At 75.6% G+C, this 47,596-nt stretch carries 43 protein-coding genes; 14 read left to right on the top strand and 29 right to left on the bottom strand.

Annotated features, from left to right (window positions below; genetic code table 11):
* On the bottom strand, positions 1-348 hold a 348-nt coding region (locus ETD96_RS03730), incomplete at its 3' end, for a cyclase family protein (RefSeq protein ID WP_138634032.1).
* A 170-nt stretch (positions 349-518) separates the two neighbouring features.
* Between ETD96_RS03730 and ETD96_RS03725 the strand changes: the two genes are divergently transcribed.
* A complete protein-coding gene (locus ETD96_RS03725; RefSeq protein ID WP_138634029.1) occupies positions 519-1,376 on the top strand; it encodes a siderophore-interacting protein in 858 nt (285 codons plus the stop codon).
* Positions 1,377-1,400: 24 nt separating this feature from the next.
* Here the strand turns inward: ETD96_RS03725 and ETD96_RS03720 are convergent, their stop codons facing one another.
* Both ETD96_RS03720 and ETD96_RS03715 read right to left on the bottom strand, forming a co-directional pair.
* Positions 1,401-2,780 carry an ABC1 kinase family protein gene (locus ETD96_RS03720; protein WP_171068841.1) on the bottom strand — a complete coding sequence of 460 codons (1,380 nt, stop codon included), beginning with the start codon at positions 2,778-2,780 and terminating at the stop codon, positions 1,401-1,403.
* Positions 2,781-2,871: 91 nt separating this feature from the next.
* The gene (locus ETD96_RS03715) at positions 2,872-3,525 is read right to left on the bottom strand and encodes a QsdR family transcriptional regulator (RefSeq protein WP_171068840.1); all 654 of its coding nucleotides are present in this window, start codon (positions 3,523-3,525) and stop codon (positions 2,872-2,874) included.
* A 94-nt stretch (positions 3,526-3,619) separates the two neighbouring features.
* Between ETD96_RS03715 and ETD96_RS03710 the strand changes: the two genes are divergently transcribed.
* Both ETD96_RS03710 and cphA read left to right on the top strand, forming a co-directional pair.
* Positions 3,620-4,456, top strand: coding sequence for a cyanophycinase (locus tag ETD96_RS03710; RefSeq protein WP_138634026.1), 837 nt, complete (start codon positions 3,620-3,622; stop codon positions 4,454-4,456).
* A 3-nt stretch (positions 4,457-4,459) separates the two neighbouring features.
* The gene (gene cphA / locus ETD96_RS03705) at positions 4,460-7,129 is read left to right on the top strand and encodes a cyanophycin synthetase (protein ID WP_138634023.1); all 2,670 of its coding nucleotides are present in this window, start codon (positions 4,460-4,462) and stop codon (positions 7,127-7,129) included.
* Here cphA and ETD96_RS03700 read toward each other — a convergent pair.
* From ETD96_RS03700 to ETD96_RS03645, 12 genes are all read right to left on the bottom strand, one after another.
* The gene (locus ETD96_RS03700; protein ID WP_240807173.1) at positions 7,126-7,935 is read right to left on the bottom strand and encodes a phosphatase PAP2 family protein; all 810 of its coding nucleotides are present in this window, start codon (positions 7,933-7,935) and stop codon (positions 7,126-7,128) included. The two genes, cphA and ETD96_RS03700, sit on opposite strands and share 4 nt — an antisense overlap.
* A gap of 32 nt (positions 7,936-7,967) precedes the next feature.
* Entirely contained in the window at positions 7,968-10,175 is a 2,208-nt protein-coding gene (locus ETD96_RS03695; RefSeq protein WP_138634020.1) for an MMPL family transporter, read from the bottom strand.
* Between the two features lie 166 nt (positions 10,176-10,341).
* Entirely contained in the window at positions 10,342-11,499 is a 1,158-nt protein-coding gene (locus ETD96_RS03690) for a 4-hydroxybenzoate 3-monooxygenase (protein ID WP_138634017.1), read from the bottom strand.
* 53 nt (positions 11,500-11,552) lie between these two features.
* A complete protein-coding gene (locus tag ETD96_RS03685; RefSeq protein ID WP_240807172.1) occupies positions 11,553-12,365 on the bottom strand; it encodes an IclR family transcriptional regulator in 813 nt (270 codons plus the stop codon).
* 53 nt (positions 12,366-12,418) lie between these two features.
* A complete protein-coding gene (pcaC, locus tag ETD96_RS47880) occupies positions 12,419-12,811 on the bottom strand; it encodes a 4-carboxymuconolactone decarboxylase (protein WP_171068839.1) in 393 nt (130 codons plus the stop codon).
* On the bottom strand, positions 12,808-13,578 hold the full coding sequence (pcaD, locus tag ETD96_RS45710) for a 3-oxoadipate enol-lactonase (protein WP_338072532.1): 771 nt from the start codon (positions 13,576-13,578) through the stop codon (positions 12,808-12,810). Before pcaD ends, pcaC begins: the two co-directional genes overlap by 4 nt.
* The gene (pcaB, locus tag ETD96_RS03670) at positions 13,575-14,792 is read right to left on the bottom strand and encodes a 3-carboxy-cis,cis-muconate cycloisomerase (RefSeq protein WP_138634011.1); all 1,218 of its coding nucleotides are present in this window, start codon (positions 14,790-14,792) and stop codon (positions 13,575-13,577) included. Before pcaB ends, pcaD begins: the two co-directional genes overlap by 4 nt.
* Positions 14,782-15,333, bottom strand: coding sequence for a protocatechuate 3,4-dioxygenase subunit alpha (gene pcaG, locus ETD96_RS03665; protein ID WP_138634008.1), 552 nt, complete (start codon positions 15,331-15,333; stop codon positions 14,782-14,784). Before pcaG ends, pcaB begins: the two co-directional genes overlap by 11 nt.
* Positions 15,333-16,037, bottom strand: a complete 705-nt coding sequence (gene pcaH, locus ETD96_RS03660) for a protocatechuate 3,4-dioxygenase subunit beta (RefSeq protein WP_138634004.1) — start codon at positions 16,035-16,037, stop codon at positions 15,333-15,335. Before pcaH ends, pcaG begins: the two co-directional genes overlap by 1 nt.
* A 103-nt stretch (positions 16,038-16,140) precedes the next feature.
* Complete coding sequence (locus ETD96_RS03655) at positions 16,141-17,148, bottom strand: sigma-70 family RNA polymerase sigma factor (protein ID WP_240807171.1); 1,008 nt, start codon at positions 17,146-17,148, stop codon at positions 16,141-16,143.
* A 129-nt stretch (positions 17,149-17,277) separates the two neighbouring features.
* A complete protein-coding gene (locus tag ETD96_RS03650) occupies positions 17,278-18,321 on the bottom strand; it encodes a zinc-dependent alcohol dehydrogenase family protein (RefSeq protein WP_138634001.1) in 1,044 nt (347 codons plus the stop codon).
* Positions 18,322-18,332: 11 nt separating this feature from the next.
* Positions 18,333-18,830, bottom strand: a complete 498-nt coding sequence (locus ETD96_RS03645; RefSeq protein WP_138633998.1) for an XdhC family protein — start codon at positions 18,828-18,830, stop codon at positions 18,333-18,335.
* A 139-nt stretch (positions 18,831-18,969) separates the two neighbouring features.
* On the opposite strand from ETD96_RS03645, the gene ETD96_RS03640 reads away from it, so the two are divergent.
* The 3 genes from ETD96_RS03640 to ETD96_RS03630 are packed head-to-tail and all read left to right on the top strand — an operon-like array spanning position 18,970 to position 21,085.
* A complete protein-coding gene (locus ETD96_RS03640; protein WP_138633996.1) occupies positions 18,970-19,524 on the top strand; it encodes a universal stress protein in 555 nt (184 codons plus the stop codon).
* A gap of 56 nt (positions 19,525-19,580) precedes the next feature.
* A complete protein-coding gene (locus ETD96_RS03635; protein ID WP_138633993.1) occupies positions 19,581-20,225 on the top strand; it encodes an adenylate kinase family protein in 645 nt (214 codons plus the stop codon).
* Positions 20,222-21,085 (top strand): 1-aminocyclopropane-1-carboxylate deaminase/D-cysteine desulfhydrase, encoded by an 864-nt coding sequence (locus tag ETD96_RS03630; RefSeq protein ID WP_138633990.1) that lies wholly within the window; start codon positions 20,222-20,224, stop codon positions 21,083-21,085. Before ETD96_RS03635 ends, ETD96_RS03630 begins: the two co-directional genes overlap by 4 nt.
* Positions 21,086-21,144: 59 nt before the next feature.
* Here ETD96_RS03630 and ETD96_RS03625 read toward each other — a convergent pair whose 3' ends face one another.
* The 3 genes from ETD96_RS03625 to ETD96_RS03615 all read right to left on the bottom strand — a co-directional run bounded on the left by ETD96_RS03625 (position 21,145) and on the right by ETD96_RS03615 (position 23,946).
* Positions 21,145-22,218, bottom strand: a complete 1,074-nt coding sequence (locus ETD96_RS03625) for an acyl-CoA dehydrogenase family protein (RefSeq protein WP_138633987.1) — start codon at positions 22,216-22,218, stop codon at positions 21,145-21,147.
* Positions 22,215-23,408, bottom strand: coding sequence for an acyl-CoA dehydrogenase family protein (locus ETD96_RS03620; RefSeq protein WP_138633984.1), 1,194 nt, complete (start codon positions 23,406-23,408; stop codon positions 22,215-22,217). Before ETD96_RS03620 ends, ETD96_RS03625 begins: the two co-directional genes overlap by 4 nt.
* A 136-nt stretch (positions 23,409-23,544) precedes the next feature.
* Positions 23,545-23,946, bottom strand: coding sequence for a nuclear transport factor 2 family protein (locus ETD96_RS03615; protein ID WP_138633981.1), 402 nt, complete (start codon positions 23,944-23,946; stop codon positions 23,545-23,547).
* Positions 23,947-24,027: 81 nt separating this feature from the next.
* Between ETD96_RS03615 and ETD96_RS03610 the strand changes: the two genes are divergently transcribed.
* Positions 24,028-24,618: a TetR/AcrR family transcriptional regulator gene (locus ETD96_RS03610; RefSeq protein ID WP_138633978.1), complete on the top strand. Its 591-nt coding sequence runs from the start codon at positions 24,028-24,030 to the stop codon at positions 24,616-24,618.
* Positions 24,619-24,630: 12 nt separating this feature from the next.
* Here the strand turns inward: ETD96_RS03610 and ETD96_RS03605 are convergent, their stop codons facing one another.
* Positions 24,631-26,652, bottom strand: coding sequence for a HelD family protein (locus ETD96_RS03605; RefSeq protein WP_138633975.1), 2,022 nt, complete (start codon positions 26,650-26,652; stop codon positions 24,631-24,633).
* A 167-nt stretch (positions 26,653-26,819) separates the two neighbouring features.
* On the opposite strand from ETD96_RS03605, the gene ETD96_RS03600 reads away from it, so the two are divergent.
* Positions 26,820-27,641, top strand: a complete 822-nt coding sequence (locus ETD96_RS03600) for an SDR family NAD(P)-dependent oxidoreductase (RefSeq protein ID WP_138633972.1) — start codon at positions 26,820-26,822, stop codon at positions 27,639-27,641.
* A gap of 88 nt (positions 27,642-27,729) precedes the next feature.
* A complete protein-coding gene (locus ETD96_RS03595) occupies positions 27,730-28,575 on the top strand; it encodes an ATP-binding cassette domain-containing protein (protein WP_240807170.1) in 846 nt (281 codons plus the stop codon).
* Here the strand turns inward: ETD96_RS03595 and ETD96_RS03590 are convergent.
* From ETD96_RS03590 to ETD96_RS03570, 5 genes are read right to left on the bottom strand one after another with little or no spacing between them, the layout of a single operon-like run.
* A complete protein-coding gene (locus ETD96_RS03590) occupies positions 28,508-31,723 on the bottom strand; it encodes an acetyl-CoA carboxylase family protein (RefSeq protein ID WP_138633969.1) in 3,216 nt (1,071 codons plus the stop codon). The two genes, ETD96_RS03595 and ETD96_RS03590, sit on opposite strands and share 68 nt — an antisense overlap.
* A gap of 35 nt (positions 31,724-31,758) precedes the next feature.
* Entirely contained in the window at positions 31,759-33,174 is a 1,416-nt protein-coding gene (locus ETD96_RS03585; RefSeq protein WP_338072530.1) for a GH1 family beta-glucosidase, read from the bottom strand.
* A gap of 57 nt (positions 33,175-33,231) precedes the next feature.
* Positions 33,232-34,104, bottom strand: a complete 873-nt coding sequence (locus tag ETD96_RS03580) for a carbohydrate ABC transporter permease (protein WP_138633963.1) — start codon at positions 34,102-34,104, stop codon at positions 33,232-33,234.
* Positions 34,097-35,098 (bottom strand): carbohydrate ABC transporter permease, encoded by a 1,002-nt coding sequence (locus ETD96_RS03575; protein WP_138633960.1) that lies wholly within the window; start codon positions 35,096-35,098, stop codon positions 34,097-34,099. Before ETD96_RS03575 ends, ETD96_RS03580 begins: the two co-directional genes overlap by 8 nt.
* Positions 35,099-35,102: 4 nt before the next feature.
* On the bottom strand, positions 35,103-36,365 hold the full coding sequence (locus ETD96_RS03570; protein ID WP_205719095.1) for an ABC transporter substrate-binding protein: 1,263 nt from the start codon (positions 36,363-36,365) through the stop codon (positions 35,103-35,105).
* A 246-nt stretch (positions 36,366-36,611) separates the two neighbouring features.
* On the opposite strand from ETD96_RS03570, the gene ETD96_RS03565 reads away from it, so the two are divergent.
* The 3 genes from ETD96_RS03565 (at position 36,612) to ETD96_RS03555 (ending at position 40,119) form a co-directional block, all read left to right on the top strand.
* Positions 36,612-37,808, top strand: coding sequence for an ROK family transcriptional regulator (locus ETD96_RS03565; protein ID WP_138633954.1), 1,197 nt, complete (start codon positions 36,612-36,614; stop codon positions 37,806-37,808).
* 67 nt (positions 37,809-37,875) lie between these two features.
* Positions 37,876-38,466, top strand: a complete 591-nt coding sequence (locus tag ETD96_RS03560; protein ID WP_138633951.1) for a TetR/AcrR family transcriptional regulator — start codon at positions 37,876-37,878, stop codon at positions 38,464-38,466.
* 144 nt (positions 38,467-38,610) lie between these two features.
* Positions 38,611-40,119: an RtcB family protein gene (locus ETD96_RS03555; protein ID WP_171068837.1), complete on the top strand. Its 1,509-nt coding sequence runs from the start codon at positions 38,611-38,613 to the stop codon at positions 40,117-40,119.
* 11 nt (positions 40,120-40,130) lie between these two features.
* Here the strand turns inward: ETD96_RS03555 and ETD96_RS03550 are convergent, their stop codons facing one another.
* Complete coding sequence (locus tag ETD96_RS03550; RefSeq protein WP_240807169.1) at positions 40,131-41,564, bottom strand: aldehyde dehydrogenase family protein; 1,434 nt, start codon at positions 41,562-41,564, stop codon at positions 40,131-40,133.
* A gap of 134 nt (positions 41,565-41,698) precedes the next feature.
* Here ETD96_RS03550 and ETD96_RS03545 point away from each other — a divergent pair, with 134 nt between their 5' ends.
* A complete protein-coding gene (locus ETD96_RS03545) occupies positions 41,699-42,880 on the top strand; it encodes an acyl-CoA dehydrogenase family protein (protein WP_138633945.1) in 1,182 nt (393 codons plus the stop codon).
* Between the two features lie 23 nt (positions 42,881-42,903).
* On the opposite strand, the gene ETD96_RS03540 is transcribed toward ETD96_RS03545, so the two are convergent.
* Positions 42,904-44,373, bottom strand: coding sequence for a class I adenylate-forming enzyme family protein (locus ETD96_RS03540; RefSeq protein WP_171068836.1), 1,470 nt, complete (start codon positions 44,371-44,373; stop codon positions 42,904-42,906).
* A 99-nt stretch (positions 44,374-44,472) separates the two neighbouring features.
* On the opposite strand from ETD96_RS03540, the gene ETD96_RS03535 reads away from it, so the two are divergent.
* Positions 44,473-44,907 (top strand): SRPBCC family protein, encoded by a 435-nt coding sequence (locus tag ETD96_RS03535; RefSeq protein WP_138633938.1) that lies wholly within the window; start codon positions 44,473-44,475, stop codon positions 44,905-44,907.
* Positions 44,908-44,938: 31 nt separating this feature from the next.
* Here ETD96_RS03535 and ETD96_RS03530 read toward each other — a convergent pair whose 3' ends face one another.
* The 3 genes from ETD96_RS03530 to ETD96_RS03520 form a co-directional block, all read right to left on the bottom strand.
* Positions 44,939-45,724: an enoyl-CoA hydratase/isomerase family protein gene (locus tag ETD96_RS03530; RefSeq protein ID WP_138633935.1), complete on the bottom strand. Its 786-nt coding sequence runs from the start codon at positions 45,722-45,724 to the stop codon at positions 44,939-44,941.
* Positions 45,700-46,704 (bottom strand): alpha/beta hydrolase, encoded by a 1,005-nt coding sequence (locus tag ETD96_RS03525; RefSeq protein WP_138633932.1) that lies wholly within the window; start codon positions 46,702-46,704, stop codon positions 45,700-45,702. Before ETD96_RS03525 ends, ETD96_RS03530 begins: the two co-directional genes overlap by 25 nt.
* A gap of 73 nt (positions 46,705-46,777) precedes the next feature.
* Entirely contained in the window at positions 46,778-47,527 is a 750-nt protein-coding gene (locus ETD96_RS03520; RefSeq protein ID WP_138633929.1) for a gamma-glutamyl-gamma-aminobutyrate hydrolase family protein, read from the bottom strand.
* Positions 47,528-47,596 lie beyond the last annotated feature (69 nt).

Here is a 47,596-nt window from a genome sequence, read left to right as displayed (position 1 = left end):
GCAGTCGGGGTCGGCGGCCGCGCGCTCGGACACGTCCAGCACGACGGCCGGGGCGACCAGCCGGGTGGGCGGGACCTGCGCGACGTCCTCGCCGTCGCGCCCGGTGGCCCAGTGGACCGGCGCGTCGAAGTGCGTGCCGACGTGCTCGCCGGTCTCGATGTCGTTCCAGTACCAGGCGGGGCCGCGGTCGTCGTAGCGGCTGATCTCCTTGAGCCGGAACGGCACGGTGTTGGCGAACGGCTCGGGCAGCTGGAGGATCGGCGTCCGCTCCGACAGCGGGGCGGTCAGGTCGACGATCTCCACCGAGCCGTCGGCGACGGCGGCGAGCAACTGGGCGAGCAGGGGCATCCGGTCCTCCGGCGGCACGGGTGGCTGAGGGGGTGCGCGGGGTCCCCTGAACGTACCGCAGATGGACCCGCCCAGAGGGCCTGCTCAACGCCGTTGCTCGAGCGTCCGGAACAAAGTGGACGGCGGCACGGGTTAGGGTTACCTAAGTACCGCGGATCATCGGAGGACGCATGGCGACGGAACCGGCACGCGAACCGGCACGCAGGGGACGCACGCTCCACCGGGGGACGGTGGTGCGCACCGAGCGCCTCACCCCGCACATGATCCGGGTGGTCCTCGGCGGCGCCGGGCTCGCGGAGTTCGCCGCCGGCGAGTTCACCGACCACTACGTGAAGCTGCTGTTCCCGCGTCCGGGCGTCGCCTACCCCGAGCCGTTCGACATGGAGCGGGTGCGCGCCGAGCTGCCGCGCGAGCAGTGGCCCGCGACCCGCACCTACACCGTCCGCGCATGGGACGAGCGGGCGCGCGAGCTGACGATCGACTTCGTCCACCACGGCGACAAGGGCCTCGCCGGCCCGTGGGCGGCGGCCGCCCGGCCGGGCGACGAGATCATGTTCAACGGCCCCGGCGGCGCCTACGCGCCCCGCCCGGCCGCCGGCTGGCACCTGCTCGCCGGCGACGAGAGCGCGCTGCCCGCGATCGCCGCGGCCCTCGAACGCCTCCCGGCCGGCGCCCCCGCCCGCGCCTTCGTCGAGGTCGCGGGCCCGGAGGAGGAGCAGCCCCTGCGCGGCTCGGCGACCACCGAGATCGTCTGGCTGCACCGCGGCGCCGGCGAGGTCGGCGCGCTGCTGGTCGAGGCCGTCCAGAAGCTCGACTTCCCGGACGGCGAGGTGCACGCCTTCGTGCACGGCGAGGCCGGCTTCGTCAAGGCCCTGCGCCGCCACCTGCGGGTCGAGCGGCGCCTGCCCCTCGACGCGCTCTCCATCTCCGGCTACTGGCGCCGCGGCCGCGACGAGGACGGCTGGCAGTCGAGCAAGCGCGACTGGAACCGCCAGGTCGAGCAGGAGGAGGCCGCGGCCCTCGGCTGACCCGCCGGCCGGCCCGGCCGCGGGTCAGGCGGTGGCCGGGGCCTGGTCGTCGAGGTCGTCGAGGCCGTCGAGGTCCTCGGGGCCGTCGTCGTCGGCGAAGCCCGGCAGCCAGCGCTCGGCCTCGGCGCGGAAGGCGCCCTCGGCCTCCAGCTGGCACAGCACGCCGCCGCAGCCCGACAGGGCGCGGCTGACGGCCAGGTACTGCGGCGGCAGCCGGAACGCGCGGGCGAGCGCGCCCGGGCGCATGTCGGAGGCGAGCCCGAGGCCCCGGGCGGTCTGCTCGCGCAGCCACTCGCGGGAGTAGCGGAAGCGCTCCACGGCGAACGGCGCGGCGTGCGGGGCGACGAGGTCGGCGATCTCCTCCGGGTCGACCTCCGCGTCCGGGACGAGGAAGCCCTCGTCGCACAGGGCGTCGACGATCTCGTCGGGGTCGCCGAGGGTGCCGATGCGCAGCAGCCGGCCGATCGACCACTGCAGCTCGGCGGGGACGCGGGCGGCGCCGCCGAAGTCCAGCACGCCGAGGCGGCCGTCGTCCAGCAGCCGGAAGTTGCCCGGGTGCGGGTCGATGTGGATCATCTCGCAGCGGGCCGGGCCGGACAGCAGGAAGCGGAACAGCAGCAGGCCGGCGCGGTCGCGGCGGTCCTGGTCGCCCTCGGCGATGACCTTGGCGAGCGGGGTGCCGTCCAGCCACTCGGTGACCAGCACGTTCCCGGCCTGCGCGACGACGGCGGGGACGGCGAAGTCGGGGTCGCCGGCGTAGGCGTCGTGGAAGGCGGTCTGGGCGCGGGCCTCGTCGGCGTAGTCGAGCTCCTTCTCCAGGCGGCGCTTCAGGTCGGCGACGACCGGCTTGACCTCGACGCCGGGGAACAGCGGGGTGAAGAGCCGGCTGAGGCGGGCGATCTGGTTGAAGTCGCTCATCAGGGCCTGCGCGGCGCCGGGGTACTGCACCTTGACCGCGACCGTGCGGCCGTCGTGCCAGACGGCCTTGTGGACCTGCCCGATGGACGCGGCGGCGGCCGGGCGGTCGTCGAACTCGGCGAACAGGTCGCGCCAGTCCTCGCCGAGGCCCTCGGCGAGGACCTGGTGCGTGGTGGCGGCGGGCATCGGCGGCGCCGCCTCCTGGAGGCGGGTGAGGCTGGCGCGGAACGGGCCGGCGATCTCCTCGGGCAGCCCCGCCTCGAAGATCGACAGCAGCTGGCCGACCTTCATCGCGCCGCCCTTCAGCTCGCCGAGCACGGCGAACAGCTGCTCGGCGGTGCGGCGCTGGACCTCCAGCGCGACGGCCTCGGCGGGGCGGCCGAAGGTCCGCTTGCCGAACCCGAGGGCGGTGCGCCCGGCGAAGCCCAGCGGGAGGGTCGCCAGCTTGGCGGTGCGCGTCACCGCGCGGCGGGGGATGTCACTCACGGCCCGGCCGTCCCTTTTTCGACGATGCGTCCAATGCCTTAGCCTCTCATGGCGAACGAAAGCCACAAAGTGGTCAATCGCCGTCCATTGTTCAGCGTTCGGCGGGGCCCGGAGATTCCCGGCCGCCGTCCCCGGACACGCGGCCACCGTCCCCGGGCGCGCACGGGCGCAGCAGCAGCTCGACGACCTCCAGGGCCCGCTCGATCTCCGGCTGGTTCCCGCCCAGGTAGTGGGCGTACATGAACGAGTCGGCGACCCGGACGATCGCCTGCGCGAGCGTGCGGGTGGGCAGCGGGACGCGCAGCGCGCCGCGGTCGATCTCCGCCTGCAGCTCGCGCGCCAGCAGCTCGGCCGCGCGGTCCTCGATGGTGCCGGGCATGGTGGCCAGCCGGACGAACAGCCGCGGCTCGCGCTCGGTGAACGCCTTCAGCGGCGCCGCGTCCACGACCGCGCGCATGAAGCGCTCCAGGAGGGCGAGGATCCGCGGCGCGCCCGCGCCGCCGACGCCGCGCGCCGCGACGCGGTAGGTGCGCTCGGTCATCTCCGCGAGGACCGCGCCGAGGAGCTGCTCGCGGCCGCCGACCCACCGGTACAGGGTCGCGCGCCCGACGCCCAGCTCCGCCGCCAGCGCCGACATGTCGATCGGCTCGCCCCGCAGGTAGTGCGCGGACGCGGCGGCGAGCGCGGCGGACGGCCCGGCCGCGGGCCGGGCGGGCGCGCCGGGGGGAACGGGGCTGCCGCTCATCCGCACAGCATGGCACAGCGGCGCCGGCGGGCCCGGCCCGGACTCCTCGCGATCGCGCGACTACCACACGTGATCAAAGGGTAGTCAGCTCAGTGTGAAGGTCAAACATGGGGGTGCCGGACGCAAGGGCCGGCTGCTGATCATCGGTGGGGCGGAGAACCGGACCTGCGGGGCCGGGCCGCTGGAGACGTTCGTCGAGCTGTCCGGGGCCGAGGACGCGCGGATCGTGGTCGTGACGACGGCGACGGAGGTGCCCGAGGAGGTCGCGGAGGAGTACACGGCGGTGTTCGGGCGGCTCGGCGTGTCGTCGGTCCGGGAGCTGCGGCTGCTCGGCCGCGCCGCGGCCGACGACGCGGCGACGCTGCGGGCGCTCGACAACGCGACGGGCGTGCTGTTCAGCGGCGGCGACCAGTCGCGGATCCGGACCCTGGTGGGGTCCCGGACCAACGAGCTGCTGAAGCGGCGGCTCGACCAGGAGGGCCTGGTCATCGCCGGGACGAGCGCGGGCGCGACCGCGATGGGGCATTGGATGATCTTGGGCGGGCACGGCCACGAGGTCGCCGCGTCCAGTGTGAAGGTCGGGCCGGGCCTCGCGCTGCTCGACAACGTGCTGATCGACATGCATTTCAACGAGCGCGGGCGGCTGCCGAGACTGATGAGCGGCATAGCGCTCGACACCCGGCTGCTCGGCGTCGGGATCGACGAGGACACGGCGATCGTCGTGGGCGACGGCCAGTTCGAGGTGGTCGGGACCGGAGTGGTGACGGTCGTGGACGCCGGGCAGTCCACCATCGCCTACGCCGCCTCCGACGACGAGCCGATGGCGATGTTCGACGTGTCGCTGCACCTGCTGCCCGCCGGCTGCACGTTCCAGATGAACGACAAGCTGCCCGCGATCGGCAACATGCGCGGCCCGGACGAGGAGGACTGAGCCGTGCGGCTCGATCATGTGCGCCGCCTGAGCGGCCCGAACACCTACCTGTCCCGCCCGGTCGCGATCGCGCGGCTGGACCTGCAGAGCCTGACCGGCCATGAGACGACCGACCATCCCGGCTTCGCCGAGCGGCTCGTCGCGGCGCTGCCGGGCCTCGCCGGGCACCACTGCTCGGCGGGCCGCCCCGGCGGGCTGCTGGCCGCGATGGCGCGCGGCACCTATTTCGGCCATGTGACCGAGCACGTCACCCTGGAGCTGTCCGGGCTCATCGGCCGCGAGGTGTTCTTCGGCCGCACCGTCCTCGCGGGCGGGCCGGGCGAGTACGAGGTGATCCTGGAGTGCCCGCGGGACGAGCCCGCCTCCAGCACCGTGGTGGAACGGCTGATCATGCTGGCCGTGCGGGCGGTGACGGGTGCGCTGGAGGGGCAGGTGCCGGACCTGTCCGGCGACCTCGCCGAGGTCGCCGCCGCGCACGAGGCCGAGCGCCTCGGGGTGAGCACGGCGGCGCTGGCCCGGGCGGCGCGCGAGCGGGGCGTGCCGGTCCGCCGCGTCGGCGGCCTCAACCTGCTGCGGCTCGGGTACGGGCGGTACCGGCGGACGGTGTGGGCGGCGATGACGGACGCGACCTCCGCGATCGGGATGGAGGTCGCCGGCGACAAGCGGCTCGCGCACCGCGTCCTCGCCGACGCGGGCGTCCCCGTCCCCGAGGGGCGGGTCGCGGCGTCGCCGGCGGAGGCCCTGGCGGCGCTGCGCGACATCGGCGGGCCGGTGGTCGTCAAGCCGCTCGCCGGGCACCAGGGCGAGAACGTCCACATCGAGCTGACCGAGCCGCCGGAGGTGGTGGCCGCGTTCGCGTCCGCCGCCGGGGAGGCCGGCGAGGTGCTCGTCGAGTCCTACATCCCGGGCAAGGACTACCGGGTCCTGGTGGTCGGCGGCCGGGTCGCGGCGGCGGCCGAGCTGACCGCCGCCCATCTGACCGGCGACGGGGAGAGCGCGATCGCGGCGCTGGTGGAGCGGGTCAACGCCGACCCGGCCCGCGGCGAGGGCCACGACCGGCCGCTGACGCGGCTGGCGCTCGGCCCGACGGAGCTGGCGCTGCTGGCGCGGCAGGGGCACGGCCCGGACTCGGTGCCCGGCGCCGGGGAGCGGGTGTGGCTGCGCCGCAACGCGAACCTGTCCACCGGCGGCACCAGCCGCGACGTGACCGCCGAGGTCCACGCGGACGTCGCCGCGATGTGCGTGCGGGCCGCCGCGGCCGTCGGCATGGACGTGTGCGGCATCGACCTGCGGCTGCCCGACATCGCCTCCCCGGTGCCCGCCGAGCGCGGCGCCGCCGGGATCCTGGAGGTCAACGCCGCGCCGGGGCTGCGCATGCACCTGGCGCCGCACGAGGGGGCGGGACGGGACGTCGCCGGCGACGTCATCGACCTGATGTACCCGGCGGGCACGCCGTCGCGGATCCCGATCGTGTCGGTGACCGGCACCAACGGCAAGACGACGACCGTCCGGATGATCGCGCACATACTGGAGCTGGACGGCCGGCGGACCGGCATGACCAGCACCGAGGGCGTGCACGTGGGCGGGCGGCAGGTCCACCTGTCGGACGCGTCCGGGCCCCGCTCGGCGGAGATGGTGCTCGGCGACCGGTCGGTGGAGGCGGCCGTGCTGGAGACCGCGCGCGGCGGCATCGTCCGGCGCGGCCTCGGCTACGACCGCGCCGACGTCGCGGTCGTCACCAACGTGACCCGCGACCACCTCGGCGTGGACGACACCGAGTCGGTGGCCGACCTGCTCGACATCAAGGCGCTGGTCGCCGAGGAGGTCCGGCGCGGCGGGCACGTGGTGCTGAACGCCGAGGACGAGCCGTCGGCGAGCCTGGCGGAGCGGCCCTCGGTGCGGCGCCGCGACCCGGTGCTGCGGTTCTTCGCGCTGTCGCCGGACGCGCCCGTCCTCGTCGCGCACCTGCGCGGCGGCGGCCTCGGCTACTACCTGGCGGACGGCTGGCTGACCGAGGCGCGCGGCGACCGCCGGACCCGGATCCTGCCGGCCGCGGAGGTGGCGGGCGCGTTCGGCGGGCACGCCGCGCACGTGCTGGCGAACGCGCTGGCCGCGGCGGCCGCCGCCCGCGCCCTCGGCGTCGCGGTGGACGTGGTGGCGCGCGCCCTGCGCTCGTTCGACCCGCACACCCGCAACCCCGGCCGGGGCTGCGTGTACCGGGTCGGGGAGAACCCGGTGCTGGTCGACTACGCGCACAACCCGGCGGCGGTCGCCGCGATGGGCGCGTTCGTGGAGCGGCGCTGGGGCGCCGGGGGCGTCGCCGCGGTCACGCTGCCGGGCGACCGGTCCGACGAGCTCGTCGGCGAGACGGCGCGGGCCCTCGCCGCGTCGTTCGGCCGCGTCGTCGTCTACGAGGACGAGGACCTGCGGGGCCGCCGCTCCGGCGAGATGACCCGGCTGATCGTGCAGGGGCTGCGGGAGGCGCGCCCGGACGTCCTGCACCATCCGGCGGGCGACCTGAAGGGGGCGCTGGCGTCCGCGCTGGACCTCGCCGAGCCGGGCGAGCCCGTGCTGCTGCTGTACGAGAAGCTGCAGCCGGTGACCGAGCTGCTGGAGACGCTGGACGCGGAGCCGGAGGGGGATCCGGGGCGGGCGGCGGAGCCGGCGGGCTAGCCGGGCGCCGCGGCCCGCCCGGCGGCGGGAGGGCGCAGGACCAGGACGCTGACCGCCAGCAGGGCGAGCACCACGATGCCGTCCAGCCAGTAGTGGTTGGCGGTGCCGACCACGACCGCGACCGTCACGGCGGGGTGCAGGAGCCACAGCCAGCGCCAGCGCGTCCGGGACGTGACGATGAGGCCGAGCGCGATGACGGCGGCCCACCCGATGTGCAGGGACGGCATGGCCGCGTACTGGTTGGCGACGGTGTCGGTCTGCGGCGGCCCGTACACGGCCGGGCCGAACCGCGCCGCGGTGTCGATGAGCCCGGTGGCGGGCAGCATCCGCGGCGGGGCCAGCGGGACGAGCAGGTGCAGGACGAGCGCGACGCCGGTCAGCGCGACCATGACCCGGCGGACCCACCGGTAGTGGGCGGGCCGCCGCAGGTAGATCCAGAGCAGGAAGGCGATCGCCGCCGGGAAGTGCACGTAGGCGTAGTAGCAGTTGGCCGCGTGCACGAGGAGCTGGCTGTTCAGCAGGCCGTCCTGGACGCCGGTCTCGCTGGGCAGGCGCAGCAGGCGCTCCAGGTGCCACACGTCGCGGGCGTTGGCGAACGCCTCCCCGACCCGCCCGCTCGCCAGCAGCCGGCCGAGCTTGTAGACCGTGAACAGCACCACGATCAGGACCAGCTCGCGGACGGCGTGGGGCCGCCCGCCGGGGCGCTCACGGCCTGGCCGTCCCGCGGCGGGCGCGTTCCGGCGTCCCGGCCGGCGCAGCCGCGCGAGGGCGCCGGCCGGCCGGGCGGGTCGGTCGAGGAGGCTCACATCGCTGTCCTTCTGTGGGGGGACGGGCCGGCTCAGCTCCGCGAGGCCGCGGGTTCCCGCTCGCGGGGGCGCTCGCCGGGCTCGTCGAGCAGATGCCGAAGCCTCTCACCTTCGACGTCCACGTTGGGCAGGGCACGCGCGAGCCGGCGGGGCAGCCACCAGGCGGCGCGGCCGGACAGCGCCATCACCGCGGGGACGAGCGTCATGCGGACCACGAAGGCGTCGAAGGCGACGCCGGCCGCGAGCGCGAACCCCATCATCTTGATCATCGATTCGGAGGAGGCGACGAACCCGGCGAACACCGCGATCATGATGACGGCGGCGGCGCCGACGACGCGGGCGCCGTGCCGGAACCCGGTGACGACGGCCTCGGTGGGCGCGGCGCCGTGCACGTGCTCCTCGCGCATCCGGGTGACGAGGAAGACCTGGTAGTCCATGGCGAGGCCGAACACCACCCCGATCAGGAAGATCGGCATCATGCTCATGATGGGGCCGGTCTCGGCGACGCCGAGCAGGCCGGCGAGCCAGCCCCACTGGAACACGGCGACGACCGCGCCGAAGGTGGCGGCGACGGTGAGGAGGAACCCCAGCGTCGCCTTCAGCGGCACGAGCAGCGACCGGAACACCAGGAGCAGCAGGATGAACGCGAGGCCGACGACGACGGCGAGGTAGGGCGCGAGCGCCTGGCCGAGCTTGGCGGACACGTCGATCGCCATCGCGGTCTGCCCGGTCACCATGGCCCGGACGCCGGCGGCCTCGCCGCCGTCGCGGATGTCGGCGACGAGCTCCTCGGTCCGCGCGGTGCTGGGCCCGCTCTTGGGCACCACGCTGAGCACGGCGGTGTCCCCGGCCGCGTTCGCGACCGGCGGGGTCACCGCGGCGACGTCCGCCATGCGGCCGACCTCCCCGGCGAACCGCTGCGCGGCGGCCTGCGCCCGGCCCGCGTCCTCCTGCACGACGACCATCAGCGGGCCGTTGGAGCCGGGGCCGAAGCCGTCGGCGATCAGGTCGTAGGCCTTGCGCTGGGTGGTGTCGGGCGCGGAGACCTCGTCGCCGGGCAGCCCGAGCCGCAGGTCCAGGGCGGGCGCGGCGATGACGCCGAGGCCGGCGACGGCGGCGAGCAGCACCGGCAGCGGGCGGCGGACGACGAACCGCGCCCACCGCTCACCCGCGGGCGCGCGGCCCCGCCCGGAGCGGTGGGCGTGGCGGCCGCCGCGCAGGCCGGGGAGCCGGCCGCCGAGCACCCGGCGGCCGGCGAGCCCGAGCAGCGCGGGCAGCAGGCTGAGCGCGATGAGGACGGCGACGACCACGGCGAACGCGGCGGCGAGGCCCATCTCGGTGAGCAGCGGGATGCCGACGACGGCGAGCCCGGCGAGGGCGATGACGACGGTCAGGCCGGCGAACACGACCGCGGATCCGGCGGTGCCGACGGCCCGGCCGGCGGCCTCCTCCCCGGACCGCCCCTCCTCCACCTCGTGCCGGTAGCGGGAGACGATGAACAGGGCGTAGTCGATGGCGACCGCGAGGCCGAGCATCAGCGCGAGCGTCGAGGTCATGGAGCTCATCTCGAACAGCCCGGTGGCCGCGGTGATCGCCGCCATCGCGATGCCGACGCCGAGGAGCGCGTTCAGCAGCGGCAGCCCGGCGGCGACCAGCGAGCCGAACGTGATGACCAGCACGACCGCGGCGACCGCGACGCCGATCACCTCGGCGGCGCTCTGCGCGGGCATGCCCTCGGTGGCGGTGCCGCCCATCTCGACCTGGAGCCCGGCGGCGCGGCCGGGGCCGGCGGCCGCGGCGAGCGCGTCCCGCGCCCCGTCGGTCACCTCGATCGGCGACACCTTGTAGGTGACCTGCGCGTAGGCGATCCGGCCGTCCTTCGACACGGCCCCGGCCTGGTACGGGTCGACCACGGAGGCGACCTGCGGGGCGGTCTTCAGCCGGCCGACGACCTGCTCGACGGCGGCCTTGCCGGACGGCTCGGTGACCGTCGACCCGGCGGGCGCGGCGAAGACGACCCGGGCGGTGGCCCCGTCCGCGGACGCCTGCGGCATCTTCCTCTCGAGCAGGTCGATCGCCTGCTGCGACTCGGTGCCGGGGATCGAGAAGTCGTTGGACGTCGGTCCCTTCAGCGCGGCGGCGCCCACGCCGGCGAGGACGAGGAGCGCCGCCCACAGCAGCACCACGAGGCCGCGCCGGCGGAACGAGAACCGGCCCAGCCGGTACAGCAGCGTGGCCAAGTCATCCCCCAGACGGTCGCGAAACGCGGACGGCTCGTCCGCGACCCGTCCACGCTAAACCGAACTTGCCCAGGCGGCAAAATTTCAGGCACTGCCAATTCGCGTGATGTGCATCTCACTGCGCGCCAGGGCGCCGGACGGTTCCGTCGAAGGGGGCGGCCCGCCCCTAGAAGATGGGGAGGCCGGTGTAGTTCTCCGCCAGGGACGTCTTGGCCGCCTCCGACGACGCCACATAGTCCAGGTGGGAGCGCTGGAGCCGCCGCTCGAAGTCGGTCGCCGCCGGGTCGACGTGCAGCAGCGTCGTCATCCAGTAGGAGAAGTGCTCGGCCCGCCAGACCCGCCGCAGGCACGTGTCGGAGTAGCCGTCCAGCAGCGTCTCCGACCCCGAGGCGTACCGCTCGGTCAGGGCCCGCGCCAGCACGATCACGTCCGAGACGGCGAGGTTGAGGCCCTTCGCGCCGGTCGGCGGGACGATGTGCCCGGCGTCGCCGGCGAGGAACAGCCGGTCGTGGCGCAGCGGCTCGGCCACGAAGCTGCGCATCGGCGTGACCGACTTGTCGGTGATCGGGCCCTCGTGCAGCTTCCAGCCGTCGTCGGTGGCGAACCGCGTCGCCAGCTCGTCCCAGATCCGGGCGTCGGACCAGGCGGCGAGGTCCTCGTCCGGGCTCACCTGCAGGTACAGCCGGCTGACCTGCGGCGAGCGCAGGCTGTGCAGCGCGAAGCCGCGGTCGTGGTTGGCGTAGATCAGCTCCTCGGTGGACGGCGGGACGTCGGCGAGGATGCCGAGCCAGGCGAACGGGTACTCGCGCGAGAACGTCCGCAGGCCCGGCACCGCGGGGCGGCTGACGCCGTGGAACCCGTCGCAGCCCGCGATGTAGTCGCAGTCCAGGGTGTGCGTCTCGCCGCCGCTGCGGAACGTCACGCTCGGCGCGGACGCGTCCAGGCCCACGACCTCGGTCTCGAACCGCACGTCGCCGCCGTCCGCCAGCCGCCGGGCCACCAGGTCCTTGACGATCTCGGTCTGCGCGTAGACGGTGACCGTCCGGCCGGTGAGGTCGGTCAGCGGGACGCGGTGCCCGGCGCCGCCGAACCGCAGCTCCAGCCCGTGGTGGACGAGCCCCTCCCGGTCGAGCCGGTCGCCGACGCCGGTCTCGCGCAGCACGTCCGTCGTGCCCTGCTCCAGCATCCCGGCGCGCTGCCGGTGCTCCACGTAGTCGCGGTCCCGGCTCTCCAGCACCACGGACTCGATCCCCCGCAGATGGAGCAGGTGCGACAGCAGCAGTCCGGCGGGGCCGCCGCCGATGATCGCGACCTGGGTACGCATCGAGCCTCCTCGTCGTCGGTTACCCGGCGATGCTGGCGTGCATCGCCGCTGGTTCAGGCTCCGGTCTTCCGCTCAACGGAAAACAGGTCGGGATCGCCGCCCCAGTGCGCGGCCACATCCCGGGACAGGGCCCGCGCCGCCGTCGTCAGCGGCGGCAGCAGCCGCCGCAGGTCGGCGCTGCGCGTGGCCGACACCAGCGACAGCGCCGCCACCACCGCGCCCGCCGCGTCCCGCACCGGCGCGCCGACCGACGAGGCGCCGAGCGTCATCTCGTCCCGGGTGAGCGCGTAGCCGGAGCGGCGGACCTGCTCCAGGGCGCGCCGCAGGTCGTCGGCGGCGGTGATGGACCGCGCCGCGTGCCGGGCCAGCTCCCCGGCGAGGACCTTCTCCCGGACCTCCGGCGGCGCGTAGGCCAGCAGCACCTTGCCCACGCCCGTGGTGTGCAGCGGCAGCATCGCGCCGACCTGCGTGACCACCGGCACCGAGCGGGTCCCGCGCAGCCGCTCGACGATCAGCACGCGGTCGTCGCGGAGCACGCCGAGCTGCACGTTGTCGTGGGTGGCCTCGTACAGGTCCTCCATGTGCGGCAGCGCCAGCTCGCGCAGCCCCGTGACGGCCGGGGCCTGGCTGCCGATGCGCCACAACCGGGTGCCGATGCGGTACGTCCCGTCCGGGACCCGCTCCAGGAACCCGCCGCCGACCAGCTCCCCCACGAGCCGGTGCCCGGTCGCGAGCGGCAGCCCGGAGCGGCGGCAGATCTCGCTCAGGTTGAGCCGGACGCCGCCCTGGGCGAAGGCGTTCAGGATCGCCATCACCTTGCCGGCCACGCTCACCGGCCGCGCGCGCTCCGCGCCGTCCCCCGCCACCTGCCACCTCCCGCGCGGCCCGCTCCCCGGGCCGGCCGCCCGGAACCCGCCCGTCACTCCCCTTCGTCGAGGACCCGCTGGGCGACGGCGAAGGCCGAGTTCGCCGCCGGTACCCCACAATAGATCGCCGTCTGCAGGAGCACCTCTTTGATCTCCTCGGGCGTCAGCCCGTTGCGGACGGCGGCGCGGACGTGCATGGCCAGCTCGTCCAGATGGCCGCCGGCGACCATGGCGGTGAGCGTGATGCAGCTGCGGGTCTTGCGGTCCAGGCCGGGGCGGCTCCAGATCTCCCCCCAGGCATAGCGGGTGATCATGTCCTGGAAGTCGGCGGTGAAGGCGTTCTTGCGGGCCTCGGCGCGGTCGACGTGCGCGTCCCCGAGCACCTCGCGGCGCGTCCGCATGCCCTGCGCGTGCCGGTCCTCGTCGGTCATCCGCTCCGCGCTCATCCTTCGTTTCCCTTCCATGTGCGCTCCAGGTGCGCGGTGATCTCCTCGGTGACCGCGGCCGGGCGTTCGACGTTCGCCAGGTGGCCGGCGCCCTCCACGACGGCGAGCCGGGCGCCGGGGATGCCCGCGGCCAGCCGGTCGGCGTGGCCGGCGGGCGGGGTGGGGCCGTCCTGCGCGCCCGCGATCACCAGGGTCGGCGCGGAGACCGCGCCGAGCCGCGCCGTGGCGTCGAACCCGGCGAGGGCGTCGCAGCAGGCGGCGTAGCCCTCGGGGTCGGTCGCGCGGAGCATCGCCACGTAGGGCTCCGCGCCGGTGAAGCCGGGGGTGAACCAGCGGCCGGCCGCCGAGTCGGCCACGGGGCCGACCCCGTCGCGGCGGACGAGCGCGGCCCGCTCCCGCCACGGTCCCGGCTCGCCGAAGCGCGGGGACGTGCAGCACAGGACCAGGCTCGCGACGCGGCCGGGGGCGCGCAGCGCGAGCGCGGTGCCGACCGCGCCGCCCAGCGACACCCCGGCGTACGCGGCCCGGTCGGCGCCGAGCGCGTCCAGGAGGGACAGGACCCCGCCGGCCAGGTCGTCGACGGTGAACGGGCCGTCCGGGACGGGGGCGCCGCCGTGGCCGGGCAGGTCGTAGCGCAGCACCCGCCAGGCGCGGGTGAGCGCCGGCAGCTGCGGGAGCCACAGGTCCATGGTGGTGCCGAGGGACGGGCCGAGGACGACGAGCGGCGCGTCCTCCGGGCCGTCCAGGCGGTACTGGGGGACGTTCACGGGCGGCTCCTCCGGTAGGCGTCGAGGGCCCGGCCGACGAGCGCGGCGGCGTTCCCGGTGCCGGGGTCGCGGCCGAGCACGCCGATCAGGTCGTCCAGGCCGGCGCGCATCCGCTCGGGGGACACCTCCAGGCCGTCCAGCAGTTCGGCGGCGGTCTCGGCGGCGCCGCCGGTCAGGCGCAGGCACTCGCGCAGCGGCTGCCACTCGGCGTGCCACTCCCCCGCCGGCCGCTCGTGCGGCGCGGCCTGCGCGGCGAGGACGACCTGCGCCTGCGCCGGCACCTGCAGCGCGGCCGAGCGGACCAGGGCCGACAGCGCGGGGTTGCGCTTGTGCGGCATCGAGGACGAGCCGCCCCGCCCGGCGCCCGCCGCCTCGGCGGCCTCGCCGACCTCGCTCTGCGACAGCAGCCACACGTCGGTGGCGATCTTGCCGAGGGCGCCCGCGGCGACCGCCAGCGCCGACGCGAGCCCGGCGACCGGCACCCGGCGGGTGTGCCACGGCAGCGCCGGGCACGCGAGCCCGGTCTCCGCGGCGTAGGCGGCGACCAGGTCGAAGGCCCGGTCGCCGAAGGCGTCGAGCGTCCCGGCGGGGCCGCCGAGCTGCACGGGCAGCGGCACGGCGGCCAGCCCCTCGCGGGCCTCCAGGCAGCCCAGCAGCCAGTTCGCGGCCTTGGCGCCGAACGTGGTCGGCAGCGCCTGCCGGCCGAGGGTGCGGGCCGCCATCGGGGTGTCGCGGTACCGCGCCGCGAGCCCGGCCAGGGCGTCCAGCGCCCGGTCGAGGTCGGCGAGGAGGACGCGCCGGGCCCGGGCCGCGACGAGCATCGCGCCGGTGTCGGCGATGTCCTGGCTGGTGGCGCCCTTGTGCACGTGCTCGCCGGCGGGCCCGGCGAGGGCGCGCAGGTCGGCGACCAGCGGCACCACGGGGTTGCCGGAGCCGCGCGCCCGGCGGGCGATCGCGACGAGGTCGAAGCGGCCCGGGTCGGCGGCCGCGGCGATCGCCTCGGCGGCCGCCGCGGGGACGATGCCGAGGCGGGCCTGCGCGCGGGCCAGCGCCGCCTCGGCGTCCAGCATCGCGGTCAGGTAGGCGAGGTCGCTCGTCGCGGCCTCCGCCGCCGTCCCGGCCCGGACGGGGGACAGCAGCCCCGCGTCCGGCGCCGCGCCCGCGCCCCGCTCGTGCCCGTGATCACCGGAGGGCCCGTGCTCGTCAGAAGGCAAGGAAGACCGTCTCCCCTTCCCCTTGCAGCCGGACGTCGAAGCGGTACTCCCGCTCGCCCTCGCGCGCGGCGACCAGCGTGCCGCGCCGCTCCGCCGGGACCTGCGCGAGGAGCGGGTCGGTGGCGTGGGCGGCCTCGTCCTCGGGGAAGTACAGCCGGGTGAAGACGGGCTTCAGCAGGCCGCGGGCGAACACGAGCACGGCGATGTAGGGGGCGCCGCCGCCGGCCGCGCCGGGCTTGAGGGTGCTGAACCAGTAGCCGCCGGCGGCGTCGGTGCCGCAGCGGCCGAAGCCGGAGAACCCGTGCCCGGCCCGGACCAGCCCGCCGGGGCCGCGCGGGACCGCGCCGTCGGCGTCCGGCTGCCAGATCTCCAGCAGCGCGTCCGGCACCGGCTCGCCGGCGCCGTCGAGCACCCGGCCGCGCACCGTGATCGCCTCCGGCCGCCACGGCGGCACGACCTCCGGGCCGCCCGCGTACGGCAGCGCGTAGCCGAAGAACGGCCCGACGGTCTGGGACGGAGTGGTGAGGGGCGGTGTGCTCATCAGACCTCCATCGGGGTGTCGCCGAGGACGATGTCCCACTGGTAGCCGAGCGCCCATTCGGGCGTCGTGGTGTCCAGGTCGAACCGGGAGACCAGCTTCTCCCGGTCCCGCTCGTCCGGGATCGACTGGAAGATCGGGTCGTAGGCGAACAGCGGGTCGCCGGGGAAGTACATCTGGGTGACGAGCCGCTGGGTGAACGCCGTCCCGAACACCGAGAAGTGGATGTGCGCGGGCCGCCAGGCGTTGTGGTGGTTGCCCCACGGGTAGGCGCCCGGCTTGATCGTGACGAACCGGTAGCGGCCGTCGCCGTCGGTGAGGCAGCGCCCGGCGCCGGTGAAGTTCGGGTCGAGCGGCGCCGGGTGGATGTCGCCGAGGTGGTTGTAGCGGCCGGCGGCGTTCGCCTGCCAGATCTCCACCAGCGCGTTGCGCACCGGTCGCCCGGCGCCGTCCAACACCCGGCCGGTCACGACGATCCGCTGGCCCTGCGGCTCGCCGGCGTGCTGGACGGTGAGGTCCTCGTCCAGCCGGCCGAGCTCCTGGTGGCCGAAGACCGGCGAGGTCAGCTCGACGCTGTCCGGGCCGAGCTTCGGCATGACCAGTTCCTGTGCCGGGGCGCGGAGCACGGTGCTCTTGTAGCCCGGGTACAGGTAGGGCGGGTGGGTCGTGCGCCCCTCCCCGCCTCCGCCGGTCCCTGCGCGGTCCATAGACCTCCCCTTCCCACGTCGCGGACACCGTGCACCCACCCTGGCAGCCCGCGCCGGGTGCGCCGGAACGGGGTTTCCGCCCAATGGAAACGGGGGCGGCCGCTCAGAGGCGCTCGGCCAGCCCGAACAGCGGGAACAGGCTCGTGTCGAAGAACACCGAGGCGTGCGCGACGCCGTGCTCGGTGACGCTCAGCACCTGCAGCTGGTAGGCGCGGTGGACGCCGTCGTCGGCGCGCTTGTAGAGGCCGAACGCGGGCTGCCCGTTCGCGGCGGCCGGCACCATCCGGAGGTCGCCGGGGCCGGGCGCGCACTGGGCGGCGATGAGCCGCACCACGTTCTCGGCGCCGACGAACCACTCGGGGAACGGCGGCATCTCCCAGACGACGTCCTTCTTGAACAGCTCGATGAGCCCGGCGATGTCGGCGTCCTCGAACGCCTTGGCGTACCGCTCCAGCAGGTCGCGCTGGGCGGGGTCGGTCGGCTCGACCAGCTCGTCGCGCATCGGCGCGTCCTGCTCCAGCTGGGATCGCGCCCGCTGCAGCGCGCTGTTGACCGCCGCCGTGGAGGTGCCGAGCAGCTCGGCGACCTCGGCCGCCCGCCACTTCAGCACGTCCCGCAGGATCAGCACGACCCGCTGCTTGGCGGGCAGGTGCTGCAGCGCCGCGACGAACGCCAGCCGGGTGCTCTCGCGGGCCGCGACGATCGTGGCGGGGTCGGCGGCGTCCGCGCCGAGGACCGTGTCGGGCGCGGGCTCCAGCCACGGCACCTCGGGCGAGGCGACCACGGGCCGCTCCGGCTCCTCGCTCGGCGCGCCGAGGCCCGACGGCATGGGCCGCTTGCCGCGCTGGTCGATCGCGGTGAGGCACACGTTGGTGGCGATCCGGTACAGCCACGTCCGCAGCGACGACCGGCCCTCGAAGTCGCCGTAGGACCGCCAGGCCCGCAGGTAGGTCTCCTGGACGAGGTCCTCGGCGTCGTGGATGGACCCCAGCATCCGGTAGCAGTGCGCGAGCAGCTCCCGCCGGTACGGGTCGGCGAGCTGCTGGAAGTCGCGGTCTGACTGGATCGTGGTGTTCGCCATGGTGATGGTCACCTTCGCGTTCGGCGGCATCGCTCGGACGGCGCGGCCGGACGGCCCCGTCTCCGGCGACCGTAGGCGACCCCACCGACAGAACGCGTGCAACGCCTTCATCCTACGCACGGTCCCGCGGCCGGACCGGGCGCCGCGCGGGTCCGCCGGCTACGCCTCCCGGTGCGGTTCGAGCACCGTGATGCCGGGGCCGGCGGGCGCGGTGAGGGCCGCGGGCCCGTCGCCGAGCGGCAGGACGCGGGCGACGAGGAGGTCGGGGCGCAGCGCGCCGGCGCGCACCAGCTCCAGCATCGGGCCGTAGGCGTGCGCGGGCATCCCGTGGCTGCCGGCGATCTCCAGCTCCCAGGCGATGACCCGGTCCATCGGGAGGTCGGCGCGGCCCGCGCCGGGCGGCAGCAGCCCGACCTGGACGTGCCGGCCGCGGCGGCGCAGTGAGGCGACGGAGGCGCGGGCGGTGGCGGGGCTGCCGAGGGCGTCCAGGGACAGGTGCGCGCCGCCGCCGCTGGCGTCGCGGACGGCTGCGGCGACGTCGTCGTGCCCGGAGGCGTCGACGACGGCGGCGGCGCCGCAGCGGCGCGCCAGCTCCAGCGCGCGCGGCGAGACGTCGACGGCGACCACGCGGGCGCCCGCCGCCGCGGCGATCATGACGGCGGACAGGCCGAGGCCGCCGCAGCCGTGCACCGCGACCCACCGGCCGGGGCCGGCGCCGCCCTGCGCGGTGACGGCCCGGAACGCGGTCGCGAACCGGCAGCCGAGCGCGGCGGCGGTGGTGAAGGGCATCCCCTCGGGCAGCCGCACGAGGTTGACGTCGGCGTTGTGGACGGCGACGTACTGGGCGAACGACCCCCAGTGGGTGAAGCCCGGCTGGGTCTGCTCCTCGCAGACCTGCTGGTCCCCCGCCGCGCAGGCGGGGCAGCGGCCGCACGCGCACACGAACGGGGCGGTCACCCGGTCGCCGGGCCGGTGGAGGGCGACCCCGGCGCCGACCTCCGCGACCGTGCCGGCCAGCTCGTGGCCGGGGACGTGCGGGAAGGACCGGATGTCGGGGTCGTGGCCCTGCCAGCCGTGCCAGTCGCTGCGGCAGGCGCCGGTGGCCTCGACCCGGATGACCGCGCCGCCGGCGGGCACCGGCGGGTCGGGCAGGTCCCGGACGTCCGGCGGCGCCCGGAACGCGTCGTAGGCGACGGCTCGCACCCCGCGGGCCGCTAGAACTCGAAGCCGCCGGGGCGGCCGTTGCGGTCGGCGATCAGCCCGGCGAGCGCGGCGATGGCGATCTCCGCGGGGGTCTTCGAGCCGATGTTGAGGCCGATGGGCCGGTGCACCCGGGCGATCTCGCTCGCGGGGACGCCGAGCTCGGTGAGCGCCGGGATGTGCGGGGCGGGGTGCCGGGGGTTGCCCATGACGCCGACCCACCGGACGGGCTGCGTCAGCACGTCGCGCAGCACGGGCCCGAGCTCGGGGCGGTGGTGGTCGGTGACGACCACGTCGGCGGTGCCGTCCAGCGGCGGCAGGTCGGCGGCGCCCTCGCGGTCCTTGTCGGGGTCGACGAGGAAGGTGCGGTAGCCGAGGTCGGCGCCGTAGCGCAGCAGGTGGTCGGCGACGGGGCCGGCGAACACCGCGACCAGCGTCCGCTCCTGCGCGGCGGGCGGGACGTCGCCGTGCGCGACGGCGCAGGACGGGTCGTTCTCGTGCGGTGCTCCCATACCCGAAGTGTGCCGCGCGCGGCGGCGGCCGGTCCAGCGGCCACGCCTTCCAGCGGAAAACACCGTTTCCGCAACGTGGCACTCCCCGCACCGGAGGGGGTATGCCTAAACTGCTGGCACCCGGCGCACAGGAGGGGTCGTGATCGCGAGACCGGAGGGCGGTCCCCGCATCGTGGTGGGGGTGGACGACTCCGCGGGCGCCCGCTGCGCGCTCTCCTGGGCGATCGGCGCGGCGCGGCTGCGCCGGCTGCCGCTGCTCATCGCGCACGCGGCGCCGCTGCCGCCGCACGTGTCGGCGGCCGGGCAGCTCGGCTGCGGCATCACCGAGGCGCTGCGCGCCTCCGGCGCCGAGCTGATCGCCCGGCTGCTCACCGAGGTGTCCGGCGGACCGCCGGCCGGGGTGGAGCTGACCGCGCTCGCGCTGGTCGGCGAGCCGGGCGCCGCGCTGGTGCGGCTGGCGGGCGACGACGACATCCTGGTCGTCGGGCACGGGACGCGCGGCCCGTTCTCGCGGCTGCTGCGGCCGTCGGTGCGGCTGCACTGCGCCCGGCGGGCCCGCGCGACGCTGGTGTGCGTCCGGCAGCCCTCGTTCGAGACGCTGCTGGAAGGCCTGGTCGTGCCGGACGAGTCGCCCGAGCACGTCCCCGGCTCGCGTTTCCGCAGGCTGGGACGGCGGCTGCGGCTGCCGCTCTGAGCGGGCGCCGCGCTGTTCGCCCGTTCCCGCCCCGGCCCGGCGCATAGGCTTGCCGCATGCGCAAGTACGTCATCATCGGCGCCATCGGCAGCGGCAAGGGGACGCAGTCGGGACTGCTCGCGCGGGATCTGGACATCGTGCACATCAGCGTCGGGGACATCTTCCGCTGGCACGTCAAGAACCACACCAAGCTGGGCGCGCAGGTGCGGCGGACGATGGCGGCGGGCGAGCTGGTCGGCGACGACCTCGCCGAGAGCGTCGTCCGGCAGCGGCTGGAGCAGCACGACTGGAACTACGGGTTCGTCGTCGACGGGTTCCCGCGCAGCCGGCGGCAGACCGAGTTCTTCCTGGAGAGCTACGACATCGACGGCGTGATCCACCTCGACCTGCCGGACGCGGAGGTCCGCCGCCGGGTGCTCGGCCGCCGGCTGTGCGCGCGGTGCGGGATGGACTACAACCTGATCGCCGACCGCCCGACGCAGGAGGGCCGCTGCGACGTGTGCGGCGGCGAGCTGGTGACGCGCGAGGACGACACTCCGGAGGCGCTCGCCGAGCGGCTGCGCGACTACCACGCCAAGACCGACCCGATCCTGGAGCTGTTCGGCCGCAAGGAGTACGTGGTCACCGTGGACGCGCGGCCGGGCATCGACGAGGTGCAGCGGACGCTGCGCGCGAAGCTCGGGCTCCCGGCGCCCCGGTGACGCCGCCGGTTCCGGCCCTGCCGGCGTCCCCCGTGGTGGAGCTGGCCGACGACCGGGCCGCGCGGCGCGGCGTGCGGCTGTTCCTGAAGCGCGACGACCTCGTCCATCCCGAGCTGCCCGGCAACAAGTGGCGCAAGCTCCGGCACAACATCGGACCGGCCCGCGCGAGCGGGACGCTGCTGACGTTCGGCGGCGCCTACTCCAACCACATCCGGGCGGCGGCCGCGGCGGGGCGGATCTTCGGGTTCGCGACCATCGGGGTGATCAGGGGCGAGGAGCATCTGCCGCTGAACGACTCGCTGGCGTACGCCCAGCGGATGGGCATGCGCCTCGCCTACCTGGACCGCGCCGCCTACCGCCGCAAGCACGACCCCGAGGTCGTGGCCGCCCTGCGCGAGCGGTGGGGCGACTTCTACCTGCTGCCGGAGGGCGGCAGCAACGCCCTGGCGCTCAAGGGGTGCGCGGAACTGGGCGCCGAGGTGCCGGGCTTCGACGTGGTGTGCTGCCCCTGCGGGACGGGCGGGACGCTCGCCGGCCTCGCCGCGGGCCTGGCCCCGGGCCAGCGGGCCCTCGGGTTCTCGGTGCTGAAGGGCGACTTCATGGCCGGCGAGGTCGAGCGGCTCCAGCGCGAGGCGTACGGGGAGCGGCGGGGGGACTGGCGCGTCGAGGGCGGCTTCCACTTCGGCGGCTACGCCAGGCGCACCCCGGACCTGGACGCGTTCATCGCCGGTTTCGCCGCCCGGCACGGCGTCGTCCTCGACCGCGTCTACACGGCGAAGATGATGTTCGGCGTGCTGGCGCTGGCCGAGCGCGGCGCCTTCCCGCCGGGGGCGCGCGTGCTGGCCGTGATCACCGGCTGACGGCTGCGATCACCGGCTGACGGCCGGGCGGCCCCGGCGCGGGGCCGCCCGGCCCGGTGTCACGCCGGGGGCAGGTCGACCAGCTCCGCCAGGGCGGCGCGGTGGTGGTCGGGCGTCCCGAGGGCGATCGAGTCGGCCTTGGCGCGCTTCAGGTACAGGTGCGCGGGGTGCTCCCAGGTGAAGCCGATGCCGCCGTGCATCTGCACGCACTCCTCCGCCGCCTTGAGGGCGACGGCCGAGCAGTGCGCCTGCGCCACGGCCACCGCGATCGGCGCGTCCCCGTCCCCGGCCGCGACGCAGGACGCCGCGTGCCGCGCCACGGCCCGCGCCTGGGTGATGGACGTCCACAGGTCGGCGAGGCGGTGCTTGAGGCCCTGGTAGGACCCGACCGGGCGGCCGAACTGGTAGCGCGTCTTGACGTAGGCGACGGTGTCGTCCAGGCAGCGCTCGGCGAGCCCGAGCTGCTCGGACGCCAGCATCGCCGCACCGGTCAGCAGGGCCGCCCGGACCGCGTCCAGGCCGTCCGCGACGCGCCGGGCGGGCGCGCCGGAGAAGGCGACGTCGGCGAGGCGCCGGGTCATGTCGAGGGAGGTGACGGCGGTGCGGCGGGCGTCGGCGGCGTCCACGGCGTACAGGCCGCCGGAGGCCGGGACGAGCAGGACATCGGCGGCCATGCCGTCGGCGACGCTGGTGACCTCGCCGGTCAGCGTCCCGTCCGCCGCCCGCACGGTGGCGGCGGCGCCGCCGGGCGGGGTGCTGAACGGGACGGCCAGGACCGCGATCCGCTCCCCCGCGGCGAGCTCGGCGAGCAGGTCCCGCTCGCCGGCGGCCAGCAGCGCGGCGGTCGCGACCACGGCGCTGGTCAGGAACGGGACGGGCGCGGCGGACCGGCCCAGCTCCTCCATGACCACCGCCGTCTCGCGCCAGGTGGCACCGGCGCCGCCGAGGTCCTCGGGGACGGGCAGCCCGGCGCAGCCGAGCTGCCCGGCGACGGCCCGCCACAGCTCCGCGTCGTAGGGCGCGTCCTTCTCGACGCCGGCGAGCACGGACGTCCAGGGCGCCTTGTCGTCGAGCAGCCCGCGGACGCCGGCGCGCAGGTCGGTCTCGATCTCGGAGTACAGCAGGTCGCTCATTTGGGCAGGTCCTTCCACGCCACGTCCTTGTCGACGCGGATCTCGCCGGGCAGGCCGAGGACGCGCTCGGCGATGATGTTGCGCAGGATCTCCGAGGTGCCGCCCTCGATGGAGTTGCCCTTGGCGCGCAGGTAGCGGTAGCCGGGCGAGCGGCGGGTGAAGTCGACCTCGGTGGGGCGGCGCATCGTCCAGTCGTCGTAGCGCAGTCCGTCCTCGCCGAGCAGTTCCAGCTCCAGCCCGGAGACCTCCTGGTTGAGCGCGGCGAAGGCGAGCTTGGCGCCCGAGCCCTCGGGGCCGGGCTGCCCGGCGGTGAGCTGCTGGCGCAGCCGCTCCCCGGTGAGCCGGGCGGCCTCGGTCTCCACCCAGGCGCGCAGCAGCGCGTCGTGCAGGCCGGGGGTGCGCAGCTCGGGGCGGTCCCGCCAGAGCGCGGCGACCACGCCGATCATGCCGCCCTCGCGCGGCGCGGCGTTCCCGCCGATCGCGACCCGCTCGTTCATCAGCGTCGTGGTGGACACCTGCCAGCCCTGCCCGACCTCGCCGAGCCGGTGCGCGTCGGGGATCCGCACGCCGGTGAGGAACACCTCGTTGAACTCGGCCTCGCCGGTGATCTGCCGCAGCGGGCGGACCTCGACGCCGGGCGCGGTCATGTCGCACACGAAGTAGGTCATGCCGCGGTGCTTGGGGACGCCGGGGTCGGTGCGGGTCACGAGGATCGCCCACCGCGCCTCGTGCGCCATGGACGTCCAGACCTTCTGCCCGTCGACGGTCCAGGCGTCGCCGTCGCGGACGGCGCGGGTGGCGAGCGCGGCGAGGTCGGAGCCGGCGCCGGGCTCGCTGAACAGCTGGCACCACAGCTCCTCGCCGGTCCACAGCGGGCGCAGGAAGCGGCGCTTCTGCTCCTCGGTGCCGAACGCGAGGATGGTCGGCGCGGCCATGCCGAGGCCGATGCCGTTGCGCTCGGGGTGGTTGGTCGGCGCGCCGGCCCCGGCGAACGCCCGGTCGACGGCGGGCTGCAGGTGCCGCGGGGCGCCGAGCCCGCCGAGCCCCTCGGGGTAGTGCACCCAGGCGAGCCCGGCGTCGAACCGGGCGCGCAGGAACTCCAGGGGCTCGGTGACCGAGGGGTCGTGGGCGGCGAGGAACTCGCCGACCCGGCGGCTCAGCTCGTCGGCGTCGGGCGGTGCTGTGCTCACAGGGCGGACCTCCGCGCGGGGCGGCGGGCGGCGGCCGCGCCGCCCGCGAACGGACATACCAACCGGTCGGTATGGCCCGTCCAGCCTAGGAACCGCCGGACCCGCGAGTCAACCGCGCGGCCCGGCGGGGCGCCGGTCAGGCGCCCGCCGCCAGGCCGAGCCCCGAGTGGTCGTGGTAGTCGCGGGACTCCACGATGTGCCCGTCGCGGACCCGCATGACCACGATGTTCGGCAGCAGGAACTCCCGCCCCGTCGCGGTGTTGCGCCCCGCGTACTCGAACTCCGCGATGATCACCTCGGGATCGGCGGTCTGGTGGACGGTGACGTTGCGCGCCGCCATCTCCAGTGGCAGCGTCTCCAGCCGGGCGAAGTGCTCGCGCAGCGCCGCGCGGCCCTCCAGGCGCGCGGCGGGGTGGGCGAACGGCTGCACGACCACCGCGTCCTCCGCGTAGAGGCGCGGCAGGTCGCCGGGGCGCCGCGCGATGATCCCGTCGAGCAGCCGCTGGAAGACGGCCCGGGGGGTGGCGAACTCGGACATGGCTGACTCCCCTACAATCGGAGTTTCTACTCCGTATGCAAAATATGGAGTCACGACTCCACTTGTCAACGGAAGGCGCCGATGACCTCTCCCGCGTCCGGCAGGCCGCTGCGCGCCGACGCCCTGCGCAACCGCGCCAAGGTCCTCGCGGCGGCCGAGGAGGTCTTCGCCGCCCGGGGCACCTCGGCGTCCACCGAGGAGGTCGCGCGGCGGGCGGGCGTCGGGATCGGCACGGTGTTCCGGCACTTCCCCACCAAGGAGTCGCTCCTGGAGGCCGTGCTGGTCGCGCTGCTGGAGCGGCTCGCCGGCGAGGCCGAGGAGCTGCGCTCGGCCGCCGACCCGGGCGCGGCGTTCTTCGGGTTCCTGTCCCGGGTGGTCGCGCAGGCGGCGGCGAAGCAGGCCGTCACCGAGGCGCTGGCCGAGGCGGGCGTCGACGCCCGGGCCGCCACCGGCCGCGCGGGCCCCGGCCTGCGGGCGGCGCTCGCCGTCCTCCTCGAACGCGCGCAGGAGGCGGGGGCCGTCCGCTCCGACGCCGACCTGGAGGTGGTCATGGCGCTGCTGGTCGGCATGTCCTACGCGGCCGGGCACGCCGGGGCCCGCGAGGACGTCCTGCGGATCGCCTTCGACGGGCTGCGCCCGCGCGCGGCCGCGGAACGGGCCGCGCGCGGGTAGGGCGGCCGCCCGTCAGGCGGCCAGCTCCGCCGGCAGGTCGTCGCGGTACAGCACGGTCAGCGAAGTGACGGCGCGGGTCAGCACGACGTACAGCCGGGCGAGTCCGCGCTCCTCCGCGGCGGCGATCGCGGCGGGCTCGGCGACGATCACATGGTCGTACTCCAGGCCCTTGGCGAGGGTCGCGGGGATGACCAGCAGCCGGGCGGAGCCGTCCGACTCCGGGCCGAGCACCGCGTGCTCCAGCCCGGCCGCCGCCAGCTCGGCCGCGTGCGCGGCGACGGCGGCGTCCGGGACGATCAGGCCGACCGAGCCGGGGCGGGCGAGGGCCGCGCGGACGGCCCCGGCGGCGGCCGGGACCACGTCGGCGACGCGGCGCACCTCCAGGGCGCCCGCGCCGGGCCGCAGCGAGCGCGGCCGCTCCAGGCCGGGCGCGACGTGCGGGAGCAGCCGGGCGGCGTAGTCCAGGACGGTCCCCGGGACGCGGAACCCGAGGGTCAGCTCGGTGACCTCCCCGTCCTGCCCGAGGTGGCCGAGCACCTCCTTCCAGGAGCGGGCCGACCAGGCGGTGGTGCCCTGGGCGAGGTCGCCGAGCACGGTCGCCGAGCCCGTCCCGCAGCGCCGGCCCAGCGCCCGCAGCTGCATCGCCGACAGGTCCTGCGCCTCGTCCACGACGAGGTGGCCGAGCGAGGGCGTCCGGTCGATGAGGTCGCCCAGCTCGTCGAGGAGGGCCCGGTCGGCGGCGGTCCACTTGGCCGACCGGTGCGAGCGCGGCGCCTTCGGCCACAGGAGCGCGGCCTGCTCGTCCTCGTCCAGGACGCCCTTGGCGGCCCGCGCGAGGAACTCGCCGTCCGACAGCAGCCTGTGCAGGACCTGCTCGGCGGTCACCTTCGGCCACACCGCGTCGAGCACCTCCCGGACCGGCCGGCTCCGGGCGACCTGGTCCTGGACGCGGTCGTCGGGCGCCTCGCCGCGCTGCTCCATCAGCACCAGCACCCGGTGCGCGAGCCGCTGCGCGAACGCGGCGCGGCCGGCGCCGTACCGGGTGGTGCCGCGCAGCCCCGCCGCGATCTCCCGGACCTCGTGGTCGGCGAGCCGGAAGCGGACCGAGCCGCGGGTGACGACGAGGCCCTCCGCGGGCTTGCGGACGTGCAGCCACAGGGCCCTGCGCAGGACGTCCGCCATCCGGGCGTCGCCCTTGGCGGCCGACACCGCCGCCGGCTCCTCCCCCAGCGGCGCCCCGAGCAGGTCGTCGATCGTGGCCTGCTCGACCCGGACTTCGCCGAGCGCGGGCAGCACCGCCGAGATGTAGCCGAGGAACGCCCGGTTCGGGCCGACGATGAGGACGCCGGACCGCGACAGCCGCTCCCGGTGCGTGAACAGCAGGTAGGCGGCGCGGTGCAGGCCGACGGCGGTCTTGCCGGTGCCGGGCGCGCCCTGCACGCAGACCGTGCGGGGCAGGTCGGCGCGGACGATCACGTCCTGCTCGGGCTGGATGGTGGCGACGATGTCGCGCATCGGCCCGGTGCGGGGCCGCTCGATCTCCTCGGTGAGGATCCGGGACGGCCCGGCGCCGGCCCCGCCGTCGAGGGGCTCGTCCTCGAATGCGGTCAGCTCCCCGGCCTGGAACCCGAACCGGCGCCGCAGCCGCCAGCCCATCGGGTCGGCGGGGCCGGCCTGGTAGAAGGCGCGCGAGACGGGGGCGCGCCAGTCCAGCACGAGGGGGCGGCCCTCGGCGCCGTCGTGGACGTGCCGCCGCCCCACGTAGATGACCTCGGGCAGTTCGGGGTCGCCCGCGGCGGCGCGGTCCATCCGGCCGAAGAACAGGGGCGTGTCGGGGTGGTCGGCGAGCGCGGCGACCCGCTGGTCGAGCATCGCCTCCAGGATCTGCCGGCTCACCCAGTCGGCGGCCACGTCGGCGGACAGGCTCGCGGCGTGCTCGCGCATCCGGCGCAGCGCGGCGCGCGACTCGGCCAGGTGGGCGCGTTCGGCGGTGAGTATCTCCGTTTCGTCGGATCCGGCGGGTTCGGCGGGCATGCGGGCAGACCTCCGGCGGTGCGAGGGGCGTACAGGGGAAACCCACAACCTTACCGGCCGCCGGGACGGCCTGGACGGCTCCTTCATCCGCTCCCCCAACGGCCGGATCCGGAGGCGGCGGCGCTTCGCCTTGCCCGGCCGGGCGTGCGTGTGTGACGTTGGGCGCCATGGTGACTTCGACGGGACGGGTGACGTTGACGGGGCGGTCCGCGCTGGTCACGGGAGCCTCGTCCGGCATCGGCGCGGTCGTCGCGGAGGCGCTCGCCGCCGCCGGCGCCCGCGTCGGCCTGGTGGCGCGGCGCAAGGACCGGCTCGAGCAGGTCCTCGCGCGCTGCCGTGAGCACTCCCCCGACTCGGCGATGTGGACCGCCGACCTCGCCGACCTGGACGGGATCGCCGACCTCGCGGCCGCCGCCGAGCGCGAGCTCGGCGGCGTGGACGTCCTGGTCAACAACGCGGGGATGCCGAAGCGCCGCCGCGTCCAGGACCTCGCGCCCGCCGAGGCCGAGGACGTGATGCGGCTGAACTACGCCTCCCCGGTGCGGCTCACGCTGGCGCTGCTGCCGGGCATGATCGCGCGGGGGCGCGGGCACCTGGTGGCGATCGGGTCGGTCGCGGCGCGGCTCGGGCCGCCGCACGAGGGCGCGTACGGGGCGTCCAAGGCGGCGCTGACCGCGTTCTGGGAGAGCATGGCGGTCGACCTCGACGGCACGGGCGTGCAGGTCCACGTGGTCCAGCCCGCGCTCATCGCCGGGACCGAGCTGTTCACGCTGCCCGGCAACGAGCCGCCGCTGAGCGACGTGTCCGACGCGCTGCCGCCGGAGCGGGTCGCCGACGCCGTCCTGGCCGCGCTGGAGACCGGGAAGTTCGAGCAGTACGTGCCGGACTGGTTCGACGAGATGGCGTCCGGCAAGGCCGCCGACGTCGACGCGTTCGTCGCGGGCGTCAAGGAGTGGACGCGCGACCGGCTGGAGCCGCCGCCGCCCTGACCGGAGGCCGTTGCCGCCGCCCGCGCGCGTCAGTAGGGTGTGGATCCCCCAGTGACCCACATCACAGTGAGCCGAGGTGCGGATGGGCATGACCGCTCCAGCGGGGCTCCGGGTCCGCGACGTCACGGTGCGGTTCGGCGCGGTGACGGCCGTGGACGGCGCCGGGCTCACCGCGCCGCCCGGCGCGGTCACCGGCCTGATCGGCCCGGACGGCGCGGGCAAGACGACGCTGTGCGAGGTGATCGCCGGGCTGCGCCGCCCCGCCGCGGGCACCGTCCATCTCGGTGACGCCGACCTGACCGGCAGCGCCGCGCGCGAGCGGGCCCGGCGCGGCATCGCCCGCGCGGCCCCCCGGCCCGGGCCGGCCGGCTCCCGCACCGTGCGCGAGGCGGTGCGGGCCGCGGCCGCGCGGCACGCGCTGACCGCGGAGGTCGCCGGCCGGACGGCGCGCGACCGGTGGCGGCGCCGCCTGGACGCCCGCCGCGACGCGGGGCCCCGCGCCGACGAGGTCCTCGCCCGCGTCGGCATCGCCGAGCACGCCGACCGGCGCGCGCGGGAGGCCCCGCCCGGCGTCGCGCTGCTGGCCGACTTGGCGCGGGCCCTGACCGCCGAACCGGCGGTGCTGCTGCTGGACGAGCCGTGGGACGGCCTGCCGGTGCGGTACGCGCGCGCCCTGGAGGTGCTGCTGCGCGACCTGGCCGCCGAAGGTCTTGCGGTGCTGGTGGCCGGTCGGGAGCTGGAGCCGGTGCTGGGCGTCTGCGACGTCGTGCACGTCCTGGACGGCGGCCGGGTGATCGCGGCGGGCGCGCCCGCCGAGGTCCGCGCCGACCCGCGGGTGCGGGACGCCTACCGCGCCGGGCGGCCGGTCACCATGTGTCGATCCACGGCCGGGGACGGTCCTCCGCGGGCGGCGCTCCGGCGAGCACCGCGGTGATCCAGCGGCGGGTGTCGGCGGGGTCGATGACGTCGTCCAGCTCGAACACCGTGGCCGCGTGCAGCGCCTTGCCGTACTCGTAGGCGGCGGCGACCATCTGCTCGAACAGGGCCTTCGGGTCCTCGGCGGCCTCCAGCTCCTTGCGGAACCCGAGCCGGACGGCGCCCTCCAGCCCCATGCCGCCGATCTCGCCGGTCGGCCAGGCGACGGTCGCGAGCGGCGCCTTGAACCCGCCGCCCGCCATGGCCTGCGCGCCCAGCCCGTAGCCCTTGCGGAGCACGACCGTGACGACCGGGACGCGGAGGTTGGCGCCGATGACGAACAGCCGGCCGAAGTGCCGGACGGTCGCGGTGCGCTCGGCGTCCGGGCCGACCATGAAGCCGGGGGTGTCGCACAGCGACACCACGGGCAGGCCGTGCGCGTCGCACAGCTGCAGGAACCGGGCGGCCTTGTCGGCGGCGTCGCGGTCGATGGCGCCGCCGAGGTGGGCGGGGTTGCTGGCGATGAGGCCCATCGGGCGGCCCTCGACCCGCACCAGAGCGGTGATGATCCCGACGCCGAAGGCGCGGCGCAGCTCCAGCACCGACCCGGTGTCGGCGAGGTGCTCGACGGCGCGGCGGACGTCGTAGGCGCGCATCCGGTTCTCGGGGACGAGGTGCCGCAGCACGCGCTGGTCGCCGCACTCCCACTCCGCGCGCGGCCCCTGGAAGTACGACAGGTAGCGGCGGGCGGCGGCGACCGCCTCGGCCTCGTCCTCCACGACGATGTCGACGACGCCGTTGGGCTCCTGGTCGGTGATCGGGCCGATCTCCTCGGGCGCGAAAACGCCGAGGCCGCCGCCCTCGATCATCGCGGGGCCGCCCATGCCGATGTTGGCGTCGCGGGTGGCGATGATGGCGTCGCAGCAGCCGAGCAGGGCCGCGTTCCCGGCGAAGCAGCGGCCGGAGGCGATCCCCACGGACGGGACGACGCCGCTGAGCCGCCCCATCGCGTGGAAGGTCGTCACGTCCAGGCCGGACACGGTGGAGGTGTCGGTGTCGCCGGGCCGTCCCCCGCCGCCCTCGGCGAACAGCACCAGCGGGAGGCGGCGGCGGTGGGCGATGTCGAGCATCCGGTCGGTCTTGCGGTGGTTCTGGTAGCCCTGCGTCCCGGCCAGGACCGTGTAGTCGTAGGACATGACGACGGCCTGGGCGCCGTCCACGTCGCCGATGCCGCACACCATGCCGTCGGCCGGGGTGCGTTCGATGAGCTCGTCCAGGGAGCGGCGCTGCCGCTGCGCGGCGATCGCGAGGGCGCCGTACTCGACGAACGTGCCGGGGTCGCAGAGGTCGGCGATGTTCTCGCGGGCGGTGCGGTGGCCGCGCGCGTGCCGCTTGGCGACGGCCTCGGGCCGCGCGGCGTCGAGGCCGATCTCGTGCCGGCGCAGCGTCTCGGCGAGGTCGGCGCGGATCGCGTCGTGGTCGGCCCCGTCCTGCTCGGCGGCGTGGTCGCCGCCGGCGTCGGCGGGTTCGGTGAACAGCAGCGGCGCGCCCTCGGCGACGGTGTCCCCGGGGGCGGCGGCCAGCATCCGGACCACGCCCGCCTCGCCCGCGCGGACGACGTGCTCCATCTTCATCGCCTCGATGATCACGACCGGCGCCCCGGCCCGCACGAGGTCGCCCTCGGCCGCCTCGACGCTCACGACCGTGCCCTGCATGGGCGCGGCGACGGCGACCGTTCCCGGCGGCGCGTCCGGCACGGCGGCGGCCTCCGGCTCGGCGGCGTGCGCGGCGGTCTCGGGGTAGTAGCGGCGGTGCTCGCTCTCCAGCAGCTCGGCCAGGTGGCCGCCGATGAAGGACGTGTCCGCCCGGCCGGCGGTGAACTCGGGGTGCCGCAGGACGCCCTGGAGCAGCGGGATGCTCGTGGCCACGCCCGCGACCTCGAACTCGCCGAGCGCCCCGTGCGCCCGCGCGGCCGCGGACGGCAGGTCCTCCGCGCGGGCGATCACCTTGGCGAGCAGCGGGTCGTAGCGCAGGCTGGTCCGGTACCCGGCGTAGCCGCAGGTGTCGACGCGGACACCGGGCCCGGACGGCGGCGCGAAAGCGGTGAGCGTCCCGGCGCGGGGGTGCGGCACGCCGTCCGCGCCGATCGTCTCGGTGTTGACCCGCACCTGGACGGCGCAGCCGGACGCCGCCGGCGGCGCTGCCAGGCCCACGCCCGCGAGGTCCTCCCCCAGCGCGAGCCGGATCTGGGCCTTCACCAGGTCGACACCGGTGATCTCCTCGGTGACGGTGTGCTCGACCTGCAGCCTCGGGTTGGCCTCCAGGAACCAGAACTCCGCGCCCGCGACGAGGAACTCGAACGTGCCGAGGCCCTCGTAGCGGACGCGGGCGGCCATCCGCACCGCCGCGTCCAGCAGCGCGTCCCGCGTCGCGGCGGGCAGCGCGGGCGCGGGCGCGACCTCGATCAGCTTCTGGTGGCGCCGCTGGACGCTGCAGTCGCGCTCCCACAGGTGGGTGACGGCGCCCGTCCCGTCCCCGGCGACCTGGACCTCGATGTGGCGGGCGCGCGGCACGTACTTCTCCGCGTACAGGTCGCCGGAGCCGAACGAGGCGAGCGCCTCCGACCGGCACCGCTCGTACGCGGCGGCCATCTCGTCCGGGTCCTCGACGACGCGCATGCCGCGCCCGCCGCCGCCCGCGAGCGCCTTCAGCATCACCGGCCCGTGCTCGCGCGCGAACGCCTCGGCGCCCGCGAGGTCCACGGCGCCGCCGGTGCCCGGCGCCACGGGCACGCCCGCCGCGCGGGCCAGGTCCCGCGCCCGCGCCTTGTCGCCGAACAGCTCCAGCAGTTCGGGCCGCGGGCCGACGAACGCGAGCCCGGCGGCGGCGCAGCCCGCGGCGAAGGCGGCGTTCTCGCTGAGGAAGCCGTAGCCGGGGTGGACGGCGGCGGCCCCGGCGTCCTTGGCGGCGGCGATGAGCGCGTCCGCGTCGAGGTAGCCGGCGACGCCCTCGCCGGGCAGTTCCCGCACCTCGTCGGCGCGCCGGGTGTGCGCCGAGGCCGCGTCGTCGCGGGTGCGGACGGCGACGGTCCGCAGGCCCAGCTCGGCCGCGGCCCGCACGACCCGCAGCGCGATCTCTCCCCGGTTGGCCACAAGGATCCCGCCCACCCGGCCTCCTCACCATCGCCTGAGCCGATCGGCCCTCACTCTAGAGAGCGGCCCGCGAGGCGGTGCGCCCGGAGGTCCCGGCGCCCTTGGAGGTCCTGGTGCCCGTGGAGGTCCCGGTGCGCGCGGATGATCTCGGCGTAGCGGTGCCCGCTGTCCTTGACGGCGCGCCGCTGGGTGGCGAAGTCGACGTGGACGAGCCCGAACCGCTGCGCGTACCCGTAGGCCCACTCGAAGTTGTCCAGCAGCGACCAGGCGAAGTAGCCGTCCAGCGGGACGCCGGCGCGGATCGCGGACGCGCACGCCGCCAGGTGCGCCTCCAGGTAGGCGGTCCGCTCGGTGTCGTGGACGGCGCCGTCCGGCGTCACCGTGTCGGTGTACGCGGAGCCGTTCTCGGTGACCATGACGCTGCGGGGCGCGTACTCGCGGGTGACGCGCAGCAGGATCTTCTCCAGCCGGTCGGGGTGGATCTCCCAGTCCATGCCGGTGCGCGGCGTCCCGGCCGGGGTGATCTGCCGGGTGTGCGGGACGGGCCCGTCCGGGTCGGCGACGTTCACCGACCGGCGGTAGTAGTTGACGCCGAGCCAGTCCAGCGGCGCGGCGATCGCCGCGAGGTCGCCGCCGCGCACCGGCGGCTCCACCCCGTACACCTCGATCATGTCGGCGGGCAGGCCGCGGCCGTGCACCGGGTCGAGCCACCACCGGTTGTGGTGGCCGTCCTCGCGCCGCGCCGCCGCGACGTCCTCCTCCCGGTCGCTGCCGGGCTCGCAGTCGGTGAGCAGGTTGACGATGCCGACGCGGGCGCCGGGCGCGGCGGCGCGGACGGCCTGCACGCCGAGGCCGTGGGCGAGCAGCAGGTGGTACGAGGCGGGCACGGCCGCGCGGACGTCGGCGACGCCGGGCGCCATCACGCCCTGCAGGTGCCCGAGCCACGCGGCGCAGATCGGCTCGTTCAGCGTCGCCCACGATGCGACGCGGTCGCCGAGCGCCGCCGCGACGACGGCCGCGTACTCGGCGAACCGCTCGGCGGTGTCGCGGGACGGCCAGCCGCCGCGGTCCTGGAGCGCCTGCGGCAGGTCCCAGTGGTAGAGGGTGGCGTGCGGCTCGATGCCCGCCTCCAGCAGGGCGTCCACGAGCCGGTCGTAGAACGCGAGCCCGGCCGGGTTGACCGGGCCGCCGCCGGCGGGCAGCACCCGCGGCCACGCCACCGAGAACCGGTAGGCGCCGAGACCGAGCGCCTTCATCAGCGCGACGTCCTCGGCCCAGCGGTGGTAGTGGTCGCAGGCGGTGTCGCCGGTCTCGCCGCGGGCGACCGCGCCTGGGACGCGGCAGAACGCGTCCCAGATGGAGGGGGCGCGGCCGTCCTCGGCGACGGCTCCCTCGACCTGGTAGGCGGACGTCGCCGCCCCCCAGGCGAAGCCGGGTCCGAACGCGGTCAGGTCGTCGATGGGCACGGGTCTCCCTCGGATGTCGTCGAGACGGGTCATTTCACGGAGCTCATTTCACGGAGCTCATTTGACGGAGCCGGCGGTCAGGCCGGCCACCAGGAAGCGCTGGAGCAGCAGGAACCCGGCGACGACGGGGACGCTCACCACGAGGGAGGCGGCCATCACCTGGTTCCAGTAGACCTCGTGCTGGGTGGAGTAGCCCTGCAGCCCGACGGCCAGCGTCCGGGTCTGGTCGTTGGTCATGACGGAGGCGAACAGCACCTCGCCCCACGCGGTCATGAAGGCGTAGACGGTCACCGCGACGATGCCCGGAAGCGCCGCCGGGACGATCACCCGCAGCAGCGCGCCCAGCGGCCCGCAGCCGTCCACCCGGGCCGCCTCGTCCAGCTCGTGCGGGATCGAGGCGAAGTAGCCGGCCAGCATCCAGATCGAGAACGGCAGCGAGAACGTCAGGTAGGTCAGGATCAGCGCGCCCCGGCTGCCGTACAGCGCGACGCCGGTCGCGTTCCCGGCGTTCACGAAGATCAGGAACAGCGGCAGCAGGAACAGGATGCCGGGGAACATCTGCGTGGACAGCACCGTCACGGTGAACACCCGGCGCCCCGCGAACCGGTACCGGCTCACCGCGTACGCCGCGCCGACCGCGATCACGACCGACGCGACCGTGGCGCCGCCCGCGACGATCACGCTGTTGACGAAGTAGCGGGCCAGCGGGACGGTCGACCACATGTCGACGTAGGGGCGGACCGTCGGCTCCGACGGGATCCAGCGGAACGCTCCCTGGACGTCCTGCAGCGGTTTCAGCGACGAGCTGACCATCGCGTAGACGGGCACGAGGGTGAACACAGCCAGCAGCGTCAGCACGATGCGGCGCGTCCACACGAACGACGCCGGCGGGTCGGCCGGCCCCCTTCGGGACGGGCGCGGTTCAGCCATGCGCGGGCCTCCGTCTCGACGTGGCGAGCAGGTACGCCGCCGTGACCACCAGCAGGAACAGCAGGAGCAGCACCGACATCGCCGAGCCGGTGCCGAAGTTCCAGGTGACGAACGACGCGTGGTAGATGTGCACCGAGATCAGGTCGCCGCCGTCGGGCGCCGCCCTGCCGAACAGGACGAACGGCGTGTTGAAGTCGTTGAACGTCCACAGGAACAGCACCAGCACGAGGACCTGGTTGACGGGCCGCAGCGCCGGCAGCGTGATGTGCCGGATCTGCCGCCACACGCCCGCGCCGTCCAGCGCGGACGCCTCGTACAGGTCGCGGGGGATGTTCTGCAGCCCGGCCATGAGCACCAGGAACGCGAACGGCCACGACCGCCACACGATGACGGTGACCAGCGCCCAGAAGCTGTTGTCGCCGATCAGCCAGAACGGCCGGTCCCCGCCGGTCAGATGGAGCTGGTCGGCGAGGACGTGGTTGACCAGGCCGGTGTCGCGCTGGAACATGAACGCCCACGTCATCACCGCGGTGTAGACGGGCAGCGCGTACGGGACGAGGAAGACCGCGCGCAGCGGCCCGCGGCCGCGGAACCGGTCCTGCATCAGGATCGCGGCGGCGGTGCCGAGCAGCCAGGACAGCCCGACCGCCAGCACCGTGACGGCGACCGTGACGAGGAAGGAGCGCAGCAGGCCCGCCCCGATGGCGCCGTCCACGTCGACCGCGACCCGGTAGTTGCCGAGGCCCGCGCCGGGGGCCCTGGACCATTCGCGGACGTAGAAGAGCGTCAGCTCCCGGAAGCTCATCCAGATCCCGACGGCGATCGGCACCAGGTGCACGATCAGCTCGGCGGCGACCGCGGGGGCGAGCAGCAGGTAGGGCAGCGCCTTGGGCGGGAGCCGCGGCCGCCGCCGGCCCGGCCGGGCCGCGCCGGGCCCGGGCCGGGGCCGCTCGGCGCCGCCCGTCCGGGCGGCCGAGGCGTTCGCGGTGGCCATCCGCCTACTCGCCCATCTGTTCCTGGGCGGCGGCGAGCGCGTCGCGCACCCGCTCCTCCGTGACGGGCTTGCCGGCGGCGGCGTCGGCGAACAGGTCCTTCATCGCGGTGCCGACGGCCGTCTCGAACTGGCTCTCCTCGGGGACCTGCGGCAGCGGCGCGGCACCGGTGGCGAGGATCTGCTTGAAGACCTTCAGGTCGGGGGTGTCGAACGCCGGGTCGTTCTGCGCGGCGGTGACGGCGGGGAGGGACCCGTACGCCTTGTTCAGGACCTTCTGCTCGGCGTCGCCGGTCATGAACTTCACGAACTTCAGCGCGCCGTCCCTGTTGCCGGTGTTCTTGAAGACCGCGATGTTGATGCCGGCGACCATCGAGGTGACGCCCCTGCCGCCGGGCGGCGCCGGGGACGGGGCGGGCAGCGGGACGACGCCCCAGTCGCCGGGCTTCATGCCGAGGTTGGTGAGGCCGCTGGTGGTGGCCTGCCACATGAGCATCGCGGCCTTGCCGGTGGCGAAGTCGTTGATCGACTGGTTGGCGGAGTACTCCGCGTTGCCGGGTGCGGCGATCTTGTCCGCGGCGATGAGGTCGATGTAGGACTTGACCGCCTTCACCGCCTGCGGGGTGGCGAACTGCGGCTTGCCGTCGGGGGTGAAGAAGTCGGCCCCGTACATCTGGCCGATGTTGAACGCGGCGTGGACGTTCTCGGGGATGCTGGCGCCCTCGACGGCGATGCCGTGCTTCCCGTCCTTGGTGAGCTTTCGGCCGGCGTCGACCATCTCCTGCCAGGTCCTCGGCGGCTGGAGGTTCGCGTCCGCGAACATCTTCTTGTTGTAGTAGAGGCCGTAGGCGAGCGAGTAGAGCGGCACGGCGGCCGGGGGCTTGCCCTTGGCGCCGGTGGAGGCGAGCGCGGCGGGCACGAACCGGCCGGCGCCGCCGACCTCGGCCATCGCCGCGCCGTCGAACGGCAGCAGCCCACCGGTGGCCTGGAGCGAGGCCGACCAGGTGTTGCCGATGTTGAGGACGTCCGGTCCCTGGCCGGAGGTGGTGGCGGCGAGGATGCGGTTGAGCAGGTCGCTCCAGGGGACGACCTCCAGCTTGACCTTGATGCCGGTCTGCCGCTCGAACTTCGCGAGCTCGGGGGCCAGCACCTTCTGGTCGGCGGCGATGTCGGCGCCCTGGTTGCTGGCCCAGTAGGTCAGCGTCTTCGGGTCGCCGTTCCCGCCGCCGGACGCGGTGCCGCCGCCGCAGGCCGCGGCGGCGGCGAGCACCAGTCCTGCCGTGAGGACGGCCCCTGCACGTCCTGCGAATGTGGCCCGTCCTGGGAATGCGGCCCGTCCTGCGAGTGGGGTTTGGCGCATCGGCTCGGCCTTCCGGTCCGGAGTGAGGGGGATCACTCGGAGAGTTAGATCACACCTTATTTCACGACGTGATCTAAGCAGTGACATAATTACCGGGTCAAGACCTGGGAACCGGGGGGACGCGGCCGCGCGGCGGCCGCGGGAGAAGGGGGCCCGATGCCGGAACGGCGCCGGAGGACCGTGCGCGACCTGCGCCGCACCAACCGGTCGGTGCTGCTGCGGCGGCTGTACTTCGACGGCCCGCTCAGCCGCCAGGACCTGGCCCGCGAGACCGGGCTCAGCCCCGCCTCGGTCAGCAACGTCGTCACCGAGCTGATCGAGGCCGGGCTCGTCGTGGAGGCGGGCAGCGTGGAGTCCGACGGGGGCCGCCCGCGGGTGCTGCTGAAGACGGCGGCCGGTTACGGCCACCTCGTCGGGGTGGACGTCGGCGAGACGCGGGTGATGGTCGAGCTGTTCGACCTGGAGCTGACCCAGCTCGCCAAGGCCGACCTGCCGCTCGGCGACGGCGGCCACGACGAGCGCGCCGTCGTCCGGCACATCCGGGACGGGCTGCCCGCCGTCATCGAGGGCGCGTCGGTCGACCCGGCGTCCATCATCGGCGTCGGCGTGGGCGTGCCCGGCGTGATCGAGCACGGCCCGGAGGCCGTCGTGCACTGCCAGACGATCGGGTGGGAGGCCGTGCCGCTGGAGCGGATGCTGCGCGCCGGCACCGACCTGCCGCTGTTCATCGACAACGGCGCCACCTCCCTCGGCCAGGCCGAGATGTGGTTCGGCGCGGGCCGCGGCCACCGCAACGCCGTCGTCGCCCTGATCGGCTCCGGCGTCGGCGCCGCCGTGATGATCGACGGCTCGCCGTACCGGGGCGCGGCCGGCAGCGCGGGCGAGTGGGGGCACACGACGCTGCGGGTCGGCGGCGCGCGGTGCCGGTGCGGGTCGCGCGGCTGCCTGGAGTCCTATGTCGGCGCGACCGCGCTGCTGGAGCGCTACCGGGCCGCGGGCGGCGCCGCCGGGACCGACGAGGAGGCGGCCCTCGCCGCGCTGCTCGCCGACCCGTCGCAGGCCGCCGCCGGGCTGCGCGCGGAGGTCGCCGAGTACCTGGGCGCCGGCATCGCCGACTTGGTCAACCTGTTCAGCCCCGAGAAGATCATCATCGGCGGCTGGGCGGGGCTGCTGATCGGCGGCCGGATGCTGGACCGGATCGTCGAGGCCACCGCCGCGTACGCGCTGCGGCAGCCGTTCGCGCAGACCGCGGTGGAGCTGTGCCACCTCGGCCCCGAGGCGGTCGCGGTCGGCGCGGCGACCCTCCCCCTCGCCCACCTCCTGGACCGCGGGGGCGCCCCGGCGGACGCCTGAATGGCCGGGCCGCCGGGCGGCGCGCGATAATGGTGGCCCGACCAGCACCCGGAGGAACGACGACACCATGGGCACCGCCGGACGCCCCGTGCGCGAGTCCCTGCTCGACGCCGCCGCCGAGCTGCTGGTCGAGCGCGGTTACCGGGCCGTCCGCATGCGGGACGTCGCCGCGGCCGCCGGGGTGAGCCGGCAGACCGTCTACAACGAGTTCGGCGACAAGTGGGGGCTGGCCCAGGCGGTCGTGGTCCGCGACAACGAGCGCTACCTCGACGGCGTCGACGCGGCGCTGTCCGAGCACGACGACGTGTACTCCGCGGTGGTCGCCGCCGTGATGTACACGCTGGAGACCTCGGCGGACGACCAGCTGAAGAAGGCGGTGCTGACCGGGGCGGGCGGCGACGAGATGCTGCCGCTGCTCACCACGCAGGCCGAGCCGGTGCTGTTCGCCGCCAGCGCCCGCATCGCCGACCACGCGCTGCGGCACTGGCCGCATCTGGACCGCGACGCGCTCACCGAGGTCGCCGACGCGGCGGTGCGGCTGACGATGAGCCACATCATGCTGCCGTCCGGCCCGCCGGAGGAGTTCGCGCACTTCGTGGCCCGGCTGGTGGCCCGCTACCTGTCCGTCCCCGCGAAAACCGGTGGCCCGGACGCCTGACCCCGCGCTACCGTTGGTCTCTCCTCGCGGCTGCTGAACCCGAGGACGAGCGGCCCCGCCCGCTCCCCCGCCGTCGCGCCCTCCGCGCGGACGGCTCCTTCCCGCGCGCCGTCGCGCGCTCCCAGCAGCCCTGAAGGATTCACCGTGTCCGCACGTCAAGACCCCCGTCTCGCCCGCACCGGCGAGCACTGGCTTTCCCTCCCCAACCCGCGGGGCGTCCCCGTCGAGATCTGCGCCGGGGCCGGCGTCCCGCTCGAACCCGCCGCCGTCACCGAGGCGCTGGCCCTGCTGGAGACCGCCGGGACGCTCGAGCGGCTCGCCGAGGCCACCCCCGGCTACACCGGGCCGGAGCCGCGCATCACCCGCGCCGCGCTCACCCCCGACTTCCACAAGGGCGCCGGGATACCGATCGGGACCGTCCTGGAGACCGAGCACGCGCTTCTGCCGCAGGCGGTCGGCAGCGACGTCAACTGCGGCATGCGGCTGGAGGTCACCGCGCTGCGCGCCGGCCGCGTCCGGGCCCGGCTGGACGCGCTGGAGCGGCGGCTGCGGCACCTGTTCTTCGAGGGCGGCCGCCGGATCGCGCTCACTCCCGTCCAGCGCGAGGCGCTGCTGCGCGACGGCCTGCCGGGTCTGCTGCTGGCAGGCGCCGCCCCGTGGCGGGGCTTCCGGCCCGAGGACGCCGACGACGCCCTGGACCGGGCGCACGCGTGCGCGCACCCGGCGGCGACGGCCGCCGCGTTCGCCGACTGGATCGGCAGCGCGGGCGGCGCGAGCCACGACAGCGTCATCGGCGGGATCGGCGGCGGCAACCACTTCGCCGAACTGCAGTACGTGGCCGAGGTGCACGACCCCGCCGCCGCGCACGCCTGGGGCCTGACCCCCGGCACGGTCGTCACGATGGTGCACAGCGGCTCGCTGTCGCTCGGCCACCAGGCCAACGCCACCGCCCTGGACGCGCTGCGCGCCGGGTGGCCGGCCGGGCTGCCCCGGCCCCGCGACGGCGTCCTGCCCTTCCTGCTGGACGAGCGGTCCGAGCCCGCCCGCCGCCGGTACCTCGACGCGTTCGCCAACGCCGCCAACTTCGCGGCCGGCAACCGGTACTTCCTGTCGCTGGCGATGCGCGCGGGCCTGGCGGCCGAGTGCGGGGACCCGGACGCCCGGCCGCTGTACGACGCGCCCCACAACCTGTTCTGGCGGGACGGCGACCGGTTCGTGCACCGCAAGGGCGCCACCCCGGCGGGCGGCCACGCCGAGATGGCCGGCGGCCCCTATGCGATGTGGGGCGAACCGGTCATCGTGCCGGGGTCGATGGGGGCGTCCAGCTTCGTCCTGCGCGGGCACGGGAACCCGCGCACGCTGGCCAGCGCGTGCCACGGCGCCGGGCGCCGGGTCCCGCGCGGCGCGTCGGCGCGGGGCGGCGACGCCGAGCTCGACGCGTTCCTGCGCGAGTTCCGGGTCGTGACGCCGCTGGACCACCGCGACCCGGTGACGGCGCGCAGGCGCGACGTGATGGCGGCGTGGCGGCGCGACCTGAAGCAGGAGGCGCCGTGGGCCTACAAGGACATCGGCCCGGTCGTGTCGAGCCTGGCGGGCGGCGGCGTCGCGACGCCGGTCGCGGAGCTGCGGCCGCTGCTGACCGTCAAGGGCTGAGGGAGGGGGCGTCAGGGGACGTCGGTCTGGACGTGGACGGCCTTCACCTTCGTCATCTCGTCCAGCAGCTCGGGGCCGTAGCCGAAGCCGCGGCCGCTGCCGAGGCGCGGTTCGGCGGCGCCGCCCGGGGCGCCGCCGAACACGGCGTTGATCTTCACCGTGCCGACGTTCAGGGTGCGCCAGGCGGCCTGCGCGTGCGCCATGTCCCGGGTGAGGACGGTCGCGGCGAGGCCGTGCCGGGAGCGGCGCGCCGCGTCGAGGGCATGGTCGAAGGAGGCCACGGTGCGGACCGGCGCGACCGGCCCGAACACCTCCTCCGCCATGATCGCCATGTGGTCGGCGCAGCCGGCGAGGACCGTGGCCGGGTAGAACGCGCCGGGGCCGTCCGGGATCCGCGCGCCGGTCAAAGCGCGCGCGCCGTCCGCGATCGCCTTCTCGACCTGCTGGTGGACGTGGGTGCGGTGCCGCTCGTCGACGAGCGGCCCGAGCTCGGTGGTCACGTCGGCGCCGGGCCCCGTCCGCAGGCCGCGGGCCCGCTCGGTGAGGGCCTCCAGGAAGGGGTCCGCCACGGCCTCGTGGACGTAGACCCGCTCGACGGACGTGCAGATCTGCCCGGCGTTGGCGAAGCAGCCGAGGGCGGCCTGGCCGGCGGCCCACTCGGGGTCGACGTCGCGGTCCACGATCAGCGGGTCGCAGCCGCCGTTCTCCAGCAGGGTGCGGGCGCCGGTGCGCAGGGCCAGTTCGGCGACGCGGCGGCCGGCGGCGGTGGAGCCGACGTGCGCGACGACGTCGGTGTCCGGGTGGCCGGCGAGGGCCTCGCCCGTCTCCCCGTCGCCGGTCACCATGTTGAGGACGCCGTCGGGCAGGCACGCGTCGAGCAGCTCGGCGAGCATCGCGCCGGTGTGCGGGGTCCGCTCGGAGGGCTTGTGCACGACGGTGTTGCCGGTGGCCAGCGCGGCGCCGATCAGGCCGCAGGCGATGGCGACCGGGTCGTTCCACGGGGTGATCACGGCGGCGACGCCGCGCGGCTCGCGGACCAGGAAGTCGGCGGCCCGCCAGCCGCCCTGGAGGCTGCGGCCGCCGTGCAGGGGGCCGAGCTCGGCGTACTGGCGCAGCGTCCCGATGCCGGCCTCGACGCCGCCGAGCGCGTCGCCGGACGGCTTGCCCATCTCGGCGGTCACGAGCGCGGCCAGCTCGTCCATCCGCTCCTCGACCGCCCGCGCGGCGGCGTGCAGGGCCGCGCCCCGGTCGGCGGCCGGGGTGGCGGCCCAGCCGGGCGCGGCGTCGCAGGCCGCCGCGACGGCCGCGGCCACGTCCGCCGGCGTGGACACGGCCACCACGCCCAGCGGCTCGCCGGTCGCCGGGTCGGTCATCGTGAACGCGTCCTGCCCGGTGCCCTGGCTCCACCGTCCGCCGGCCAGCATCCACCTGTCGCGCGGCCGCATGGGCGCCCCCTCCCGAGTCGCTGTCCGTCGGTTCGCCTACCCGGTGCGGCGCGCTTCAATGACCGCACCCCCGCGTCAGTGACCACTTACTGAAATCGGCTACCGTGGTGCGGACGCGAATTGAGGGAGGCGCGGTGGACTTCGACCTGCCGGAGAGCGCGGCCGCGGTGCGCGAGGGCGTGCTGGCGATCGCCGGGAAGTACGACCAGGACTACTGGGGCCGCTGCGACGCGGACAAGCGCTGGCCGGAGGAGGTCTGGCGGGAGCTGGTGGCGGGCGGCTGGCACGCGCTGGCGATCCCCGAGGAGTACGGCGGCGGGGGCCAGGGGCTGCTGGAGCTGGCCGTCGCCCTGGAGGCGCTGGCCGAGGGCGGCGCGGGCGGCGCCGCGTCCTTCATGTACCTGCTGACGCCCGCGTTCGGCGGGCTGACGATCAACCGGCACGGGACCGAGGCGCAGAAGCGCGAGCTCCTGCCGAAGATCGCCGCCGGGGAGATCGAGACCTGCTTCGCCATCACCGAGCCGGACGCGGGCAGCAACGCGATCAACATCACCACCCAGGCCCGCCGCGACGGCGACCACTTCGTGGTGAGCGGCCAGAAGATCTGGATCTCCGGCGTCGAGCGCGCCGACTTCCTCGTCCTTGTCACCCGGACGATCCCGGCCGCCGAGGCCCGGCCGCGCACCTCCGGGTTCACCGTCCTGCTGGTGGACGTCGAGCAGGCCGTAGCCGACGGCACGCTCACCTACCAGCCGATCCCCAAGCTCGGCACCAACACCGTCGCGTCCAGCATGGTGTTCCTGGACGAGGTCCGCGTCCCGGCCGAGCGCGTCCTCGGCGAGCCCGACCAGGGGTTCCTCGTGCTGTGGGACATCCTCAACCCCGAGCGCATCCTCGCCGCGGCGGGCGGTGTCGGGTCCGGGGGGCTGGTGCTGAGGCTCGCCTGCGAGTACGCGACCGACCGGGCCCCGTTCGGCAAGCCGATCGGCACCAACCAGGCCATCGCGTTCCCGCTCGCCAAGGCCAAGGCGCAGCTGGAGCTGGCGCGGCTGATGACCTACAAGGCCGCCTGGCTGTGGGACCGCGGCCGGCCCTGCGGCTCGGAGGCCAACATCGCCAAGCTGACCGCGGCGGACGCGGCCTGGCAGGCGGCCGACCGCGCCTTCCAGACCTACGGCGGGATGGCGTACTCGATGGAGTACCCGATCGCCCGGATGTTCCGCGACGCCCGCATCGCCAAGAACATCCCGGTCGCGGAGGAGCTCGTCCTCGCCCACATCGCGCAGCACGAGCTGGGCCTGCCCAAGTCGTACTAGGCCGCGGCCGCACCGGCCCGCGCCTACCCGCCTGACTCGGGGAGCCGGACGGACGCGCCCGGGTCGTGCGCGGCGCGCAGCTCGCGCTTGGGCACCTTGCCCGAGTGGTTGCGTGGGATCGCCGCGACCAGCTCGTACCAGCGGGGGCGCTTGAACGCGCCGAGCCGGGCCCGGCAGTGCGCGTCCAGCTCCGCGGGCGTGGTGCCGCCGCGCACCACGACCACGGCCTTGACCGCCTCGCCCCAGCGCCGGTCCGGGACGCCGATCACCGCGGCGTCCCGGACGCCGGGGTGCTCGGCGAGGACGCGCTCGACCTCCGCGCAGTACACGTTCTCGCCGCCGCTCTTGACCATGTCCTTGGCGCGGTCGATGAAGTGCAGGCGGCCGTCGGCGTCGAGCCGCATGAGGTCGCCCGTGCGCAGCCAGCCGTCCGGCGGGACGCCCGGGTCCCCGGCGTATCCGGCCATCAGGCTCGCGCCGCGCAGCAGCAGCTCCCCCACCTCGCCGGGGCCGTCCGCGCCGTCCAGGGCGAGGTCGAACGCGGGCAGCGGGCGGCCGACCGCGCCGGGGGCGGCCAGCTCGTCCTCCAGCGTGGACACCGCCACGAAGTTCCCGGCCTCGGTCGAGCCGTACACGCCGCGGTAGCCGATGCCGAGGCCGCGCAGCCGCTCCAGCGTCGCGGGCCGCTCGGTCGCGGCCATGCCGAAGACCAGGCGGAGCGTCCCCGGCGCGGCGGCGGGATGGCGCAGCGCCCGTCCGGTGCCGGTGGGGAAGACCGCGACGGTCACACCGTGCTCCGCGATGAGCGGCCACAGCACCTCCGGGGACGCGCCGGACGGCAGCACGACCGTGCCGCCGGCGGCGAGCTGGCCGAGCACGGCGCCGTACCCGGCGACGTGGAACAGCGGCAGCGCGCCGAGCAGCCGGTCGGCGCCGGTCAGGCCGAACGCCTGCACCGCGTTCGCCGCGGCGGCGACCCAGCCCCGGCTGGTCAGCAGGCAGCCCTTCGGATGCCCGGTGGTGCCCGAGGTGTAGAGCTGGACGACCGGCGCGTCCGGGCCGGGGCGGGGAAGGTCGTGCGGCGGCGCCTCGTCCAGGGCCCGGTCGAGGGCCGGGCCGATCGTCCAGTGGTCGAGGTCGAGGAGGCCGGACGCGGCGGCCAGGGTCTCCAGCGCCGGGTGGACGACCGCGTGCCGCGCCCCGGCGTCCTCGACCTGGTACCGGATCTCTGCGGGGCTCAGCCGCACGTTCAGCGGGACCACCGCGGCGCCGATCAGCGACGCGCCGAACGCGGCCTCGACCGCCTCCGGCGCGTTGACGGTCAGCAGCGCGACGCGGCCGCCGGGCCCCACTCCCCCGCCGGCCAGCAGCCCGGCCCAGCACCGCGCGCGCCGGTGCAGCTCGCGGTAGGTGCGGCGGCGGCCGTCCCAGGCGAACGCCGTACGGTCCGGCCAGAGCGCGGCGCCGCGGTGCGCGAGGTCCCCGAGCAGCATGCGCCTGATCATTCCGAATCGGATTCGGCACGGTCAAGGTGTTGCCCGGGTCACAGCGGCCGGGCCAGCATGAGGGTCCGCCCACCGTGAGGAGAGCCCATGCCCCGGTCCTACGCCAGTGCCGTGTTCGCCAGCAGCGCCGACGAGGTGTGGTCCTACCTGCGGGACTTCGGCAACCTCGCCGACTGGATGCCCGGCGTGCAGACCGGCGTGATCGAGGACGGCGGCCCCGGCGACCGCGTCGGCTGCGTCCGCCGGCTGATCGGCCCCGGCGAGACGGTGTTCCGCGAGCGGCTCACCGCGCTGGACGACGCCGGCCGCGGCTACCGGTACGAGATCCTGGAGTGCCCGCTGCCGGTGCGGGACTGCCGCGCCGAGCTGCGCGTCGCCCCGGTCACCGCCACCGGCCACGCGTTCGTCGAGTGGCGGGCCGAGTTCTCCGCGGACGCCGCCGACGAGGAGGCGATGACCAAGACGCTCGCGCAGGGCATCTACGCGACCGGGCTCGGCGCCCTCGCCAAGCGCTTCGGCTGACCCCCGGCCCGCCCCGGGGCCGGGCCCCGCCTCAGCCGAACCGGGGCGGGCGCTTCTCGCGGATCGCCGCGACGCCCTCCCGCACGTCCGGGCCGGTGAACCCGAAGAACTCCATCGCCAGCGACGCGTCGAACGTCGGGCCCGCGAGCCGCAGCCAGTTGTTCAGCGCGTGCTTGGTCAGCGACAGCGCCTCGGCGGGCCCGGCGGCGAGCCGCCCGGCGATCTCCAGCGCGCGGTCGTGCACCTCGGCGTCGTCCACGCACAGCGACACCAGGCCGATCCGCTCGGCCTCCTCGCCGGTCAGGACGTCGTTGAGCAGCAGGTAGTACTTGGCCTTCGCCAACCCGCACAGCAGCGGCCACACGATCGCGGCGTGGTCGCCCGCCGCCACGCCCAGCCGCACATGCCCGTCGATGATCTTCGCGGTGCGGCCGGCGACCGAGATGTCGGCGAGCAGCGCCACCGCGAGCCCCGCGCCCACCGCCGGGCCCTGCACGGCGCTGACCACCGGCTTGGAGCAGTTCAGCACGTTCATCACGATGTCGCGGGCCTCGCGCATGATCCGGCGGCGCGCGGCGTGGTCGGCCATCATCTCCTCGATCATGGCGATGTCGCCGCCGGCGGAGAACGCCGTCCCCTCGCCGCGCACCACGATCGCGCGCACCGCGTCGTCGGCGTCGGCGTCCCGCCAGATCTCCGCCAGCTCGCGGTGCCCCACGGTGTCGACCGCGTTGAGCTTGCCCGGCGTGCTGATCATGACGCGCAGCACCCCGTCCGCCGCCCAGTCGATCCTCAGCCGCTCGTACCCGTCGTACATGGCGCGCCGCCCTCCCGCTCGCGATCACCGAATGCCGCGCGCAATCGTCGCACAGCGAACGCCATCGCCTCGGCACCGGCGTCGAAGATCTCCGGCAGCAGGAAGAACGAGTGCACGACGCCGTCGTAGCGGCGCAGCTCGACCGGCACCCCGGCCGCCGCGAGCCGGCGGGCGTACGCCTCCGCCTCGTCGCGCAGGATGTCGCACTCGGCGGTGATGACGGTGGCGGGCGCCGCGCCGGACAGGTCCGGGGCGCGCAGCGGCGCCAGCCGGAAGTCGGACGGGTCGGCGCCGCCCCGGTACAGGTCCATGAACCGGGCGAGGCTGCCCGCGTCCAGCCCGTACCCGGACCCGTACTCCCGCCAGCTCGGGGTGTCCATCGCGGTGTCGGTCACCGGGTAGACCAGCAGCTGGTGGGCGAGCGGCAGCCCGCGGTCGCGGGCCAGCAGCGCGACGGCCGCCGCGATGTTGCCGCCGGCGCTGTCGCCGGCCACCGCCACGGCGCCGGGCGCGATGCCGCGGCCGGCCAGCGGGGCCCCGTCGCGGCCCGCCTCCCCGGCCGCGGCGACGACGGCCCACGCGTCGTCCACGGCCGCGGGGAACGGGTGCTCGGGCGCCAGCCGGTACCCGACGCTCAGGACGGCGCATCCGGCGGCGTGCGCGAGGTCGCGGCACGCGGCGTCCACGTTGTCGACGCCGCCGAGCACCCAGCCGCCGCCGTGCAGGTAGACGACCGCGGGCAGCGGCCCGCGCGCGAGCGGCACCGGGCGGTACAGCCGCACCGGCACCGGGCCGCCCGGGCCGGGCACCGCGACGTCGCGCACGTACGGCAGTTCCCGCCGCACGACCGGGTACGCCGCGCCGATCCGCTCCCGCATCTCCGCGATCGTCGGCTCGGCTCCGTCCCCGGGTCCGGCGGGCGGGGCCGTCCAGGAGGCGAGCTGCTCCAGGAAGCTCGCGGTCTGCGGATGAACGGGCATGCGGCGGCCTCCCCGGGGTATGCGGCGGTTTCCACCGGTCGCCTTCCCCGGGAACCGGGACGCCAATCCCGGCTCAGCGGCCTGCGGCCTCCGCGACCAGGGCCTCAAAGAGGCGCTTGTCCTCGCCCTCCTCGGGATGCCACTGCACGGCGAGGCCGAAGCGGTGGCCCTGCAGCTCGATGGCCTCCACCACCTGGTCCTCCGCCCACGCCACGGCCGACAGGCCCTTGCCGAGCCGGCCGACCGCCTGGTGGTGGTAGGCCGGGACGTCCGCCGCGTCGCCGAGGATCTTGCCGATCTGGCTGGTCGGGCTGATCCGCACCGGGTGCGAGCCGACCAGGCCGGCCTGCGGCGCGTGCCCGCGGTGGCCGACGGCCTCCGGCAGGTGCTGGATGAGCGCGCCGCCCCGCGCGACGTTCAGCACCTGCATGCCCCGGCAGATCGCCAGGAACGGCAGGTCCGCGGAGACGGCCGCGCGGACGAGCGCCAGCTCGAACCGGTCGCGCTGCGGCTGCGGCGGCCCCGTCTCGTGGTGCCGGGCGGCGCCGTAGAGCTCGGGGTCGACGTCGCCGCCGCCGGCGAGCACGATCCCGTCCAGCCGGCCGACGAGCAGGTCGACCCCGCGCAGGGTGGCGGCCGGGGGCAGCAGCACCGGGACGCCGCCGGCCCGCTCGACCGAGCGCACGTACGGCGCCGGCAGCAGCGCGGCCTCGCGCACCCAGGTCCCCCAGCGGGCCGGCTCCTGGTAGGTGGTGATCCCGATGACCGGCGGGCCGCCGGCACCGGTGGCGGGGCGCGGAGCCCCGCGGACGGCCTCTGACATGCGTTTCCCCCTCAGCTGAGCACTGGCCACCGGGCGGCGCGAACGGGTGCTCGCTGCACCCGCCCCCCT

Origin of the sequence: Actinomadura geliboluensis (assembly GCF_005889745.1) — a bacterium.
Taxonomy (GTDB): domain Bacteria; phylum Actinomycetota; class Actinomycetes; order Streptosporangiales; family Streptosporangiaceae; genus Spirillospora; species Spirillospora geliboluensis.
This window is presented reverse-complemented; position numbering and strand designations above follow the sequence as displayed.

Excerpts from the sequence above, each read along its gene's own strand:
- ETD96_RS03725 (WP_138634029.1), top strand. The coding sequence starts at position 519 with ATGGCGACGGAACCGGCACGCGAACCGGCACGCAGGGGACGCACGCTC.
- ETD96_RS03715 (WP_171068840.1), bottom strand. The coding sequence starts at position 3,525 with ATGAGCGGCAGCCCCGTTCCCCCCGGCGCGCCCGCCCGGCCCGCGGCC.
- ETD96_RS03690 (WP_138634017.1), bottom strand. The coding sequence starts at position 11,499 with ATGCGTACCCAGGTCGCGATCATCGGCGGCGGCCCCGCCGGACTGCTG.
- pcaC (WP_171068839.1), bottom strand. The coding sequence starts at position 12,811 with ATGAGCGCGGAGCGGATGACCGACGAGGACCGGCACGCGCAGGGCATG.
- pcaG (WP_138634008.1), bottom strand. The coding sequence starts at position 15,333 with ATGAGCACACCGCCCCTCACCACTCCGTCCCAGACCGTCGGGCCGTTC.
- pcaH (WP_138634004.1), bottom strand. The coding sequence starts at position 16,037 with ATGGACCGCGCAGGGACCGGCGGAGGCGGGGAGGGGCGCACGACCCAC.
- ETD96_RS03655 (WP_240807171.1), bottom strand. The coding sequence starts at position 17,148 with ATGCCGCCGAACGCGAAGGTGACCATCACCATGGCGAACACCACGATC.
- ETD96_RS03645 (WP_138633998.1), bottom strand. The coding sequence starts at position 18,830 with ATGGGAGCACCGCACGAGAACGACCCGTCCTGCGCCGTCGCGCACGGC.
- ETD96_RS03635 (WP_138633993.1), top strand. The coding sequence starts at position 19,581 with ATGCGCAAGTACGTCATCATCGGCGCCATCGGCAGCGGCAAGGGGACG.
- ETD96_RS03625 (WP_138633987.1), bottom strand. The coding sequence starts at position 22,218 with ATGAGCGACCTGCTGTACTCCGAGATCGAGACCGACCTGCGCGCCGGC.
- ETD96_RS03615 (WP_138633981.1), bottom strand. The coding sequence starts at position 23,946 with ATGTCCGAGTTCGCCACCCCCCGGGCCGTCTTCCAGCGGCTGCTCGAC.
- ETD96_RS03610 (WP_138633978.1), top strand. The coding sequence starts at position 24,028 with ATGACCTCTCCCGCGTCCGGCAGGCCGCTGCGCGCCGACGCCCTGCGC.
- ETD96_RS03605 (WP_138633975.1), bottom strand. The coding sequence starts at position 26,652 with ATGCCCGCCGAACCCGCCGGATCCGACGAAACGGAGATACTCACCGCC.
- ETD96_RS03600 (WP_138633972.1), top strand. The coding sequence starts at position 26,820 with ATGGTGACTTCGACGGGACGGGTGACGTTGACGGGGCGGTCCGCGCTG.
- ETD96_RS03595 (WP_240807170.1), top strand. The coding sequence starts at position 27,730 with ATGACCGCTCCAGCGGGGCTCCGGGTCCGCGACGTCACGGTGCGGTTC.
- ETD96_RS03580 (WP_138633963.1), bottom strand. The coding sequence starts at position 34,104 with ATGGCTGAACCGCGCCCGTCCCGAAGGGGGCCGGCCGACCCGCCGGCG.
- ETD96_RS03575 (WP_138633960.1), bottom strand. The coding sequence starts at position 35,098 with ATGGCCACCGCGAACGCCTCGGCCGCCCGGACGGGCGGCGCCGAGCGG.
- ETD96_RS03565 (WP_138633954.1), top strand. The coding sequence starts at position 36,612 with ATGCCGGAACGGCGCCGGAGGACCGTGCGCGACCTGCGCCGCACCAAC.
- ETD96_RS03560 (WP_138633951.1), top strand. The coding sequence starts at position 37,876 with ATGGGCACCGCCGGACGCCCCGTGCGCGAGTCCCTGCTCGACGCCGCC.
- ETD96_RS03550 (WP_240807169.1), bottom strand. The coding sequence starts at position 41,564 with ATGCGGCCGCGCGACAGGTGGATGCTGGCCGGCGGACGGTGGAGCCAG.
- ETD96_RS03540 (WP_171068836.1), bottom strand. The coding sequence starts at position 44,373 with ATGCTGCTCGGGGACCTCGCGCACCGCGGCGCCGCGCTCTGGCCGGAC.
- ETD96_RS03535 (WP_138633938.1), top strand. The coding sequence starts at position 44,473 with ATGCCCCGGTCCTACGCCAGTGCCGTGTTCGCCAGCAGCGCCGACGAG.
- ETD96_RS03530 (WP_138633935.1), bottom strand. The coding sequence starts at position 45,724 with ATGTACGACGGGTACGAGCGGCTGAGGATCGACTGGGCGGCGGACGGG.
- ETD96_RS03525 (WP_138633932.1), bottom strand. The coding sequence starts at position 46,704 with ATGCCCGTTCATCCGCAGACCGCGAGCTTCCTGGAGCAGCTCGCCTCC.
- ETD96_RS03520 (WP_138633929.1), bottom strand. The coding sequence starts at position 47,527 with ATGTCAGAGGCCGTCCGCGGGGCTCCGCGCCCCGCCACCGGTGCCGGC.